Origin of the sequence: Leifsonia sp. NPDC058194, assembly GCF_042883605.1 — a bacterium.
GTDB lineage: Bacteria > Actinomycetota > Actinomycetes > Actinomycetales > Microbacteriaceae > Leifsonia.
The window spans coordinates 985,931-1,040,384 of sequence record NZ_JBHVVL010000001.1; the positions used below are offsets into that span (position 1 = coordinate 985,931).

At 70.1% G+C, this 54,454-nt stretch carries 60 protein-coding genes and 1 riboswitch (1 of these 61 only partly in view); of the genes, 40 read left to right on the forward strand and 20 right to left on the reverse strand.

Translation table 11 applies throughout. The features are described from left to right. Window positions 1-564 precede the first annotated feature (564 nt). A complete protein-coding gene (gene dnaB, locus ACFVU2_RS04740) occupies window positions 565-1,941 on the forward strand; it encodes a replicative DNA helicase (protein WP_387871651.1) in 1,377 nt (458 codons plus the stop codon). Window positions 1,942-1,969: 28 nt separating this feature from the next. Here dnaB and ACFVU2_RS04745 read toward each other — a convergent pair whose 3' ends face one another. The 3 genes from ACFVU2_RS04745 to mgtA all read right to left on the reverse strand — a co-directional run bounded on the left by ACFVU2_RS04745 (window position 1,970) and on the right by mgtA (window position 5,666). Next, a complete protein-coding gene (locus tag ACFVU2_RS04745; RefSeq protein ID WP_387871653.1) occupies window positions 1,970-2,143 on the reverse strand; it encodes a hypothetical protein in 174 nt (57 codons plus the stop codon). Window positions 2,144-2,209: 66 nt separating this feature from the next. Further along, window positions 2,210-2,923: an MgtC/SapB family protein gene (locus ACFVU2_RS04750; RefSeq protein ID WP_387871656.1), complete on the reverse strand. Its 714-nt coding sequence runs from the start codon at window positions 2,921-2,923 to the stop codon at window positions 2,210-2,212. A gap of 13 nt (window positions 2,924-2,936) precedes the next feature. After that, on the reverse strand, window positions 2,937-5,666 hold the full coding sequence (gene mgtA / locus ACFVU2_RS04755; RefSeq protein WP_387871657.1) for a magnesium-translocating P-type ATPase: 2,730 nt from the start codon (window positions 5,664-5,666) through the stop codon (window positions 2,937-2,939). A 244-nt stretch (window positions 5,667-5,910) separates the two neighbouring features. Continuing rightward, a riboswitch (M-box (ykoK) riboswitch) is annotated at window positions 5,911-6,082 on the reverse strand. 129 nt (window positions 6,083-6,211) lie between these two features. Between mgtA and ACFVU2_RS04760 the strand changes: the two genes are divergently transcribed. Further along, window positions 6,212-6,751 carry a hypothetical protein gene (locus tag ACFVU2_RS04760; protein ID WP_387871660.1) on the forward strand — a complete coding sequence of 180 codons (540 nt, stop codon included), beginning with the start codon at window positions 6,212-6,214 and terminating at the stop codon, window positions 6,749-6,751. Between the two features lie 27 nt (window positions 6,752-6,778). Here the strand turns inward: ACFVU2_RS04760 and ACFVU2_RS04765 are convergent, their stop codons facing one another. Then, a complete protein-coding gene (locus ACFVU2_RS04765; RefSeq protein ID WP_387871662.1) occupies window positions 6,779-7,477 on the reverse strand; it encodes a Pr6Pr family membrane protein in 699 nt (232 codons plus the stop codon). Window positions 7,478-7,574: 97 nt separating this feature from the next. Between ACFVU2_RS04765 and ACFVU2_RS04770 the strand changes: the two genes are divergently transcribed. Together ACFVU2_RS04770 and ACFVU2_RS04775 are read left to right on the forward strand one after the other, a co-directional pair. After that, window positions 7,575-8,174 carry a DUF308 domain-containing protein gene (locus tag ACFVU2_RS04770; protein WP_387871665.1) on the forward strand — a complete coding sequence of 200 codons (600 nt, stop codon included), beginning with the start codon at window positions 7,575-7,577 and terminating at the stop codon, window positions 8,172-8,174. Beyond that, window positions 8,171-8,476: a hypothetical protein gene (locus ACFVU2_RS04775; protein ID WP_387871668.1), complete on the forward strand. Its 306-nt coding sequence runs from the start codon at window positions 8,171-8,173 to the stop codon at window positions 8,474-8,476. The genes ACFVU2_RS04770 and ACFVU2_RS04775 overlap by 4 nt, the downstream gene beginning before the upstream one ends. A 79-nt stretch (window positions 8,477-8,555) precedes the next feature. Here ACFVU2_RS04775 and purB read toward each other — a convergent pair whose 3' ends face one another. Then, window positions 8,556-9,935, reverse strand: coding sequence for an adenylosuccinate lyase (gene purB, locus ACFVU2_RS04780; RefSeq protein WP_387871671.1), 1,380 nt, complete (start codon window positions 9,933-9,935; stop codon window positions 8,556-8,558). A gap of 78 nt (window positions 9,936-10,013) precedes the next feature. Next, window positions 10,014-10,397, reverse strand: coding sequence for a phage holin family protein (locus ACFVU2_RS04785; RefSeq protein ID WP_021765237.1), 384 nt, complete (start codon window positions 10,395-10,397; stop codon window positions 10,014-10,016). Between the two features lie 90 nt (window positions 10,398-10,487). Between ACFVU2_RS04785 and ACFVU2_RS04790 the strand changes: the two genes are divergently transcribed. The 4 genes from ACFVU2_RS04790 (at window position 10,488) to ACFVU2_RS04805 (ending at window position 15,588) form a co-directional block, all read left to right on the forward strand. Beyond that, window positions 10,488-11,597 (forward strand): pyridoxal phosphate-dependent aminotransferase, encoded by a 1,110-nt coding sequence (locus ACFVU2_RS04790; protein WP_387871673.1) that lies wholly within the window; start codon window positions 10,488-10,490, stop codon window positions 11,595-11,597. Between the two features lie 4 nt (window positions 11,598-11,601). Beyond that, entirely contained in the window at window positions 11,602-12,741 is a 1,140-nt protein-coding gene (pdhA, locus tag ACFVU2_RS04795) for a pyruvate dehydrogenase (acetyl-transferring) E1 component subunit alpha (protein ID WP_387871676.1), read from the forward strand. A gap of 305 nt (window positions 12,742-13,046) precedes the next feature. Beyond that, on the forward strand, window positions 13,047-14,057 hold the full coding sequence (locus ACFVU2_RS04800) for an alpha-ketoacid dehydrogenase subunit beta (protein WP_387872394.1): 1,011 nt from the start codon (window positions 13,047-13,049) through the stop codon (window positions 14,055-14,057). A 25-nt stretch (window positions 14,058-14,082) separates the two neighbouring features. Beyond that, complete coding sequence (locus ACFVU2_RS04805; protein ID WP_387871679.1) at window positions 14,083-15,588, forward strand: dihydrolipoamide acetyltransferase family protein; 1,506 nt, start codon at window positions 14,083-14,085, stop codon at window positions 15,586-15,588. Between the two features lie 102 nt (window positions 15,589-15,690). Here ACFVU2_RS04805 and ACFVU2_RS04810 read toward each other — a convergent pair whose 3' ends face one another. Both ACFVU2_RS04810 and ACFVU2_RS04815 read right to left on the reverse strand, forming a co-directional pair. Continuing rightward, complete coding sequence (locus ACFVU2_RS04810) at window positions 15,691-17,133, reverse strand: APC family permease (RefSeq protein ID WP_387871681.1); 1,443 nt, start codon at window positions 17,131-17,133, stop codon at window positions 15,691-15,693. Between the two features lie 61 nt (window positions 17,134-17,194). Next, window positions 17,195-18,292 (reverse strand): zinc-binding dehydrogenase, encoded by a 1,098-nt coding sequence (locus tag ACFVU2_RS04815; RefSeq protein WP_387871684.1) that lies wholly within the window; start codon window positions 18,290-18,292, stop codon window positions 17,195-17,197. A gap of 154 nt (window positions 18,293-18,446) precedes the next feature. On the opposite strand from ACFVU2_RS04815, the gene ACFVU2_RS04820 reads away from it, so the two are divergent. From ACFVU2_RS04820 to ACFVU2_RS04865, 10 genes are all read left to right on the forward strand, one after another. Beyond that, on the forward strand, window positions 18,447-19,574 hold the full coding sequence (locus tag ACFVU2_RS04820; protein WP_387871686.1) for a PucR family transcriptional regulator: 1,128 nt from the start codon (window positions 18,447-18,449) through the stop codon (window positions 19,572-19,574). 97 nt (window positions 19,575-19,671) lie between these two features. Continuing rightward, window positions 19,672-20,580: a metal ABC transporter solute-binding protein, Zn/Mn family gene (locus tag ACFVU2_RS04825; RefSeq protein WP_387871689.1), complete on the forward strand. Its 909-nt coding sequence runs from the start codon at window positions 19,672-19,674 to the stop codon at window positions 20,578-20,580. Next, window positions 20,577-21,437 (forward strand): metal ABC transporter ATP-binding protein, encoded by an 861-nt coding sequence (locus ACFVU2_RS04830; protein ID WP_387871691.1) that lies wholly within the window; start codon window positions 20,577-20,579, stop codon window positions 21,435-21,437. The genes ACFVU2_RS04825 and ACFVU2_RS04830 overlap by 4 nt, the downstream gene beginning before the upstream one ends. Then, on the forward strand, window positions 21,434-22,321 hold the full coding sequence (locus ACFVU2_RS04835; protein WP_387871694.1) for a metal ABC transporter permease: 888 nt from the start codon (window positions 21,434-21,436) through the stop codon (window positions 22,319-22,321). Before ACFVU2_RS04830 ends, ACFVU2_RS04835 begins: the two co-directional genes overlap by 4 nt. A gap of 9 nt (window positions 22,322-22,330) precedes the next feature. Continuing rightward, entirely contained in the window at window positions 22,331-22,738 is a 408-nt protein-coding gene (locus ACFVU2_RS04840) for a Fur family transcriptional regulator (protein ID WP_387871696.1), read from the forward strand. Window positions 22,739-22,877: 139 nt separating this feature from the next. Next, window positions 22,878-23,114 (forward strand): 50S ribosomal protein L28, encoded by a 237-nt coding sequence (rpmB, locus tag ACFVU2_RS04845; RefSeq protein ID WP_387871699.1) that lies wholly within the window; start codon window positions 22,878-22,880, stop codon window positions 23,112-23,114. Continuing rightward, complete coding sequence (gene rpmG, locus ACFVU2_RS04850; RefSeq protein WP_021760158.1) at window positions 23,114-23,281, forward strand: 50S ribosomal protein L33; 168 nt, start codon at window positions 23,114-23,116, stop codon at window positions 23,279-23,281. The genes rpmB and rpmG overlap by 1 nt, the downstream gene beginning before the upstream one ends. Before the next feature lie 2 nt (window positions 23,282-23,283). Then, window positions 23,284-23,589 carry a 30S ribosomal protein S14 gene (gene rpsN, locus ACFVU2_RS04855; RefSeq protein ID WP_271177651.1) on the forward strand — a complete coding sequence of 102 codons (306 nt, stop codon included), beginning with the start codon at window positions 23,284-23,286 and terminating at the stop codon, window positions 23,587-23,589. A 230-nt stretch (window positions 23,590-23,819) separates the two neighbouring features. Continuing rightward, window positions 23,820-24,107, forward strand: coding sequence for an HU family DNA-binding protein (locus tag ACFVU2_RS04860; RefSeq protein ID WP_021760167.1), 288 nt, complete (start codon window positions 23,820-23,822; stop codon window positions 24,105-24,107). Between the two features lie 100 nt (window positions 24,108-24,207). After that, window positions 24,208-26,178: a cytochrome c oxidase assembly protein gene (locus ACFVU2_RS04865; protein ID WP_387871704.1), complete on the forward strand. Its 1,971-nt coding sequence runs from the start codon at window positions 24,208-24,210 to the stop codon at window positions 26,176-26,178. Window positions 26,179-26,181: 3 nt separating this feature from the next. On the opposite strand, the gene ACFVU2_RS04870 is transcribed toward ACFVU2_RS04865, so the two are convergent. Next, the gene (locus tag ACFVU2_RS04870) at window positions 26,182-27,222 is read right to left on the reverse strand and encodes a hypothetical protein (protein ID WP_387871707.1); all 1,041 of its coding nucleotides are present in this window, start codon (window positions 27,220-27,222) and stop codon (window positions 26,182-26,184) included. A gap of 92 nt (window positions 27,223-27,314) precedes the next feature. Between ACFVU2_RS04870 and ACFVU2_RS04875 the strand changes: the two genes are divergently transcribed. Further along, a complete protein-coding gene (locus ACFVU2_RS04875) occupies window positions 27,315-28,619 on the forward strand; it encodes an ATP-dependent RecD-like DNA helicase (RefSeq protein ID WP_387871709.1) in 1,305 nt (434 codons plus the stop codon). Window positions 28,620-28,642: 23 nt separating this feature from the next. Beyond that, the gene (locus ACFVU2_RS04880; protein WP_387871711.1) at window positions 28,643-28,993 is read left to right on the forward strand and encodes an FHA domain-containing protein; all 351 of its coding nucleotides are present in this window, start codon (window positions 28,643-28,645) and stop codon (window positions 28,991-28,993) included. Window positions 28,994-29,002: 9 nt separating this feature from the next. Here ACFVU2_RS04880 and ACFVU2_RS04885 read toward each other — a convergent pair whose 3' ends face one another. The 3 genes from ACFVU2_RS04885 to ACFVU2_RS04895 all read right to left on the reverse strand — a co-directional run bounded on the left by ACFVU2_RS04885 (window position 29,003) and on the right by ACFVU2_RS04895 (window position 30,709). After that, on the reverse strand, window positions 29,003-29,653 hold the full coding sequence (locus ACFVU2_RS04885; RefSeq protein ID WP_387871713.1) for a heme oxygenase (biliverdin-producing): 651 nt from the start codon (window positions 29,651-29,653) through the stop codon (window positions 29,003-29,005). Between the two features lie 106 nt (window positions 29,654-29,759). Further along, complete coding sequence (locus tag ACFVU2_RS04890) at window positions 29,760-30,266, reverse strand: hypothetical protein (RefSeq protein WP_387871714.1); 507 nt, start codon at window positions 30,264-30,266, stop codon at window positions 29,760-29,762. 29 nt (window positions 30,267-30,295) lie between these two features. Next, window positions 30,296-30,709, reverse strand: coding sequence for a DUF4383 domain-containing protein (locus tag ACFVU2_RS04895; protein ID WP_387871716.1), 414 nt, complete (start codon window positions 30,707-30,709; stop codon window positions 30,296-30,298). A gap of 156 nt (window positions 30,710-30,865) precedes the next feature. Between ACFVU2_RS04895 and ACFVU2_RS04900 the strand changes: the two genes are divergently transcribed. Then, entirely contained in the window at window positions 30,866-32,152 is a 1,287-nt protein-coding gene (locus tag ACFVU2_RS04900; RefSeq protein WP_387871718.1) for a serine hydrolase domain-containing protein, read from the forward strand. A gap of 24 nt (window positions 32,153-32,176) precedes the next feature. Here the strand turns inward: ACFVU2_RS04900 and fliW are convergent, their stop codons facing one another. Genes fliW through flgN form a run of 4 tightly spaced genes read right to left on the reverse strand, consistent with a single transcriptional unit; the run spans window position 32,177 to window position 35,365 of the window. Next, window positions 32,177-32,560 (reverse strand): flagellar assembly protein FliW, encoded by a 384-nt coding sequence (gene fliW, locus ACFVU2_RS04905; RefSeq protein ID WP_387871720.1) that lies wholly within the window; start codon window positions 32,558-32,560, stop codon window positions 32,177-32,179. Further along, on the reverse strand, window positions 32,557-33,441 hold the full coding sequence (gene flgL / locus ACFVU2_RS04910) for a flagellar hook-associated protein FlgL (RefSeq protein ID WP_387871722.1): 885 nt from the start codon (window positions 33,439-33,441) through the stop codon (window positions 32,557-32,559). The genes fliW and flgL overlap by 4 nt, the downstream gene beginning before the upstream one ends. Window positions 33,442-33,444: 3 nt before the next feature. Beyond that, window positions 33,445-34,869, reverse strand: coding sequence for a flagellar hook-associated protein FlgK (flgK, locus tag ACFVU2_RS04915; protein ID WP_387871724.1), 1,425 nt, complete (start codon window positions 34,867-34,869; stop codon window positions 33,445-33,447). Between the two features lie 4 nt (window positions 34,870-34,873). After that, the gene (gene flgN, locus ACFVU2_RS04920) at window positions 34,874-35,365 is read right to left on the reverse strand and encodes a flagellar export chaperone FlgN (protein WP_387871726.1); all 492 of its coding nucleotides are present in this window, start codon (window positions 35,363-35,365) and stop codon (window positions 34,874-34,876) included. 422 nt (window positions 35,366-35,787) lie between these two features. On the opposite strand from flgN, the gene ACFVU2_RS04925 reads away from it, so the two are divergent. From ACFVU2_RS04925 to ACFVU2_RS05005, 17 genes are all read left to right on the forward strand, one after another. Next, window positions 35,788-36,603 carry a sigma-70 family RNA polymerase sigma factor gene (locus tag ACFVU2_RS04925; RefSeq protein ID WP_387871728.1) on the forward strand — a complete coding sequence of 272 codons (816 nt, stop codon included), beginning with the start codon at window positions 35,788-35,790 and terminating at the stop codon, window positions 36,601-36,603. Window positions 36,604-36,719: 116 nt separating this feature from the next. Further along, window positions 36,720-37,553: a flagellin gene (locus ACFVU2_RS04930; protein WP_387871730.1), complete on the forward strand. Its 834-nt coding sequence runs from the start codon at window positions 36,720-36,722 to the stop codon at window positions 37,551-37,553. A gap of 152 nt (window positions 37,554-37,705) precedes the next feature. Then, the gene (gene fliD, locus ACFVU2_RS04935) at window positions 37,706-39,088 is read left to right on the forward strand and encodes a flagellar filament capping protein FliD (RefSeq protein WP_387871731.1); all 1,383 of its coding nucleotides are present in this window, start codon (window positions 37,706-37,708) and stop codon (window positions 39,086-39,088) included. After that, the gene (fliS, locus tag ACFVU2_RS04940; RefSeq protein ID WP_387871733.1) at window positions 39,088-39,516 is read left to right on the forward strand and encodes a flagellar export chaperone FliS; all 429 of its coding nucleotides are present in this window, start codon (window positions 39,088-39,090) and stop codon (window positions 39,514-39,516) included. Before fliD ends, fliS begins: the two co-directional genes overlap by 1 nt. Beyond that, a complete protein-coding gene (locus ACFVU2_RS04945; protein WP_387871734.1) occupies window positions 39,506-39,832 on the forward strand; it encodes a hypothetical protein in 327 nt (108 codons plus the stop codon). The genes fliS and ACFVU2_RS04945 overlap by 11 nt, the downstream gene beginning before the upstream one ends. Window positions 39,833-40,384: 552 nt before the next feature. Beyond that, entirely contained in the window at window positions 40,385-40,726 is a 342-nt protein-coding gene (locus ACFVU2_RS04950) for a flagellar basal body rod protein FlgB (RefSeq protein ID WP_387871736.1), read from the forward strand. Between the two features lie 14 nt (window positions 40,727-40,740). Beyond that, window positions 40,741-41,133 carry a flagellar basal body rod protein FlgC gene (locus tag ACFVU2_RS04955; protein WP_387871737.1) on the forward strand — a complete coding sequence of 131 codons (393 nt, stop codon included), beginning with the start codon at window positions 40,741-40,743 and terminating at the stop codon, window positions 41,131-41,133. Then, window positions 41,133-41,438, forward strand: a complete 306-nt coding sequence (fliE, locus tag ACFVU2_RS04960; RefSeq protein ID WP_387871739.1) for a flagellar hook-basal body complex protein FliE — start codon at window positions 41,133-41,135, stop codon at window positions 41,436-41,438. Before ACFVU2_RS04955 ends, fliE begins: the two co-directional genes overlap by 1 nt. Further along, window positions 41,438-43,024 carry a flagellar basal-body MS-ring/collar protein FliF gene (gene fliF / locus ACFVU2_RS04965; RefSeq protein ID WP_387871741.1) on the forward strand — a complete coding sequence of 529 codons (1,587 nt, stop codon included), beginning with the start codon at window positions 41,438-41,440 and terminating at the stop codon, window positions 43,022-43,024. Before fliE ends, fliF begins: the two co-directional genes overlap by 1 nt. Further along, on the forward strand, window positions 43,021-44,040 hold the full coding sequence (gene fliG / locus ACFVU2_RS04970) for a flagellar motor switch protein FliG (RefSeq protein WP_387871743.1): 1,020 nt from the start codon (window positions 43,021-43,023) through the stop codon (window positions 44,038-44,040). Before fliF ends, fliG begins: the two co-directional genes overlap by 4 nt. Then, complete coding sequence (locus ACFVU2_RS04975; protein WP_387871745.1) at window positions 44,030-44,665, forward strand: FliH/SctL family protein; 636 nt, start codon at window positions 44,030-44,032, stop codon at window positions 44,663-44,665. Before fliG ends, ACFVU2_RS04975 begins: the two co-directional genes overlap by 11 nt. Continuing rightward, window positions 44,662-45,975, forward strand: a complete 1,314-nt coding sequence (locus ACFVU2_RS04980) for a FliI/YscN family ATPase (RefSeq protein ID WP_387871746.1) — start codon at window positions 44,662-44,664, stop codon at window positions 45,973-45,975. Before ACFVU2_RS04975 ends, ACFVU2_RS04980 begins: the two co-directional genes overlap by 4 nt. Further along, window positions 45,975-46,421, forward strand: a complete 447-nt coding sequence (locus tag ACFVU2_RS04985) for a hypothetical protein (RefSeq protein WP_387871748.1) — start codon at window positions 45,975-45,977, stop codon at window positions 46,419-46,421. The genes ACFVU2_RS04980 and ACFVU2_RS04985 overlap by 1 nt, the downstream gene beginning before the upstream one ends. After that, the gene (locus ACFVU2_RS04990) at window positions 46,418-47,083 is read left to right on the forward strand and encodes a C40 family peptidase (protein WP_387871750.1); all 666 of its coding nucleotides are present in this window, start codon (window positions 46,418-46,420) and stop codon (window positions 47,081-47,083) included. The genes ACFVU2_RS04985 and ACFVU2_RS04990 overlap by 4 nt, the downstream gene beginning before the upstream one ends. Then, entirely contained in the window at window positions 47,080-48,648 is a 1,569-nt protein-coding gene (locus ACFVU2_RS04995) for a flagellar hook-length control protein FliK (protein WP_387871752.1), read from the forward strand. The genes ACFVU2_RS04990 and ACFVU2_RS04995 overlap by 4 nt, the downstream gene beginning before the upstream one ends. A gap of 34 nt (window positions 48,649-48,682) precedes the next feature. Then, the gene (locus ACFVU2_RS05000; RefSeq protein WP_387871754.1) at window positions 48,683-49,156 is read left to right on the forward strand and encodes a flagellar hook assembly protein FlgD; all 474 of its coding nucleotides are present in this window, start codon (window positions 48,683-48,685) and stop codon (window positions 49,154-49,156) included. A 49-nt stretch (window positions 49,157-49,205) separates the two neighbouring features. Next, the gene (locus tag ACFVU2_RS05005; protein WP_387871756.1) at window positions 49,206-50,375 is read left to right on the forward strand and encodes a flagellar hook protein FlgE; all 1,170 of its coding nucleotides are present in this window, start codon (window positions 49,206-49,208) and stop codon (window positions 50,373-50,375) included. 117 nt (window positions 50,376-50,492) lie between these two features. Here ACFVU2_RS05005 and ACFVU2_RS05010 read toward each other — a convergent pair whose 3' ends face one another. Both ACFVU2_RS05010 and ACFVU2_RS05015 read right to left on the reverse strand, forming a co-directional pair. After that, window positions 50,493-51,014, reverse strand: a complete 522-nt coding sequence (locus ACFVU2_RS05010; protein WP_387871758.1) for an AAA family ATPase — start codon at window positions 51,012-51,014, stop codon at window positions 50,493-50,495. Between the two features lie 9 nt (window positions 51,015-51,023). After that, window positions 51,024-51,494, reverse strand: coding sequence for a hypothetical protein (locus ACFVU2_RS05015; RefSeq protein WP_387871760.1), 471 nt, complete (start codon window positions 51,492-51,494; stop codon window positions 51,024-51,026). Between the two features lie 114 nt (window positions 51,495-51,608). Between ACFVU2_RS05015 and ACFVU2_RS05020 the strand changes: the two genes are divergently transcribed. Next, entirely contained in the window at window positions 51,609-51,953 is a 345-nt protein-coding gene (locus ACFVU2_RS05020) for an ArsR/SmtB family transcription factor (RefSeq protein WP_387871762.1), read from the forward strand. A gap of 207 nt (window positions 51,954-52,160) precedes the next feature. On the opposite strand, the gene ACFVU2_RS05025 is transcribed toward ACFVU2_RS05020, so the two are convergent. Both ACFVU2_RS05025 and ACFVU2_RS05030 read right to left on the reverse strand, forming a co-directional pair. Continuing rightward, complete coding sequence (locus ACFVU2_RS05025) at window positions 52,161-53,453, reverse strand: sodium:proton exchanger (protein WP_387871764.1); 1,293 nt, start codon at window positions 53,451-53,453, stop codon at window positions 52,161-52,163. Between the two features lie 297 nt (window positions 53,454-53,750). Further along, window positions 53,751-54,179: a DUF2000 family protein gene (locus tag ACFVU2_RS05030; protein ID WP_387871766.1), complete on the reverse strand. Its 429-nt coding sequence runs from the start codon at window positions 54,177-54,179 to the stop codon at window positions 53,751-53,753. Window positions 54,180-54,228: 49 nt separating this feature from the next. On the opposite strand from ACFVU2_RS05030, the gene ACFVU2_RS05035 reads away from it, so the two are divergent. Further along, window positions 54,229-54,454, forward strand: partial view of an AraC family transcriptional regulator gene (locus ACFVU2_RS05035; protein ID WP_387871768.1) — the beginning only. 569 nt of this gene lie beyond the right edge of the window; 226 of the gene's 795 nt are visible here — the first part of the coding sequence; it begins with the start codon at window positions 54,229-54,231; the stop codon falls past the right edge of the window.

The following is a 54,454-nucleotide window of genomic DNA, read 5'->3' on the forward strand; positions in this document are numbered from 1 at the left end:
GCGGCCGTGGCTGAGTGGGGGTGGTGGTCACGGGGGCGTCTCCTCGGGTCCCGGGGGCGGGCGGGGCGCGGCGCCCCCCCCCCCCCCGCTACACCTCGTTAAGGCGACTTGTCCCCGGTCTTGTACACAGGTCGACACGCCCGGAAATCTGCTCTGACCACAGATGCGGAAGTAGTTTCTACACACACCCTGGGGATAGAAAAATACCTGGTCAGTGAAGGTATAACGACAGAAATATCTTCCCTGTCCACACCTTTTCCCACATGTTCTGCACAAGCTGGGCGGCGTTTCGCGCAGATTCTCCACACAGTTATCCACAGGTCGAGTTGTGGACGTCGGGGCGGGTTCGTAGGGTGAAGCGACGCCGATGGATCGCCCGCCGGATGGACCGGTTCTGTCGGTGGTCAGCGCGACCATCGCAAGATGGCGGCGCGCGGTCCCGGGGCCGGTGACCGCCGGTCCTCGAACCCGGCGGCGCGCCTGCACGCGTCACCGTGCCCGGCGGCGAAGCTGAGACCGCGACCACGCCTGCGTGGACGCTGCGGTCCGTGAGGAGGAGAGAACGTGTCGATCGCCCATATCGGCCTCGCCGACGCAGGCGCACCCGCGACCGAGCCCCGGAACGCCGAGCGGACCCCTCCGCACGACCTCCTCGCCGAACAGAGCGCGCTCGGCGGAATGCTGCTCAGCAAGGACGCGGTCGCCGATGTGGTCGAGGTCGTGCGCGGCACCGACTTCTACATCCCGAAGCACGAGATCATCTATGACGCGATCCTCTCGCTCTACGCCCACGGCGAGCCGACGGACGTCATCACCGTCACGGACGAGCTCACGAAGCTGGGCGAGCTGTCCCGAGCCGGCGGCGCGGAATACCTCCACACGCTGACGAGCCTCGTCCCCACCGCCGCCAACGCGGGCTACTACGCCAACATCGTCACCGAGAAGGCCCTCCTGCGCCGCCTCGTCGAGGCCGGAACGCGCATCACGCAGATGGGCTACAAGGCCGAGGGCGAGGTCCTCGACCTCGTCAACAATGCGCAGGCCGAGATCTATTCGGTGACGGGGGCCCAGGAGGCGGAGGACTACGTCCCGCTGACCGAGGCCGTCACCGTCGCGATCGACGAGATCGAGGCGGCGAGCCACAAGGACGGCTCCATGACGGGTGTCCCGACCGGTTTCAGCGAGCTCGACGAACTGACGAACGGTCTCCACCCCGGTCAGATGGTCATCGTCGCGGCACGACCCGCGCTCGGAAAGTCGACCCTGGCGCTCGACTTCGCCCGTGCCGCGGCCATCAAGCACGACATGCCCACCATCTTCTTCTCACTCGAGATGGGGCGCAGCGAGATCGCGATGCGTCTGCTCTCCGCCGAGGCCACCGTCCCGCTGCAGAGCATGCGGAAGGGAAAGGTCGACAGCAAAGACTGGACGACCATCGCCTCCACCCGCGGCCGCATCAACGACGCACCGCTCTACATCGACGACAGCCCGAACATGACGCTCGTCGAGATCCGGGCCAAGTGCCGCCGCCTGAAGCAGCGCGTCGGTCTCAAGATGGTTGTCATCGACTACCTCCAGCTCATGACGAGCGGCAAGCGCGTCGAGAGCCGTCAGCAGGAGGTCTCCGAGTTCTCCCGTGCCCTGAAGCTCCTGGCCAAGGAGCTGCAGGTCCCGGTCATCGCGCTGTCCCAGCTGAATCGTGGCCCGGAGCAGCGCGCCGACAAGCTTCCCGCGCTGAGCGACCTCCGCGAGTCCGGCTCGATCGAGCAGGACGCCGACATGGTGATCCTCCTGCACCGCGAGTCCGCCTACGAGAAGGACAACCCGCGCGCGGGCGAGGCCGACCTGATCGTCGCCAAGCACCGAAACGGCCCGACCAAGACCGTCACCGTGGCCTTCCAGGGCATGTACTCCCGCTTCACCGACATGGCGCCGATGTGATCCACCCTGCGTACGGCATCTGGAGGGGCTACGTGAACGCCTTCCGGAGCCAGACGAGATAGGCCGTCGCGAAGACCAGGACGACGCCGACATTCGTCCCGAGCCGCCACCAGAAATGCTCGCGGAGGAAGAGCACGTCCAGCGTGACGATGATGCCGACCATGAGCACGAGATACACGGCGACGAAGATGATGTGCCTCATGATGCCGTCTCCCTTCCTGCGCCCCTCGATGCAAGTATGCGCGCGAGGACCGGTCGCCAGCACCCGCTAGTCGACCGGCGCCGTGTCGGCCGCGGTCCAGCGGACGGCGGTGACGGCCTCCGTGCGGACGACGGCGGCGAGGGCCTCCTCGATCGCGCGATCGTCGCGTTCGTCGCTGTGCACGGCCGCGGTGATCAGCACGGCGCCGTCCGGTTCGTCCGTCGCGGTGATCGAGCGCACCGTGAACGCGGGCCGGTGGACGGCGTCGAAGACCAGGGCGCGCACGTCGGCCTCCGACTCGACCCGGCACCGGACCTCGAAGGTGTAGTCGACCTCCGCGCTCTCCAGCCCTGTGCTCCCCGTCCGGCGATCGAGAAGGCGACCCAGCGGCCGCAGTGCCGTGTTGGCGAGCATGATGACGAGGGTCCCGCCGGCGGCGACGAGGGTGAGGCCGCCGCCGGCGAGTGCACCCACCGCGGCGGACGCCCAGAGGGTCGCCGCGGTGTTCAGCCCGGAGATGGAGGCGCCCTGCTTCATGATGACGCCGGCGCCGAGGAAGCCGATACCCGAGACCACCTGGGCGGCGACGCGTGTGGGGTCGGCGCCCGGGCCGTGGAAGCTGTAGGCGCCCATCACGACGAACAGCGCGGCTCCGAGACTCACGAGAGCGTTCGTACGTACCCCGGCGGTACGGGCGCGCCATTGGCGTTCGAGGCCGATCAGCGCGCCGCAGCCGACGGCGAGGAGCACGCGCAGGGCGATGTCGATGGTGTCGGTCATCGGTTTCCTCTTCTCAGATCCAGGTGCCGTAGCGGCGGATGAACAGGGACTTGGCCACCTGCGTGAGGGCGCAGTATGCGGCGAGGGTCGCCACCAGCCACGGGAAATAGGTCCACGGGAGCGAGACCAGCCCGAGGTCGTGACCCCAGCCCGTGAACGGCAGCACGAGTCCGAAGACGCAGACTGCGCCGGTGGCCAGCAGCACCGGGAGGCTCGCCCGGGACTGCGCGAACGGCAGTCGCTTGGTGCGCAGCAGGTGCACGATCAGGGTCTGCGAGATGATCGACTCCACGAACCAGCCCGACTGGAAGAGAGCGGCGTGCGCAGGGCTGTTCGCCTGGAACACGAACCACATGAGGGCGTAGGTCGTCAGGTCGAAGATCGACGAGATCGGCCCGATGCGGATCATGAACGACGAAAGGCTCTTCGACTCCCACGCGCGCGGCTTCTTCAGATCCTCCTTGTCGACCCTGTCCCACGGCAGGGTGAGCATCGACAGGTCGTAGGTGAGGTTCTGCACGAGCACGACCAGGGGGATCATCGGGATGAACGGCAGCAGCGCGCTGGCGACGAGGACCGAGAACATGTTCCCGAAGTTCGACGACGCGGTCATCTTGATGTACTTCATGGTGTTGACGAAGGTGCGTCGGCCCTCGATCACCCCGCCCTCGAGGACGGTGAGGTCCTTCTCGAGCAGGATGATGTCCGCGGACTCCTTGGCGATGTCCACGGCGGTGTCGACGGAGATCCCGACGTCGGCGGCTCGCAGGGCGGCCGTGTCGTTGATCCCGTCACCGAGGTAGCCGACGGTGTGCCCGTGACGGCGCATCGCCTCCACGATCCGCGCCTTCTGTGCCGGGGCGACTTTCGCGAACACGGTCGTCTCCTCGGCGAGAGCGCCGAGCTCCTCGAGCGACAGTTCCTCGGTCTCGGGCCCGAGCACGATGGTGCCGACGTCGATCCCGACCTTCCCGCACACCGCGGCAGCGACCAGTGCGTTGTCGCCCGTGATCACCTTCACGTCCGTTCCGTGCCTGCGAAGGCTGGCGATGGCAGCGCCGGCGCTCGCCTTCGGCGGGTCGAGGAAGGCGAGGAAGCCGAGCAGAGTCAGGCCGTCCTCATCGTCGCGGGTGTACTCGGTGCGGTCGCGATCGGCGAACTCGCGGACGGCCACGGCCAGCACACGCAGCCCCTGCGCGTTCTGCTCGGCGACGAGCTGGTCGATCTCGGCCAGCCGACCCGGCGTCAGCGCGCTGTCTCCGCTGCGGACCCGCTCGGACGTGCACGCGGCCAGCACCTCCTCCGCCGCCCCCTTCGTGATCAGCAGGTGCGCGTCGCCGCGGTCGACGACGACGGACATGCGGCGCCGCTCGAAGTCGAACGGCAGCTCGTCGATCAGCGTCCACTCGCGTCGGATGCGGTCGAGCTCGTCGGGTCCGGCCGCGGCGATCACCGCCTCGTCGAGCAGATTGCGCAGCCCGGTCTGGAAGAGGGAGTTGGCGGCCGCGTGGCCGAGCGTCGTCTCGCTCGAGCGCCCCGCGGTGTTCAGGTGCCGCTCGAGGACGATGCGGTCCTCGGTGAGCGTGCCTGTCTTGTCGGTGGCGAGCACGTCGATGGCGCCGAGGTTCTGGATCGAGTTGAGCCGCTTGACGATCACCTTGCGCTTCGCCATGAACTGGGCGCCCTTCGCGAGGTTCGCGGTCACGATCAGCGGGAGCATCTCCGGGGTGAGGCCCACCGCGGTGGTCACGCCGAACAGGAACGCGGTCGTCCAGTCCTTGGTGAGACCGTTGATGACGAAGACGACTGGGACCATGATCAGCATGAAGCGGATGAGGGTGGTCGTCACGCGGCGGATCCCGAGGTCGAAAGCGGTCTCCGGGCGTGCGCCCACGAGAGCCGACGACAGGCTGCCGAACGAAGTGGACCGGCCGGTCCCGACAACGACGCCCGTGCCCGAGCCGGACACGACCGACGTGCCCATGAAGGCCAGGTTCGCGGCGTCGAGGAGGTTCGCCTCCACCACGTCCTCGTCCGCTGCGGAGGACTTCTCGGCCGGGAGCGCCTCCCCCGTGAGCATGGACTGGTTCACCTGCAGGTCCTTGGCCCTGACGATGCGGAGGTCGGCCGGGATCATGTCGCCGGCCGCCAGCTGGACGATGTCGCCGCGGACGACCTCCTCGACCGGGATCTCGGAGGTCACGGGAGTCCCGTGCGCAGCCCGCGTCACGGCCGTGGTGGTGCGCACCATCGCCTTCAGCTGCTCGGCAGCGCGGGAGGAGCGGTACTCCTGCCAGAACCGCAGGACCACACTGACCAGCACCATGATGCTCACGGTCACCACGCCGGTGTAGTCCGGTCCGTCCCCCGGGTCGGCGAAGACGATGTCCGTGAACACCATGACCACGACCAGGAAGAGCAGGATCAGGATGAACGGGTTGCGGAACGTGGCCAGGAACTGAACGATGGCGGGCGCGGGCTTCCCGTGGTCCACGCCGTTGTCGCCGAATCGGGCGCGGCGGCTGCGGACCGCCTCATCGGTCAGGCCGATGAGCTCCGTCGAGAAGGACTTGAGGGTCGCGTCGGCGGGGAGCCGGGCGGATTCGACGAGCACGCGCTGCTGTGCGGCGGGGAGGGAGCCCCGACGGAGCCGGTCGCGGCTCGCCTCGTCGGCCGGACCGGATCGGCCGCCGCGGACGGCCGGGTTCAGAGTGTCGAGGTCGGTGCGGAAGAAGGGACGCATGAGGGTTCTCCTCGGATTTCAGGCGCGCTGAGACACCCGCCACCGCTCGGGTGGAAGGGGCGCGCGAAAGCGCTGAACAGGGGATGCCCGCGGAGACGACTCGGAAGGTCGTGGTCAGAGGGACCGCATCGGAACCGGCCCGCGAGCGCAGAGAGATCGACTGTCGCCGTCGCTCATCGGGTCACCTCCTCCACGGTCGGCAGACCTTCGCAGACGCGGGAGCGCGAAGCACGATGCTTCATCCTGGACACTTCCACGTAAGAGTTTTGGCACTGCACGACGTGTCCCACCACAGTGGGAAGCCACTTGGGATCACCCCTTGAGCCGGGGAGACCTGTCCTGATCTTGGGCGTCTCTCGACGTCGTGAGATCAGTGGCCTGTGTTCGCGCAGGAGCCTCGCCTAACGAAGTGCTGCGTGACGACCATAACAGGCCGCGCACCTGTCGGCCGGAAACCTGAACGTTTTCGATGCAGCCGCCGCGCGCTCGCGGGATCATCCTGCGGGATGACGCGCGGCGATACCCGGTGCGGGTCTAATGGAGGAATGGACACGATCCTCCTCCCCCTCCTGCAGAGCGCAGGCGCGGTCGCACTCGCGGTGGTCGCGTTCTCGCTGGCGTTCACGTGGACGACGCTGCGTGCGCCTCTGGACCGTCTCACCACCGAACGTTCGCGCCTGTTCGGTTACCTCGGGCTCGGCGTGGTGCTGATGCTCGCAGCGGCCGTCGTATACCTCGTTCCCGGTCTGCTCCTGCGCGACACGATCGGACTAGCGCTCGCCTTCCCCCTCGCCGCCGTGTGGCTGATCGCCGCCGTCGCGCTCCTCGTCACCGGTCTCGTCCAGACCGGGTCCGCCCGAGCCGTGTCTTACGCCTTCGCGGTGGTGTCGTTCGCCGGGGCGGCGGCGGGCATCGTCTCAGCCGTCTTCGCTCAGCACGGCCTCGCGGACCGCATCACGCCGACCGGGGCCTTCCTGCTGGTGATCGGCGGCATCACCGCCGTCGTGGTGTGGTCGGGGCGCGAAGACGATGCGGGATCCGCTCCCACGCAGAACCCGATGTACGGCCGCCCCGCGGCACGCTGACGACTCGGCTGACGACTCGGTGACGGTTCAGGGCGCGTCGGCATCTGCCGGAAGCGGCCTGCTCCCCCGCCACCGCCGGGAGACCCAGACGGCCCCGTAGCCGACGCACAGGATGACCGCGGCGATCAGCACGATGTAGAACGCCACCGAGAGGTAGCCGTTCGCCGAGGTCGCCGGGTTGAGGAACGGGTACGGGTACCACGGCTGGCGGCCGGTGTTGGGGTCCGCGGCGATCGGCGCCCGCAGCAGGGTGTAGACGGCCCAGACGATCGGGAAGGCGGCGATGCCCCAGACGACGCGGCGGCGCAGTGGCGCCCGAGCGGGTGCGAACAGCCAGTCGACCAGCATGTAGAGCGGCGCGACGACATGGAGCACCTCGTTCGACCACGGGACGGTCTCGCCCTGCGGAAGCGGGATGTTGCGCAGCAGGAGGTTGTAGACGACACCGGTGGTCACCATGTAGGTCACGACGGCCGCGCGGAGGGCGGTGAACCATCCCGGGTCGTCGCCGGAACGGGTGAACAGCAGCGCGGCGCCGATGGCGAGCACGACCACCGTGGCGACATTCGCGTCGATCGTGAAGAAGCTCAGAAAGTTCGCGATCAGGCCCGGGATGCTCCCGCCCAGCTTCGCGGTCTGCCCGATGCTGTTCGCCAGCTGGGCGATGATGGCGGCGGCCGTGAGCAGTGCCATGACCGTGCGCAGTGCTCCGAAACCGATCCGCATGGCGCGATCGTAGCGTTCGTGGGGCCCGGCGCGCGGCAAACGCGCAGGTAGGCCACGGCTAGACTGGACCGGAAACCTGTATGAGAGAGGTCGCCGAGTGGCACCCGCCGTTCCTGCCCAGATCCAGGGGATTCAGACTCCGAGCCGATACTGGGTCGTCCCCGCCGTGCGCGCCGTCATCGCGCTCGCCGCTGCCGTCGTCGTCACCTTCACGCAGGGGGCGCACACCCCGGTCTTCGGCCTGATCGTCTTCGGCTCGTTCGCGATCGCAGACGGCGTCGCGACCGCACTGCTCACCTTCTTCTTCGGACCGCGCTCGCTGACGCGCACGCTGTTCGTCATCCAGGGCGTCATCGGCGTCGTCGCCGGTGTGCTGGCCCTGACCCTCACCGGCAGCGGTCTCGGCCTGTTCCTCTACCTCGTCACGGTGTGGGGTGCCCTCACCGGCTTCCTCGAGCTCTACAGCGGCCTGCGCGACCGCGGCCGCGACGCCGCAGCACGCGACTGGCTCGTGACGGGCGCCCTCACGGCGGTGCTCGCCCTCGTCCTGCTCCTCGTGCCCGCGGACGCGCTGCTGGCCGTCGGCCTGTTCGGCGCCTGGGCCGTCATCGTCGGCGTCTTCCAGGGCATCGGGGCCGTCTCGCTGCGATCCGCTGCCCGCTCGCACGCGGCGGTGCGTCAGACGGAGACATCGTGACCAAGCGCGACAAGAAGGCCCCCAGCGTGACCTCCAACCTCCAGCCGACCCGCCGCGACCGCTTCCTCCCCGTCGAGCTGCTCTCGATCTCGGGCGGCCTGGGCATCTTCACCGGCCTCATCGTCCTGATGGCGACCCGCGAGATCCTGCTCGCAGGCATCTTCTTCGGCGTCGCGTTCATCCTCGCGCTCATCCTGATGGCTCTCTTCGCACTCGCCTTCAAGCCCAACGCGGCCGAGGTCGAGGACATCCTCGAGCAGGACGCCGAATCGCGCGACAAGGACAAGCCCTCGGGTCACTGACCCCACCGCTCCCCCGATCAGACGACGAGAGGCCGCCGGCGCAGTGCCAGCGGCCTCTCGCGTTCGCGGGGTGTGACGCTCAGAGCAGGGCGACGAGCTCCGAGGCGAGACCGACGTAACCCGCCGGCGTGAGCTCGAGCAGGCGGTTCTTCGCGGCCTGGCTGATGTCGAGGCCGTTGACGAACTCGGTGAGGCCGGCGTGATCCACGCGCTTGCCGCGCGTCAGCTCCTTGAGCAGCGCGTACGGGTCGGTGATCGTCGAACGACCGGCGGTGACCTCCGCGCGGATCACGGTCTGGATGGCCTCGGCGAGCACCTCCCAGTTGGCGTCGAGGTCGGCGGCCAGAGCGCTCCGGTCCAAGGAGATCTGACCCAGGCCGCGCTGGATGTTGTCGAGCGCGAGCACCGAGTGGCCGAGGCCGACGCCGATGTTGCGCTGGGTGGTCGAGTCGGTCAGATCGCGCTGCAGGCGGCTGGTGACGAGCGTCTGCGAGAGGGAGTCGAGGACGGCGCTCGAGAGCTCCAGGTTGGCCTCGGCGTTCTCGAACCGGATCGGGTTGACCTTGTGCGGCATCGTCGACGAGCCGGTGGCTCCGGGCTCGGGGACCTGACGGAAGTAGCCGAGCGAGATGTAGGTCCACAGATCGGTGCAGAGGTTGTGCAGCACGCGGTTGGCGTGGGAGATGCGGGTGTAGAGCTCGGCCTGCCAGTCGTGCGACTCGATCTGGGTGGTGAGCGGGTTCCAGTCGAGGCCGAGGCTGCTGACGAACTCGCGCGAGATGCGCGGCCAGTCGGCCCCGGGGTCGGCGACGAGGTGCGCGGCGAACGTGCCGGTGGCGCCGCTGAACTTGCCGAGGTACTCGGTCTGCTCCACCTGCTTGCGGATGCGCTCCAGGCGGTGCACGAAGACGGCGAGCTCCTTGCCCATCGTGGTCGGCGTCGCCGGCTGGCCGTGGGTGCGGGCGAGCATCGCGTCGTCGCGGTACTGCAGCGCCTGGGCGCGCAGCTCGGCGACCACGGCGCGGAACTTGGGCAGCCAGACGCGGTTGACCGCGGCGCTGACCGTGAGCGCGTAGGAGAGGTTGTTGATGTCCTCGCTGGTGGCGGCGAAGTGGGTCAGCTCGGCGATGTGGTCGAGGCCGAGAGCGTGGAGGCGCTCGCGGACGAGGTACTCGACCGCCTTGACGTCGTGCTTGGTGGTCGCCTCCAGCTCCGCGAGACGGTCGATCTCCGGCTGCCCGAAGCCGTCGGCCAGCGCCCGCAGCGAACGGATCTGCTCGGCCGTCAGCGGCGACGAGCCGAACATCCGGTGCCCGGTGAGGTAGATGAGCCACTCGACCTCGACCTGCACGCGCGCCCGGTTGAGGCCCGCCTCGGAGAGGTGGTCGCCGAGGTCGACGACCGCGGAGCGGTACCGGCCGTCCAGAGGGCTCAGGGGCTGGGGAGGCAGGGCGGTCATGGGACTCCTCGCGAGGATCGGCGTGTGGGGTTCGCCGCCTATTCTCCCATCACCGCGCGCCCGGCGCTCCCGCGGCCGTCAGCTGCGGTTCGGGCGGACGATCAGCCCGAACAGCCACGCGATGATGCCGAGCACGAGGGCCCCGAGGACTCCCGCCCAGAAGCCGTCCACATGGAGGCCGAACCCCATCGCGTCGCTGATCCACGAGACGATCAGCAGCAGGAGGGCGTTCACGACCAGTGAGATCAGCCCGAGCGTGATGATGTAGATCGGGAACGCGACGATGCGGATGGCCGTGCCGATCACGGCGTTCACCACGCCGAAGATCACCGCGATGAGCAGGTACGTCAGCACAGTGGCGGAGGTGGTGTCCTCGTACGGGTGCACGGTGACGCCGCTGACGATGAGCGTCGTGAGCCACAGCGCCAGGGCGTTGATGATGACCTTGAGCAGGAATCGCATGGCCCCATCATTCCAGGCCCGGCGCGTCGGAGACAGGGCTGCCCTGAAGGAATTCCCCCGCGGGAATGCGGGCGAGACTAAGTTGGTCAGGTGACTTCCGAAGACGCGCTCGGCGTGAAGCTCCGGCCCGAGATCGTGGCGGTCCCCGCCTATCGGCAGGGGCGGGCCGCGCCGGCGGACGGCTTCAAGCTGTCCAGCAACGAGAACCCCTATCCCCCGCTCCCCTCCGTCGTGGAGGCGGTGAGCGCGACCCTGGGCGAGCTCAACCGCTATCCCAACGCGGGCGGCGCCGATCTGCGGCAGCTGCTCGCCGAGCGGCACGGCGTCGATGTCGGGCAGGTGCATCTCGGCAACGGTTCGGTCGCCCTGCTCTCGCAGCTGATCTCGGCGGCAGCCGGCACCGGCGACGAGGTCGTCTACGCCTGGCGTTCGTTCGAGGCGTATCCCGGGCTCGTGACGGTCGCCGGTGCGACGAGCGTGCAGGTCCCCAACCGCGCGGACGGCGGCCACGATCTCCCGGCGATGGCCGCGGCGATCACCGACCGCACGCGCGTCGTCATCGTCTGCACGCCGAACAATCCGACCGGACCGGTCGTGACGGCCGGCGAGTTCGAGACGTTCATGGCGTCGGTGCCCGGGGATCTGCTGGTGCTGCTGGACGAGGCGTACTACGAGTTCGTCACCGACGACGACTCGGTGGACGGCATCCCGCTGCTCGAGCGCTACCCCAATCTCGTGGTACTCCGCACCTTCTCCAAGGCCTACGGCCTGGCCGCCCTGCGGATCGGCTACGCCGTGGGGCCTGCGGCGGTGCTCGACGCGGCACGCTCCGCGGCCATCCCGCTGTCGGTGACCGACGCCTCCCGCGTCGCCGCGATCGCCTCCATCGAGGCCGAGGACGAGCTCATGGAGCGCGTCGCCCGCGTCGCCATGCGGCGCGACCGGCTGCGGGAGGCGCTGCTCGCGCAGGGCTGGGTGGTGCCGCAGGCCCAGGGCAACTTCCTCTGGCTTGCGACGGGCGCCCAGACCGAATCCGCCAACGACGCCTTCTTCGATGCCGGGCTCACCGTGCGCGCATTCGCCGGCGAGGGCATCCGGATCAGTGTCGGAGAGCAGGAATCTGTGGACAAACTCCTTGAGGTCGCCGCCGATATTGTGCGGAACCTACCAATTGACCATGCCGCCAAGCAGTTAGGTTAGAACGGTGGTTGCGACGAACGATATCCCGCGCCCGGCGAACACCGTCCAGCTGCTGACAGCTGACGGCCGGTTCCAGCCGAGCGACGCGGCCGGCGAGTACCTCCCCTATCTGGAGAGGCTCGACGAAGACGATTACCGGCGCTTCTACCGCGACATGGTCCGGGTGCGCGCTTTCGACACGGAGGCGGCCAACCTCCAGCGCCAGGGCCAGCTCGGCCTGTGGGTGCCGAGTGTGGGCCAGGAGGGTGCGCAGGTCGGTTCGGCCCATGCGGCCAAGCCCCAGGACCACCTCTTCCCCTCGTACCGCGAGCACGTGGTCGGGATGGTGCGCGGCATCGATCCCGTCGGGATCCTCGCCCTCCTCCGCGGCGTCACGCACGGCGGCTGGGATCCGACCGACCCGGCGGTGAACAACTTCCACCTCTACACGCTGGTGATCGGCTCCCAGACCCTGCACGCCACCGGCTACGCGATGGGCATCGCGTTCGACGGCCAGGTCGGCACGGGGGACCCGGACGTCGACGCGGCAGTGATCGCCTACTTCGGCGACGGTGCGACGAGCCAGGGCGACGTGAGCGAGGCGTTCGTCTTCGCGGCGAGCTATCAGACGCCGCAGGTCTTCTTCCTGCAGAACAACCAGTGGGCGATCTCCGTGCCCGTGTCGACGCAGTCGCGCACCCCGCTCTACCTGCGTTCGAGCGGGTTCGGCATCCCGGGCGTGCAGGTCGACGGCAACGACGTCCTCGCGTCGTATGCGGTGACGGCGAAGCACCTCGACGACGCGCGCAACGGCGAGGGCCCGAGCATGATCGAGGCGCTGACGTACCGCATCGGTGCGCACACCTCGAGCGACGACCCGACGAAGTACCGGACCGACGAAGAGACCGCCTACTGGGCGGAACGCGACCCCATCCTCCGCTTCCGGGCCTTCCTGGAGCAGCAGGGCATGGGGCAGGCGTTCTTCGACGGTGCGGACGAGGAGGCGGCCGACCTGGCCGCCGATGTGCGCCGGCGCACCCTGCAGCTGGGGCCGCCGCCCATCCAGTCGATGTTCGACAACGTCTACAGCGAACCGCATCCCGTCATGGAGGAGCAGCGGCGCTGGCTCGAGGAATACGAGTCGTCCTTCGGAGGTGACGCGTGAACGAGGTGCGGAGTGACGCCGAGTACGTGGAGGCCGAGCTGATCGACGACCACGGGAGCCAGGGAGAGCACGCCGACGGCGAGCCCCAGGCCGACACCGAGGCGATCGACGTGGTCGAGATCGTCGAGAGCGACCCCGACGGACGCGTGCTCGAGCAGCACGTGGCCGAGCAGGAGTGGACGCGCGAGTTCTCGATCGACGACGTGAGCGCGGCGGATGTCGCGGCCGGCGAGCAGAGCGACGAGCAGAGCACTGAGCAGAGCGACGTCGATGCGGAGGCGGTCGGCGAGGCCGAGCCGGAGCCTGTGACGGCCGTCGCGCCCGAGGCCCCCGAGCCTCCCGTGCAGAACCTCCCCCTGGTCAAGGCGCTCAACGCCGGTCTGCGCCGCGCGCTCGCCGAGGACCCGAAGGTGCTCATCCTGGGCGAGGACGTCGGCCCGCTGGGCGGCGTCTTCCGGGTGACCGAGGGTCTCCAGAAGGAATTCGGACCGCAGCGCGTCGTGGACACGCCGCTCGCCGAGGCCGGCATCGTCGGCACCGCGATCGGCCTCGCCATGCGCGGCTACCGGCCGGTCGTCGAGATCCAGTTCAACGGCTTCGTGTTCCCCGGCTTCGACCAGATCACGACGCAGCTGGCCAAGATGACCAACCGCCACAGCGGCGCGGTCTCGATGCCCATCGTGATCCGCATCCCGCACGGCGGCCACATCGGCGCCGTGGAGCACCATCAGGAGGCTCCCGAGGCGTACTTCGCGCACACGGCCGGGCTCCGGATCGTCGCGCCGTCGACCCCGCACGACGCCTACTGGATGATCCAGGAGGCCATCCGGTCGGACGACCCCGTGATCTTCTTCGAGCCGATGAGCCGCTACTGGCCCAAGGGCGAGGTCGATCTGGTCGAGAACGAGACGCCGCTGCACGCCAGCCGCGTCGTGCGCACCGGTACCGATGTGACCGTGGTCGCCTGGGCCGGCATGGTCGCGGTGGCGCTGCGTGCAGCCGAGATCGCCGCCGAGGAGGGGCGGAGCATCGAGGTCGTCGACCTGCGTTCGCTCTCCCCCGTCGACTACGGGCCCGTGGTCCAGTCCGTGCAGAAGACCGGCCGGCTGGTCATCGCTCAGGAGGCCCCGGGCAACGTCTCGGTGGGCTCCGAGATCGCCGCGACCGTCTCCGAGCGGGCGTTCTACTCGCTGGAGTCCCCGGTGCTGCGGGTGGCCGGATTCGACACCCCCTTCCCGCCGGCCAAGCTCGAAGAGACGTACCTTCCCGACGCCGACCGCATCCTCGAGGCCGTCGACCGCGCGCTCGCGTTCTGAGCGCGCCAACCGAAAGAAGTCGCACATGAGCGAGTCCCAGTTCCTGCTGCCCGATGTGGGCGAGGGTCTGACCGAGGCCGAGATCGTCTCGTGGAAGGTCGCACCCGGCGAGCCCGTCGCGGTCAACCAGGTCATCGTCGAGATCGAGACCGCCAAGTCGCTCGTCGAGCTGCCGTCGCCCTTCGAGGGCACGGTGGGCGAGCTGCTGGTGTCGGAGGGGCAGACCGTCGAGGTCGGCACCCCGATCATCACCGTGACCGGGGGCGCCGCCACGGACGAGCCGGTCGCCCCCGTGAGCGAGGTGGCCGAGGCCGCCGCCGACGCTGCGGCGAGTGTCTCGCACGAGGTGGACGAGCCGAAGGCGGGCGCCGTGCTCGTCGGCTACGGTGCAGCGGGTCACGGCACGAGCCGTCGACGCCGCGTCACGCACCCGGGGACAGCAGCGCTGCCGGTCGTGACCCAGGCCACGATCCCGGTGCCGGCTCAGGCACCGGCCGCGCCGCCCGCACCCGCCGCCGCGGCCCCCGCATCCGCGCCGGCTGCACCGGCTCCGGCGGCCGCAGCGCCCACGAACGCAGCGCCCACGAACGCAGCGCCGACGAACGCGCCCGTCTCCGCCCCGGCCTCCCCCAGCGCTCAGGCCCCGGCCGGCCACGCCGTGTCCACCGGCGCCCCGGTGATCGCCAAGCCGCCCATCCGCAAGCTCGCCAAAGACCTGGGCGTCGACCTCACCACGGTCACCCCCACCGGTCCGATCGGCGACGTGACGCGGGACGACGTGCTGCGCGAGGCGACCCAGGCGAGCGTCTTCCGCAACATCCAGACGCCGGAGTGGCCGGACGACCGCGAGGAGCGCATCCCGGTCAAGGGCGTGCGCAAGGCCATCGCCACGGCGATGACGACGAGCGCGTTCAGCGCCCCGCACGTGAGTCTCTTCGTCGACGTGGACGCCACGCGCACGATGGAGTTCATCAAGCGCCTCAAGAACTCGGCCGACTTCGTCGGCATCAAGATCTCCCCGCTGCTCATCGTGGCGAAGGCGATCATCTGGGCCGTGCGCCGCAACCCCACCGTCAACTCCACGTGGACGGACGAGGAGATCATCATCCGCCACTACGTGAACCTCGGCATCGCCGCGGCCACGCCGCGCGGACTGATCGTCCCGAACGTCAAAGAGGCGCAGAGCATGACGCTCCTCGACCTGGCGAAGTCCCTCGAGCAGCTCACCCTGACGGCGCGCGACGGCAAGACGTCGCCTGCCGAGATGGCGGGCGGCACCATCACGATCACCAACATCGGCGTCTTCGGGATGGACACGGGCACGCCCATCCTGAACCCCGGCGAGGTCGGCATCGTCGCGCTCGGCACCATCAAGCAGAAGCCGTGGGTGGTCGACGGCGAGGTGCGCCCGCGCTACGTCACGACGGTCGGCGCATCGTTCGACCACCGCGTGGTCGACGGCGACGTGGCCTCGCGATTCCTGGCCGACGTGGCCTCCATCATCGAGGAGCCGGCTCTCCTCCTCGACTGACGCGCAGCACCGCGGCGCACAGCGAGAAGCCCCGCCCGGGACCGTGAACGGTCGACCGGACGGGGCCTCCTCGGTTGGGGGATACCGAGGTCTCGCGAGACGTCAGCCGATGCCCTCCAGGACGTCGGTCTCCGTCGAGCCGATGGCGTCGATGACGTCCGGCCGGTTCTTCTTGACCCATGCGTAGCGGCCCACGCCGGCGATGACGGCGACGAGGAACAGCAGCGGGATGATGTTGAGCGGGAACGCGGGCACGGGCACGACGTTCACCCAGAACACGTAGGCCATCCCGCCGACCGCCACGACCACGCAGGGCCAGACGAGCCAGTTCTTGATGCCCATGCGGCGCAGGAAGATCGGGGCGGCGATGGCGACGGCTGCGTACGCGACCATGTAGCCGAACGTGCCGAAGGTGTCGACCCAGACGAGCACGTCGTTCGCGTCGACCCCGAACAGGTACAGCACGACCGGGACGAGGATGACCAGCGGCGCGAAGACGAGCAGCGCGCGGTGCGGCGTGAGCAGCTTGGCGTGCGTGGTGCCGAGGTACTTCGGCGCGACGCCCTCCTTACCCATCACGTAGACGATGCGGCCGATCACGTTGAGCGGGGCGACGACCACGGCGAAGAAGGAGGCCGCGATCCCGAGGTTCAGCACGGGGTTGAACCAGCTGGGCAGGCCGACGATGGTCGCGATGTCGTCGAGCGGGCTGATGGACTCGCCGAGCTTGTCGCCGAGCACGACGACCTGCGTGTAGGCGGCGAACACGTACAGGACGCCGACGCCGAGGGCGCTCCACATGATCGCGCGCGGGATGGCCTTGAAGGGATTGCGTGCCTCGCGGCCCAGCGCGTCGGCGCTCGAGAAGCCGACGAAGCCGAGGATGGCGAGCACCATCCCGATCGCGACGCCCTGCGGCTCCACGCCCTCCAGCGTGAACTGCGACGGGTCGAATGCCGCGGGGCCGGCGTTCGCCAGCGCGATGACGAGAAGGATGGTGATGATCGTGACGGAGACGATCTCGAGCACCAGGGACACGCGAGCCGAGACCCGGACGCCCCACACGGTGAAGAGCGCGGCCAGCCCGCCCAGCACCACTGCGATGAGGACCTGCCCGGCGACGCCGCTGATCCCGACGCCGATCTGGTTGAGGAAGGCGCCGAAGTGGATGACCGCACCGCTCAACGAGCCCGCGGCGATGCCGAAGCACCCGATCACGAGCGTGAGGCCGGTGAGGAAGGCGCCGAAGGGCCCCAGGCCGGCGGCGGCGTAGTTGTAGAGGGACCCCGCCGACGCGCGGCGCTTGGCGAACTGCGAGATGCAGTAGCCGACGGCCAGGATGACGACGGTCGCGAGGGCGAACGACAGCCAGGTGCCCTTGCCCGCCGTGACGAAGATCGCGGCGGCGGTGAAGGCGATGACGGCGGAGGGGGCGATGTTGGCGATGGCCTGGGCGACGAGCTCGGCGCCGCCCATGGCGCCACGGCGCAGGCCGCTCTCATTCGCGTCCGGGCGCGCCGGGGTGGTGGTTTCGGTCGAAGACAACGGTGTCCTGCCTTTCGGGGGGTGAGGACGGGGAAGTGGGGTGGGGCTCAGGGGATGCGGCTCAGGGGATGAGCAGGGTGCGCAGCGCGGTGCCCTCCTGCAGGGCGTCGAGCGCCTGCTCCGCCTCGGCGAGCGGACGGCGTCCGCTGACGAGCAGGTCGAGCTCCAGGTCGCCGTCCATGTAGCGGTCGACGAGCGCGGGGATGTCGATCGACGGCCGCACGCTTCCGTAGTTGGAGCCGAGGATGCGCTGGTCGGCCTCGGCGAGCACGAGCGGCTCGAACGAGGCGCGGGCGCCTGTCGGGGGCAGGCCGACGATGACGGCGGCCCCGCCGAGCCCGAGCATGCGGATGGCCTGCTCGGTGGTGGCGGTGTTGCCGATGGCGTCGAATGCGTAGTCGACGCCATCGGGGAGGATCTCGTGGAGGGCCGCCACGGCATCCTGCTTGGACGCGTCGATCTCGTCCGTCGCCCCGAGGCGGCGGGCGAGCGCGGTCTTCTCCGCGCGCACGTCGACGGCGACGATGCGCGACGCGCCGGCGAGGCGGGCGCCCTGGATGACGGAGAGTCCGACGCCGCCGCAGCCGATCACGACGACGATGGAGCCGGGCTCGACGGCGGCGGTGTTGGTGACAGCGCCGACACCCGTCGCGACGGCGCAGCCGACGAGGGCGATGACGTCGAGGGGGGCGTCGTCGCGCACCTTGATGGCGCCCGAGGCGGGGACAACGGCCTCCTCGGCGAAGGAGGAGACTCCGAGGTAGTGGTGGATGGGCTCGCCGTCGATGGACAGGCGGGAGGTGCCGTCCTGCAGCACGCCGTTCGGAGCGACCACGTTGGCGGCGACCTGGCAACGCGCTTCGTGGCCGGCGAGGCAGTAGCGGCACTCGTTGCACGGAGCGACCCAGGAGAGCACGACGTGGTCGCCCTCGGCGAGGGTCGAGACGCCGGGGCCGACGGCCGTGACGACGCCGGAGCCTTCGTGTCCCATCACCAGGGGGGAGGGCGCGTCCCATTCGTTGCGCCGTACGTGGAGGTCGGAGTGGCAGACGCCGGCGGCGGCGATGCGCACGCGGACCTCCCCCGCGCCGGGTTCGGCGAGGTCGACGTCGGTGTACTCGATGGTGCTGTCGGTGCTGTCGAAGACGATGGCTTTCACTGCGGGTTCCTCAGGGGTTCGGGGCGCGTCATTACGATGGTGGAAATGCTATGAGCAGTGCTCAGCGCCGGATACCCGCCGTTTCGTCCACCCGCTCGCACCGGGCACGCCGAAACGTCATCCGGCCGCCGCCGACCGGAGGAGAGGAGTGGCGATGGAGGCCGAACCCGCCCCTGCGACCGACCCCGCTCCCAACGTCGACGCCGCGGAGGCCCGCCTGGTGTCGAGCGGGATCATCTCGCTGACCCTCGCAGCGCGTCGCGGCGGCACCGAGGGCGTCGTCACGACCCTCTCCCGCCTCCTGAATGGCTGGGCGGTGCTGGTCGACCGGTACGGCGAGCCGATCTCGGCGGTGGGCGCCGGCCGCGTCCACATCGACGACGCGATCACGGCGGCGACGCTGCGGAGCAGGCGGCAGCGCAACGCGGAGCTGCAGACGTTCCCGGTCGGCCGGGCGGAGGACCCGCGGGCGACGCTGGTGGTCTCGGCTCGGCGCGGAGCGACCAGCCGGACCCGCGATCTCGCGACCCAGGCGGCCGCCCTCCTCGACCTCACCTACTTCCCGTCGCGGGACGCGCGCCTCGAGCAGCTCGCGCGTCAGGACGTCGTCGAGGTGCTGCTCAACGCTCCTGCCGCGCTCGCGCGCTCGGTGGCCGCACGGTGGGGGCTGACCGGCGGCGAGTTGGTGGTGTGCATCGTCAAGTCGCGCTCGCGCGCCGTGGTGCTCGAGACGAAGGCGCTCGACTGGCTCGAGGAGCTCGAGCTGCCGCCGGTGGCGGGGATGCTCGACGGCGACGTGGTCGTGGTCATCGCGCCGGAGGCCGTCGCCGCGTGGATCGACCGCGTCGTGGTGGCTGCGACGGCCGAGCTCGTCCCCGTGCGCTGCGGCATCAGCGCCCTGGCGGCTCCGGGCGCGCTCGCCGAAGCGCGCTCGCAGGCGGTCCGCGCGGTGGGTGTCGCGCTGGCGGACGATCGGCCCGCCGTGGAGTTCGCGCGCATGGCGAGCGTCGCGGAGCTGCTGCGCGCGCTCCCCTCGTCCGCGGTCACGGCCCTGGTGGAACCCCTTCGCCCGCTCGCGGCGGAGACCGATGGACAGCTCCTGCAGTCGCTGCGCGTCTTCCTGACCGAGAACGGGAGCTGGGAGGCCGCGGCCACGCAGCTCGGCGTGCACCGGCACACGCTGCGCAACCGGATGCAGAAGATCGAGGAGCTGACCGGGCTCTCGATGACGAGTGCGGAGGACCGCGCCCTGGCCTGGCTGGCACTTCAGGCGCAGAGTTGATTTTGACAATCATTCTCAACAAGGCGTAGGTTCGTACCGGCCCGACTTCCGTGCCGCCACGAATCACACACCACGCAGACTTAGACAGGTCCCGCTCATGCAGAAGCGCCCCCTCCTCGCGATCGCCCTCACGGCGGCCGCGGCACTCGCCCTCACCGGCTGCTCCGCCGCCTCCTCCGGATCCTCGACCGATGACGGGAAGGTCCGCATCGTCGCCAGCACGAATGTGTACGGGGACATCGCCTCCACCATCGCCGGCGACGCCGTCGAGGTGACCTCGATCATGGACGACCCCGCGCAGGACCCCCACTCGTTCGAGGCCAGCGCGCAGAACCAGCTCGCGATCTCGAAGGCCGACATCGTCATCGAGAACGGCGGCGGCTACGACGACTTCGTCGACACCATGCTGAAGGCCGCGCCCAATGACAAGCGCACCGTGCTCAACGTGGTCGACATCTCGGGCAAGAAGGCGACCGACGGCGAGCTCAACGAGCACGTCTGGTACGACTTCCCGACCGTCCAGAAGCTGGCTGACAAGCTGGTCACGACGCTCTCGAAGGTCGACCCGTCGCAGGCGTCGACCTTCACCGCCAACGCGAAGGCCTTCGGCGAGAAGCTCACGGCGCTCGAGAACCGCGAGGCCCAGCTCAAGACGCAGTACGCCGGCGAGGGCGTCACCATCACCGAGCCGGTCCCGCTGTACCTTCTCGAGGCCGCCGGCCTGGAGAACAAGACCCCCGAGGCGTTCAGCGAGGCCATCGAGGCGGGCACCGACGTCTCTCCCGCCGTGCTGCAGGAGATGCTCGCGGTCATCCAGGGCGGCGGTGTGAAGCTGCTCGCCTACAATGAGCAGACCAGTGGCCCCGAGACCGAGAAGGTGCTCGCCGCCGCCAAGGCGGCCGGCGTCCCCGTGGTGCCGGTGACCGAGACCCTCCCGAGCGGCAAGGACTACATCGGCTGGATGAACGCGAACGTGGACGCCGTGGCCAAGGCCCTCGGGGAATGACCGAACCCCTCGCGCGGGTTCCCGCGCCCACCGATCGAGGTGTCGTGCTCCAGCTGCGCGACGCCTCGCTCGGCTTCGGCGAACGGACGCTGTGGAGCGGCCTGGACCTCGAGGTGCACGCCGGCGAGTTCGTCGCTGTGCTCGGCCCGAACGGGTCGGGCAAGACCAGCCTGCTGCGCGCCATCCTCGGCCAGCAGCGGCTCGACGGCGGCACGATCACGTTCGACGGCCATGCCGTCCGCCGCGGCGACCGCCGCATCGGGTACATCCCTCAGCAGAAGCTGATCCCCGCCGGGACGCCGATGCGGGCCCGCGACCTGGTGCGCCTGGGCGTCGACGGCCACCGCTGGGGCTTCCCCCTCCCCAACCGGGTCGACCGCGCCCGCACCGACGAACTGATCGACGCGGTCGGCGCCCGCCGCTACGCGGACGCCGCCGTCGGGTCGCTCTCCGGTGGCGAGCAGCAGCGGCTCCGCGTCGCGCAGGCGCTCGCCGGTGACCCGGCGATGCTGCTCTGCGACGAACCCCTGCTGTCGCTCGACCTGCAGCACCAGCGCGGCGTCAGCGAGCTGATCGACCGCCGCCGCCGCGAGCACGGCAGCGCGGTCGTGTTCGTGACGCACGACGTGAACCCGGTGCTCGGGATGGTGGACCGCGTCCTCTACCTGGCCGGCGGCCGGTTCCGCACCGGCACCCCGGACGACGTTCTGCGCAGCGATGTGCTCACCGACCTGTACGGGACGCCGGTCGACGTCATCCGCAGCCGCGGGCGCATCGTCGTCGTGGGCATCCCCGACTCCGAGACCCACGCGCACCACGACCACACCCATGCACCCCACCCGGAGCCGGCCCCATGATCGTCCACCTCGCCGCCTCGGGCGACCTCTGGTCGCAGCTGTTCTCGTTCGCCGACTACGGCGAGCTGCTCGCGCTCGTCAAGAACTCGATCTTCGCGGGCGCCGTCCTCGGCGTCGTCGGCGGTCTGATCGGCGTCTTCGTGATGCAGCGCGACATGGCCTTCGCCGTGCACGGGATCAGCGAGCTCTCTTTCGCCGGCGCCGCGGCCGCTCTGCTGTTCGGTGCGAACGTGGTCGTCGGCTCCCTGTTCGGCTCGCTGATCGCCGCCGTCCTGATCGGGCTGCTCGGGGCGAAGGCCCGCGACCGCAACTCGATCATCGCCGTCCTCATGCCGTTCGGCCTGGGGCTCGGGATCCTGTTCCTGGCGCTCTACCCCGGCAGGAGCGCGAACAAGTTCGGCCTGCTCACCGGGCAGATCGTCTCCGTCGACGACCCGCAGCTCGGCTGGCTCATCGGGATCGGCGTCGTCGTCCTGATCGGGCTGCTCCTGATGTGGCGCCCCCTCACCTTCGACAGCCTCGACGCCGACGTCGCCGCCGCCCGCGGCATCCCGACCCGGTTCGTCGCCCTGGCCTTCATGGTGCTCCTCGGGCTGGCGGTGGCCGTCTCGGTGCAGATCGTCGGGGCGCTGCTGGTGCTCTCGCTGCTCGTGACCCCGGCCGCCGCGGCGATGCGGGTCTCCTCGTCCCCGATCGGTGTGCCGGTGCTCAGCGTGGTGTTCGCGCTCGTCTCGGTCGTCGGCGGCATCATGCTGGCGCTCGGCAGCTCGCTGCCGATCAGCCCGTACGTCACCACCATCTCCTTCGTCATCTACGTCGTGTGCCGGCTGGTCGGCGTGCGCCGCGAACGCGGCTCACGGCGTCTCGTGAGCCAGGCGGGATAGCCTGGCCTCGTGAAGCGCAACACCTGGCAGCGGGAGGCCGTCCGAGAGGCCCTGTCCTCGACAGAGGGCTTCATCAGCGCGCAGTCGCTGCACCTCAGCCTCCACGAGGCCGGCTCCCCCATCGGCCTCGCGACGGTGTACCGGGCGCTCGCCGACCTCGCTTCGGAGGGCGACGCCGACTCGCTCCAGTCGCCCGAGGGCGAGAGCCTCTACCGCGCGTGCACCGGTGGCCATCACCACCACCTGATCTGCCGCAACTGCGGGCTGACCGTCGAGATCGAGGCCGACGCCGTCGAGGAGTGGGCCCGGGCCGCCGCGGCCGCGCACGGCTTCACCCAAGCGCAGCATGTCGTCGACGTGTTCGGCCTGTGCGAGAACTGCTCCGCTCAATTTGCCAGCAGCTCGGGCGTGTCGTAGAGTTGTTCTTTGGCTGAGTGGGCTCCTCCCGCTCAGTATCGTGTACGGACCCCCACACCCTTCCAAGCGTGGGAAGTCGTGCGCCGACAAGTGACCTTGGGTGAGGCCGTCCGGCCTCACGGTATTGGAGAAGAAAGCTATGGCAGCAGTGTGCCAGGTGACTGGAGCCGTTCCCGGCTTCGGTCACTCGATCTCGCACTCGCACCGTCGCACCAAGCGCCGGTTCGACCCGAACATCCAGAAGAAGACGTACTACGTTCCGTCGCTTCGCCGTAATGTGACCCTCACCTTGAGCGCCAAGGGCATCAAGGTCATCGACGCTCGTGGCATCGAGTCCGTCGTCAAGGACCTCCTGGCCCGTGGGGAGAAGATCTAATGGCAAAGCAGCAGGACATCCGTCCGATCATCAAGCTCCGTTCGACGGCGGGCACCGGGTACACCTACGTGACCCGCAAGAACCGTCGCAACAACCCTGACCGCCTCGTGCTCAAGAAGTACGACCCTGTCGTGCGCAAGCACGTCGACTTCCGAGAGGAGCGCTAAACATGGCCAAGACGTCCAAGATCGCCAAGAACGAGCAGCGCAAGGTCATCGTCGAGCGCTACGCCGCGAAGCGTGCCGAGCTCAAGAAGGCCCTCGTCGACCCGAACGGCACCGACGAATCCCGCGAGGCCGCGCGCCTCGGCCTGCAGAAGCTCCCCCGCGACGCTTCGCCGATCCGCGTGCGCAACCGCGACGCCGTCGACGGCCGTCCGCGTGGAAACCTCAGCAAGTTCGGCATCTCCCGCGTGCGCTTCCGCGACATGGCGCACCGTGGCGAGCTGCCCGGTATCACCAAGTCCAGCTGGTAACCAGCAGACCACGCACGAAGGGGCGTCCGGCAACGAGCCGGGCGCCCCTTCGTCGTCCCCGGGGGCGCCGCTACGGTGAAAGACCGGTGAGAAACGCCGAAAATCCGCGTGTTTCCGCGGATTCCTGATACATTCGAGGCGGTCATCCGACCAACCGTTATGGCCCTCCGCGGCCGTGGCTGTTCCACTGCAAGCTGTAGATCCAGCACAACGTCCGAGGAGGACACTCAATGGCTGACAAGTCGCTGAACAAGACCGAGCTCGTCGCTGCCGTCGCCGCGGCGTCGGGGCAGAGCCAGGCCACCGTCTCCGGTGTCGTCGACGCGTTCTTCGCGACGATCTCCGAGACCGTCGCCGCCGGTGGCAAGGTCACCATCCCGGGCTGGCTCGCCGCCGAGCGCACCGAGACCGCTGCCCGCACCGGCCGCAACCCGCAGACCGGCGCTGAGATCTCGATCCCGGCCGGCCACCGCGTCAAGCTGACCGCGGGCTCGAAGCTGAAGGCTGCTGTCAAGTAGTCCCACTCGCTTTGCCGGAGGGCGGCGCCGCGTATCGCGGTGCCGCCCTCGTCGCGTTCCTGTGGGCGGTCGCCCAGCCCGGGGGACGTAGGCTGGTCGGGTGCCCCGAATCGTCCGTGTGATCGGCCCTGCCGTGCTGCTCGTCGCCGCCCTGGCGTCGGTCGTCGCCGGCCTCGCCTTTGGCGGTGGGGCGACCGCTCCCCTGCTCGCCGACCCCGGCGCGCTGGTGCGCTGGGGGCTGCCGATCGCGACCCTGCTGGTCAACCTCAGTCTGTCCGGCGTCGTGGGCTCGCTGGTGCTGGTGTGCTTCGTCTTCGCGCCGGACCGCGAGGAGTTCGGCAAGGCGCTCGACTTCGCTGCGGGATGCGCGGCCGTCATGACGGTCGCCGCCGCGGCGACGGGCCTCTTCACCTTCGTGAGCGTCTCGAACGTCCCGTGGTCGTTCGACGAGACCTTCAGCAACGGGCTCAGCTCCTTCATCACCAGCGTCTCGCTCGGCCAGGCCTGGCTCGGCGTCACGCTGATCGCCGCGGCGGTCACGGTGCTGTGCTTCGCGGTGCGCAACCACACCGCCCTCATCTTCGTGACCATCCTGGCCATGGCCGCCGTGGTCCCGATGGCGCAGCAGGGCCACAGTGCGGAGGCCGCCGGACACGACGCCGCCGTCACCTCGTTCGGACTCCACGTGCTGTTCGCCGCGGTCTGGCTCGGCGGGCTGGTGACCATCATCGTCCTGCGCGGCGTCTTCGGCGGCGACCGGCTCGTCACCGTGATGGAGCGGTACTCCTCCATCGCCCTCATCGCGTTCATCGTCGTGGCCGCCTCCGGCTACGTGAACGCCGAGCTGCGCATCGGCGACCTCGCCCAGCTGGCGACCCCCTACGGCATCCTGGTGCTCGTCAAGGTTGCCGTGCTGGTGGTGCTGGGGCTCTTCGGCCTCATGCAGCGCCGCATCCTGATCGGCCGGCTCAAGGCGGGCGGCAAGCGCAGTACGTTCTGGTGGATCGTCGCGGCGGAGCTCGCCTTCATGGGCATCGCGTCCGGCGTCGCTGCCGCCCTCGCCCGCACGGTGACGCCCGTGCCCCAGACCCGCGCCGCGGCCCCGACGCCTGCCGAGATCCTCACTGGAGACAAGCTCCCCCCGGAACTGACCTGGGGGCGGCTCTTCACCAGCTGGAACTTCGACCTGCTCTGGGTGCTGGCCTGCGCCTTCGCCCTCTTCTTCTACCTGGCCGGGGTCTGGCGCCTGCGCAAGCGCGGTGACGCGTGGCCGATCTACCGGACCGTGCTCTGGGTGCTCGGCATCGCGCTGCTCTTCTACATCACCAACGGCGGCGTGAACCTCTACGAGAAGTACCTCTTCTCGGCGCACATGTCGGCGCACATGGTGCTGACGATGGCCGTCCCGCTGCTGCTGGTGCCGGGTGCGCCGGTGACTCTGGCCGCGCGGGCCATCCGCAAGCGCACCGACGGTTCGCGCGGTGGGCGGGAGTGGATCCTGCTCGCGGTGCACTCGCGGTTCGCCGGGATTATCTCCAACCCGATCGTCGCGGCGATCCTGTTCGCCGGCTCCCTCTGGGCGTTCTACTACACGCCGATCTTCCGCTGGGCGACGACGGACCACGTCGGGCACGAGTGGATGGTCGTGCACTTCCTCATCACGGGCTACCTCTTCGTGCAGTCGCTGATCGGCATCGATCCGGTGAAGTTCCGGCTGCCCTACCCGTTCCGCCTGCTGCTCCTGCTGCTGACGATGGCGTTCCACGCTTTCTTCGGCCTCTCGATCATGCAGATGCACGGCCTCCTGCTCGCCGACTGGTTCGGCGCGATGGGGCGCACCTGGGGCGATCCGCCTCTCGTGGACCAGCAGACCGGCGGCGGCATCGCGTGGAGCGTCGGGGAGATCCCGACGGTCATCCTCGCGATCGTGGTCGCCATCCAGTGGAGTCGCAGCGATGAGCGCGAGACCCGTCGCCGCGACCGGAACGCCGACCGCACGAACGACGCCGAGCTGCGGGCCTACAACGATCAGCTGGCGCGACTGGCGCAGCGCGACGGGGCCAAGCAGTAGCGGCTACTGCCCGACCACGATGTCGAGCGACCCGTCGCTGCGGATCACGACGCTGGTGAGCGAGACGACGAACTTCTCGTCCGACTCGCGCTGGTCGACGGTCCCGTCGAAGAGCGACTGCACCGTCACCGAGAGGTGGGCGACGCCGCCGGCCTGGTCCATCGTCCACGCGGTCTGCCCCGCTGTGAGGTGGACCGCCGGGTAGGTCACCATCGTCCAGGTCGGGACACCCTGCACCCGGTCGTCGATCTCGACGCCGAACGGGCAGCCGGCCGGCTGGAGCACCTGCTGCGTGGCGCACTGGTCGAGGAAGTCGTTCAGCTGCTTCTGCACGGCATCGGTGAAGGCCGAGGTCGGCTCCGCGTCGACGGTCGTCTCGACGGTGCGCGCCGGAGTGGCGAGGACGACGACAGGCGCCGCGTCGAGGTATCTCGACGTGTGGCCGAGCTCGTAGCGTCCGGGCGCGAACATCAGATAGTCCGCGGCGACGCTGAACGCGGTCGCCGGCTGATCGGGGGCAGCCGCACGCGGGCTCACACTGTGCGAGGCGATGGTGAAGTCCTGCGCGTGGGCGACGGTCACGTGCGCGACCGTCAGGGGGGTGGTGGCGAAACGCCAGAGCGGGAGGACGCCGAGGACCGAACCCGCCTGCTCCACGGTGAACGTCGCGGTGACGGGATGCCCATCGGACGTGGCCCGGACGGTCACGCTGTGCGCGCCGGAGGCGAGGGTCCGATCGGCGGTCACGGCGATGTCGGCGATGCGCGGCAGGAGGTCGGCGCGCAGGAGCTCGTGCGACGCGTCGGCGGGGAGTCCCGCGTCTTTCAGCGCCGTGGAGCTCGGCGCCGCGCCGGGCATCGCGAGGGCGGAGGCGACGTCGTGGGCGGCGAGCGACTGGACGTAGCCCGTGACGAAACCCGAGGCGCTGTAGTAGGTGCGCTCCACGGCGGCGAAAGCGGCGACGAGGGCGAGGATCAGCAGGAGGCCGATCCCGGACCAGAGGATCAGGGCGCGCGTCCTGCGCCCAGACTCATCCCCAGCCATGAGGACATCCTAGGGGCCTGTGCAGAGCGGGACCGGGGCGCCGGGGCGGGTTAGAGTAGATCGGCAGGTCGCGCGAGGGGAAAGGGACTCGGATGGGCCGACTCTCGCTCTCGCCGGAGCAGCAAGCGGTGTTCGAGCTGATCGAGCACACACGGGAGCACGTCTTCGTCACGGGGCGTGCGGGAACCGGTAAGTCGACGCTGCTCAACCATCTCTCCTGGAACACGGAGAAGTCGATCGTCATCGCGGCGCCCACGGGCGTGGCTGCGCTGAACGTGGGCGGCCAGACCATCCACTCGCTGTTCCGGCTGCCGATCGGCGTCATCGCCGACCACGACATCGAGCAGACCGTCGAGCTGCGCAAGCTGCTGAACACCATCGACACGCTCGTCATCGACGAGGTCTCGATGGTCAACGCCGACCTGATGGACGCGGTCGACCGCAGCCTGCGCCAGGCCCGGCAGCGCCCCGCGGAGACGTTCGGCGGGGTGCAGGTGGTGCTCTTCGGCGACCCGTATCAGCTCGCTCCGGTACCCGGCGATCAGGAGGAGCGCGCCTACTTCCGCGACACCTACCGCTCGATGTGGTTCTTCGACGCGAAGGTGTGGCAGGAGGCCGACCTCCGCATCGTCGAGCTGCTCCAGGTGCATCGCCAGCACGAGTCCGACTTCCGGTTCATGCTCAACGCCGTGCGCCACGGGCAGGTGACGAAGGAGATCGCGGACCGGCTGAACGAGGTCGGCGCCCGGCCGGCGCCCGACGACGGGACGATCACCCTCGCCACACGCAACGACACGGTCAACCGCATCAACGCGCAGGCGCTCGACCGGCTCCCGGGCCGGGCGCTGACGGCGAAGGCCGAGATCAGCGGCGACTTCGGCGGCCGCAACTACCCGGCCGAGGAGTCGCTCGAGCTCAAGGTGGGGGCCCAGGTCATGTTCCTGCGCAACGACGTCGGGCAGGGCGACGGCCCGCGCTGGGTCAACGGCACCATCGGCACGGTGACGCGCATCGACTCCACCGTCTACGTCGACGTCGACGGCGAGATCCATGAGGTCGAGCCGACCAGCTGGGAGAAGTTCCGCTACAGCTACTCCCCCGAGACCAAGAAGCTCACGAAGGACGTGGTCGCCGAGTTCACCCAGTTCCCGTTGCGGCTGGCGTGGGCCGTGACGATCCACAAGTCGCAGGGCAAGACGTACGACGCGGCCATCGTGGACCTGGGGACGCGTGCGTTCACCTCGGGGCAGACCTATGTGGCGCTCAGCCGCATCACCACCCTCGACGGGCTGTACCTGACACGTCCGCTCCGCCCGAGCGATATCACGGTCGATCCGGACGTGGAGCGGTTCATGAGCGACGCACGTCCGGTGAGGGTGCCGCTCAGCGCGGTCTGAGCGGCCGAGGCGAAGGAGACGAGATGATCACGTTCGTGCTGGATTTCAGTGACGGTCAGCACGTGGAGACGTCCGGGAACGGCGTCATCGGCCGCAACCCGGTCGTCCACACGCCCGGCACGGAGTTCGACGACCCGGCGCACATGGAGCTGATCACCCTCGCGGACGACGCCAAGTCGGTGTCGCGCGCCCACCTCGCGTTCGGGCAGTACGACGACGTGTTCTGGGTGATGGACCTGGGGTCGGCGAACGGCACGACGATCTCGTATCCCGGCGACGGCACGTTCGCCTGCGATCCGAACACACGCCACGAGGTCGACCCGGGGTCGGTCGTCCGCTTCGGCAGCGGCAGCTTCGCGCTCAGCAGGCGCTGAGCGGCGGCGTCAGGCCGCGGCGGCCTTCGCTGCCGCGAGGTCGTTGAAGAGCTCCGTGTTGAAACGGAAGGCGAGCCCGGCCTCCGCGATGACGCGGTCGCGCTCCTCCTCGGTCCAGTCGACGGCGTCGAGCTGGGAGCGGTAGACGTCCTTGAAGACCTTCGGCTTGGCGATGTCGGCGAACAGGTAGAAGCCCACCCCGTTGGTCTCGAAGCCGTACTGGCGCTGCAGCAGGGTGCGGATGATCTGACCGCCCGACAGGTCGCCGAGGTAGCGGGTGTAGTGGTGGGCGATGAAGCCGCCCGGCCAGTCGTGCCCGACCTCGCGGATGCGAGCCGTGTAGCGGAACGTGCTCGGCAGCGGCGAGATGCGATCGCGCCAGTCGTCGCCGAGGAGGAACTCGAGGTCGGCCTCGATCGCCGGCAGACGGGTCAGCTTCGGCGTGATGAACAGGGCGGCGACGGGGTCGCCCGCCATGTCGACCGCGGCCTCCTCCAGCGCCTGGTAGATGAAGTAGTGCTGTGCCAGGAGGTGGATGTAGTCCTCGCGACTGCCCTTGCCGCTCATGAGATCCTGCATGAAGGTCGCGCCCTCGCTCTCCTCGTGCACGGAGCGGGTGCGCTCGCGGAGCGCTTGCGAGAAGGGGATCAGTTCGGCCATTCGGGTCTCCTGGTCAGGTAAGGCTTACCTAAAATACTGGCCGACGCGGGAGCATCCGTCAAGCTGGACGTCCCGTTCCACCCGTATTCACGGCCTTCACCTGGACTCAGTGGTGGTGACCCACCTTCACGGCGGCGAACCCGGCGTCGGTCAGGCCGAGCGCGGGGATGGTGACCGCGCAGACCGCCGAGGCGCTGAGGGCGAGTGCCGCGACGAAGCGGAGCGCGCCGCTGCGCTGAGACGCCGGACGGTCGCGACGCAGGACCACCGCACTGACGGCGGCGATGACCACGTCGAGCAGCGACGCGGCGGCCATCGGCACCAGGGGCAGGCTGATCACGGTTCCGGAGGTCGCCGTCGCCCCGACGACGGCGAGCGCCGCCCACAGCCCGACCGGCACGAGGGCCAGAGCGGGGACGAGACGGAAGAGTGCTGGACGGTCCCGCGCGAGTGTCGTCACCGACCACGCGAGCTCTGCCGCCGCGACGGCCAGCAGGACGACGAGCAGCGGAAGAGGAGCACCGGGGGCGAGCGCTGCGTGAAGCAGGCCCGCCCCCAGCGCGGCCACGGCGAGGAACGCCCGGGTCGGAGGACCGACGGGGGTTCCTGACATCCTGCTCATAGGAGCCGTGGCCTCGTCGGTCAGACGGCAGCCGGAGTGGAGCGCACGGTCCGCTCGGCACCGAGACCGACACCGAGGAGCACGATCGCGCTCGCCAAGTGGAGGAAGTGGTCGGGGGTGTTCAGCGCGAGGATGTTCGCGCCGGTCCCGACGAGGAAGAAGCCGACGATGCCGAGGAGCAGGTAGACGGCACCGATGGTGGTGTTGACCGCCTTCGCGGCAGCGGCACGGGTGAGCCCCGCGATCAGCAGTGCGGCGCCGATCAGCAGGTGGGCGACGTTGTGGAGCGGGTTCACCTCGAAGATGCCGAGGAGCAGTCCGCCCTTTGTCGCCACGAAGCCGACACCGCCGGTAAAGGCGAAGCCGAGCAGGCCGACGAGCAGGTAGACGGCGCCGAAGATGGTGGCGACGAGACGGTTCGGTGATGTGCGCATGATTCGTTCCTCCTTGGACGGCGCACGGATGCGCGCCTCATCTGGTCTTCGCAGCACCTCCGCGATCGGATTGGCGGCCCACCACGCAGCGCCTCCCTGGGCCACTTTCCGCGGGTTAGAATCCGTAGCACGAGCACCACGACGGCGGGGGAGTCCATGCGAGGAGCGAATCGGATCGGCCGGGCCGTCGCCGCGGCCGCGGCCGGATTGCTCCTGCTCGCCGTGACCGGATGCACCTCGTCAGCTGCGACCGATCTGCCGACCCAGCGACCGGGCCGCTTCTCCGCCGATGTGCAGAAGCGTCTGGACGGAGCGCTCGCCGACGCGATGAAGCTGGCGGACGCCTCCGCCGGATTCGCCGGCGTCTGGGCGCCGTGGGCCGGGAGCTGGACGTCGGCGACCGGCACGACCACCCGCGGCGGCTCCACTCCCGTGACCGAGAAGATGAGCTTCCGGATCGGCCAGAACACCGTCCCGATGACGTGCACGGTGCTGCTCGACCTGGTCGACGAGGGGACGATGGATCTCGACGACCCGCTCACCAAGTGGGTGCCGGGGCTCGTGGGGGTGGAGGGCGTCACGCTCCGGGAGCTGTGCCAGCAGACCTCGGGCCTGGGCGACTACTCCGCGCAGCTGAGCAGCCGGATGCTGATGAACCCGACGCGCCAGTGGCCGCCGCTGGAGCTGGCGAGCGAGGGCATCGCCGCTCCACGTGCGGGCAAGCCGGGCGAGAAGTACAGTCCGGCCCGGACGAATGCGGTGCTGGTCGGCATGGCGGTGCGCAACGCCGCCGGCAGCGACTGGGCGGATCTCTACCAGAAGCACATCTTCGGCCCGCTCGCGATGGAGGCCAGCTCGTTCCCGACGGACGCCGCGCTGCTGGTGCCGGGCGCGCACCCGGCCGGCTACGCCGCCGGGGTCGACGGTCTCGGCACACTGGTCTGCGAGCCGATGCGCGATGTCTCGCGCCTGTCCCCCTCGATGGGCTGGACCTCGGGCGGGGTGGTCTCGAACCTCGGCGACCTCAAGTCGTTCAGCCAGGCGCTCGCCGCGGGCAGCCTCCTCGACGAGAAGACCGCAGACGCGCAGATGCAGGGCGTGACGAGCGGGGCCTCCTGGCAGAAGCAGGGACTCGGCGTCCAGCTGCTCGGTCCGCTGCGGGGCAGCAGCGGTGCGATCCCGGGCTACCTCTCGGCGATGTACACCGACCCGTCGTCGGGTCTCACCGTCGTCGTCGCGCTGAACAACTCGACGCCGGGCGCGGGATTCGCGCAAGCGCTCGCACAGCGGTTCGCGTCCATCGCCTCCAAGCTCCCCGCAGCGCAGAAGGGCGCCAAGGTCGTCGCGGCACTCCCGTGGTCGGAGGAGCAGACGGTGGACGCGATGACGAAGTCGGCGCCGTGCCCGGCAAAGCAGCCGGAGGCTCCCGCGGCCGGCAAGTAGGCCGCGCTCAGGAGGATGCCGTCCTCAGGCCCCCGCGAGCGCGGCGAGCTCGGCGCGCACCGGGAAGGCGTCGTCGTCGAGCACCAGCTGGAGCGCCGCACCGGTCGCGCGGTTCACCACGATCGGTGCGAGCAGGTTGACGGTGCTCCCCTGCTGCGACGGGGTCACGACGACGAGGAGGAGCGCATCCTGAGCGGCACCGATGCCCAGGTCGACGGCGCGGTCGTCCGGCAGCTCGGGCGAATACCCCGGGAGGTGACGTTCCGCATCGAGAGTGAAGAGCCGGATCTCCGGCCGCTCGATCGAGGCCAACGTGAACAGGCCGGAGGCGCCCTCGACCGGGGTCAGCTCGAACTCGGCGAGCGGCTCCAGGCCGGGAGGCGGCGTGACGAACGCGACGGCGCTCATCGGAGGAAGTCCATCAGCGTCGGCTGCAGCACACGCGCCGTCACGGCGATCGCGGTCTGGTAGTTGACGTCCTGCGTCTTGAGGTCGAGCAGCACCTTGCTCAGGTCGACATCCTCGAGGCTCGAGCGCTGCGACTCCAGCGAGTTGGCACCGACGGCGAGCATGTCCTTCGCCTTGTCGATGCGGGTCTGGCGGCCGCCGATCTCCGCGTGCTCTCCCACGATCGCCTTCATCCTGTCGTCGATGCCACCCAGCCGGGGCCCGACGTTCACCCCCGTCCGCAGATCGTTCGAGATGCCGTCCAGCAGGGCGAACACCGATCCGGCGCCCGTCCCGAAGACCGCCGCGCCGTCGGCATCCACTCGCACGGTGGTGTCCGGGCCGATCCTGCGCTCCACTGTACTTCCCACGGCTCCGGTGAAGGAGTAGTCGGGCTGGAAGGCGACCCCGGCGTCGGAGTTGCCGGCGAAGACGGTGCGACCCAGGTAGGTGGTGTTCGCGAGGGAGAGCAGGGACTTCTTGAGCCCGTCCACCTCGGTCGCGATGGCCTCCTTGGCCTCGTTCGACAGCGCCCCGTCGTTCGCCCCGGTCACGGTCAGGTCGCGCACGCGGCGCATGATGCTCTCGACCGAGGTGAGGGTGGAGTCTGCGGTGGTGAGCCAGGCGTCGCCGTTGTCGACGTTGCGCTGGTACTGCGCCGTCGCGGCCTGATCGGAGCGGACCCCGAGCGCGCTGGCGGTGGCTGTCGGGTCGTCCGACGGCTTGGTGATCTGCTTGCGGCTGGTCGCCTGGTCGTACAGCTGCGCCTGGCGCTGCAGGCTGAGCTGCAGGTTGCGCTGGGCGCCCAGCGTCTGCGTGGCGTTCGTCACACGGGTGAACACGGTTTACCTCCCGACCAGTCCGGTGTGGTTGATGAGGACGTCGAGCGCCTCGTCCACAGCCGTCATCACGCGCGCAGCACCCTGGTAGGCGTGCTGGAACGCGAGCATGTTCATGTTCTCCTCGTCGAGGTCGACGGAGGAGTTGGCGAGCAGGGCGCTCGTCGCCGAGTTCGCCGAGAGCTCGGCGAGGTCGCCCTGCTGCTGAGCGACCTTGCTCGCGACGCCGATGCGCACCACGAACGCGGACCACTGCTTGTCGACGGCGTTCGTCCCGGTGCCGAGCTTGGCGATCGCGTCGGCGATGCTGCCGTCGCTGCCGCCCGCACCCGGGGTCCCGGTCGCGATCTGTGCGACGCTCGTCGGCACGACGGACAGGCCCAGAGCGGCGGGCTTGGTCGCGTCGATGGCGAAGAAGTCGAGCCCCGTCGCGCCGGAGGGCGTCGCCCCGGTGCGGTGGATGTCGTTGACGCGCTGCGCGATCGTCACGGCGAAGCTGTTGTAGCTCGCCGCCGCCTCCGCCAGCACGCCGCCGGTGCCGGAGGCGTCCGCCGGAGCGAGCGTCGAGATCGCGCCGGCGATCGACCCGCCCTCCATGGCGATCGCAGCGCCGGGCCGGTACGTCCACTCCAGTCGCAGCGGGTCGCCGGCGGCATCGCTCATCCGCTGAGCGCCCGCGAGGGAGACGGCATTGGCCGAGGTGCCCTGTACCAGCGCGTTGCCGCCGATCAGCACGTCGACCGTGCCGTCCTGGTTGGCACGCACCACCCCTCCGGCCAGGGAGGCGATCTTCGTCGTCAGGGTGTCGCGCTGATCCATCAGCTCGTTCGCCGACGAGCCCGACGACAGGGCCGCGCGGATGCGGCCGTTGAGCTCGGCGACGGCGCTCGCCGCGGAGTTCAGGTCGTCGACCATCCCCCCGGCCTGCGTGCGCAGCGTCGTCCACTGGTCGTCGACCGCCTGATAGCCCTGTGCGATCTGCGTCACCAGGCTGCCCGCCTGGCCGAGGAGGACGCCGGCCGGTGCCTGCTCGCCCGCCTGGTTGGACACGTCGCCCCAGGCGGACCAGAACTTCTGGAGCTGGGCGGAGATGCCGTTGGTGCCCGGCTCGTTCAACGACGACTCGAGGGTCGCCAGCGCCTGAGCGCGCGTCCCCGAGTATCCGGAGACCGCCGATGTGGTGCGCACGCGCGAGCTGAGCGCCGCGTCGTCGAGTCGCTGGACTCCGCCCACGAACACGCCCTGCCCGGGCTTCACTCCCCCGCTGAACAGGCGGCCCGAGCTCAACGGCTCGACGGCGGACGTCGTGACGCGCTGGCGCGTGTACCCCGCGGTGTTCGCGTTGACCAGGTTCTGCCCGACCACGTCGAGACCCGCCTTGGCCGCGACCAGGCCCGTGTAGGCGGTGTTCAGACCGCTGAAGGTGCTCATCCCTCTACGCCTCCGTGTCGAAGAATCGTGGTGCCCCGTCGCCGGCGCGGCTCTCGCCCGCCGCCCCGTAGAGGCCCGGGTCGCCGCCGCCGGACAGACCGCTCAGCGTCTCCTGCGTGGAGCGGGCGGCCTCCCGGAGCAGGCGCTCGTTGGTGTCGCGCACGTCGGCGATCTGGCCGGTCAGCTCGGTCATCGCCGCGAGATGGGAGCCGAAGATATCGGACCAGATGCCGTCCGGGGCCGCCGTCGCCAGCTCCCGCAACGTGGCATCGGAACCGAGGCCCCATGCCTCGGCCACCTCGGAGACCTCGACGGTGCGGGTCAGGCCGACCACGCGCATCCGCTCCATGACCTGCTCGACTTCACGGGTGGCGTGGGAGATCCAGCGCGACTTGCCGGCGACGAGCAGCAGCTGCTCCTCCTCCAGCTTGAACAGCAGCAGCTCCAGGAGCTCGCGCTCCTTCCAGAGCTGCGCGGACAGTTCGCTCGCGGCCATGTCGCTCCTGACTTCCTCGTGAGTCGTTGTGCGCACGCGGTCCCCTCGGGTATCGGGACGACGGACGGTCTGCCCGTCGACACAAGGGACAATCGGCACCGGTGGCCTCGATGTTAGGGGCGTGGAGCTGCGAATACCCTCAGTGCGCGACGCGGATCCACAGCTTCTCCTTATCAGTCGCACAGCTCATCCACGTGGATGTGGATGATCCCATTTTTGGGGGTGCCCCCTGCCCTGTAGTGGGGGCACCGGACGCGCGACCGGAGTGCCTCGACGTTGTTACCGTGAACAACGAAAGACCCCTAGCACCCGCTCGGCACCCGACCCAGCCCGAGCATTGTCAGCACCGCCCGTGTACCCGTTCCGCCCGATCCTGGAGGGCTGGATTCGTGGTACCCGTCCGATGAAGAGGGGTCGCACGCGTGAACCGCAACGAACGAAACGCGCTCGTCGTAGCCAACCTGCCACTGGTGGGGTACCTGGTCTCCGACCTGGTCTCGCGCGCCACGCACCTGTCCCGGGACGACCTGGCCTCGGCCGGCTCCCTGGCGCTGGTGACCGCCGCCGACGCGTACGACGCGTCGACCGGCGTCCCCTTCGGCGCTTACGCCCGCACCCGCATCCTCGGCGCCCTCGCCGACGAGCTGCGGGCGAGCGACTGGGCCACCCGGTCCGCTCGCAAGCGCATCAAGGAGACGGTCGCCGTACGCGAGAGCCTCACATCGGCGCTCGGCCGCACGCCCACCGTCGACGAACTGGCCGACGCCCTCGGCGTCGATCGGCAGACGGCGGCCGCAGGGCTCGCCGACGCCGCACGAACGGTCACCGCGCTCGACGAGACCATCGAGCCGTTGCTCGTCTCGGACACCGTCGGCCCCGAGGAGTCGCTCATGACCAGCGAGCGCACGGCCTACGTGCGTGCCGCCGTCGCCGCGCTCCCCGACCGCATGCGCTCCATCGTCGAGGCCATCTACTTCGACGACCGCACCGTCACCGAGATCGCCGACGAGCTGGGCATCACGCACTCCGCCGTCTCGCAGCAGCGCTCCGAGGCGGTGCGCCTCATGCGTGAAGGGATGGCGACCCACTACGCCGACGAAGGCGACCCCGAGGTCATCGAGGCCAAGACCTCCCAGGCGCGCCGCAGCGCCTATCTCGCGCGGCTGGCGCAGCACGCCGTCGCGCACCTCGGCGCGCACCCCGCGCCGCTCTCCCCCACTTCCGCCCGCGCCTCCTGAGGCATCGGCCCGCACGCGCGGGCGATGCCTAACGGAGCAGTACAGGCGGTCGATAGAAGGGTTTGCGGGCCACGGATGGGCCGCGAACATCAAGCCCAGATCATGGAGGAAACATCATGGGTATGCAGATCAACACCAACATCGCGGCCAACAACGCCTACCGCAACCTGAACAACACGCAGAGCGACCTCTCGAAGTCGCTCGAGAAGCTGTCCAGCGGCCTCCGCATCAACCGTGCGGCGGACGACGCGGCGGGCCTGGCCATCTCGCAGGGCCTGAAGTCGCAGGTCGGTGGCCTCACCGTCGCCGCCCGCAACGCTCAGGACGGCATCAGCGTCGTGCAGACCGCTGAAGGTCAGCTGACCGAAGTCCACTCGATCCTGCAGCGCGTGCGCGACCTGGCCGTCCAGGCCGGCAGCGACTCGAACAACGCCGACTCGCGCGCCGCCATCAAGACCGAGGTCGACCAGCTGACCAGCGAGCTCACCCGCATCTCGGGTAGCGCGAACTTCAACGGCATCAAGCTGCTCGACGGCTCCAACGCCTCGCTGACCTTCCAGGTCGGCGCCGGCGATGTCGCGGCCAACGACCAGATCTCGGTCGACCTGTCCGGTGCGAACGTCGCCACCGTCGCCACCGCGGTCGGTGCCCTGACGTTCGACTCGGCGGCCAACGCCCTCACCTCGATCACGGCTCTCGACACGCAGATCAAGAACGTGTCGACCGCTCGTGCGAGCCTGGGTGCCGTCCAGAACCGCTTCGAGAGCACGATCCGCAGCCTCAACGTCTCCAAGGAGAACCTGTCGGCTGCGTCGTCGCGCATCACGGACACCGACATGGCGGAGGAGATGGTGAAGTACACCCGCTCCAACATCCTGTCGCAGGCCGGCACCGCAATGCTCGCCCAGGCCAACCAGTCGGGTCAGGGCGTTCTGCAGCTGCTCCGCTAGTCCGCGGGCTAGTCCGCTAGCCCTCGCCGAGCCGCAGTGAAGGCGGCCGGGATGCGAGCCCCAAAGCGCATCCCGGCCGCCGCACCGCTCCACCGGCACCACCGATAGCACCAGCACCACCCGTCACCGCCGTCCACAGGGAGGGAGCACCGATGAGCTTGGCAATCGACGGCCTGATCAGCGGGCTGAAGACGACCGATCTGATCAATCAGCTCATGCAGGCCGAAGGCGTTCCGCAGACGCTGCTGAAGAACAAGGTCACCACCTCCACCACCTACATCACCGCGATGCAGGCCCTGAACACCAAGGTGGCCGCGCTCACGGACCTGGCCACCAAGACCGCCAAGCCGGCCGCGAGCGATCTTCACACGGCCTCCTCGAGCTCCGACAAGGTGACCGCCACGGCGGGCCCGGGGGCCGTGGACGGCACCATCGACTTCACAGTGGACAAGCTCGCCCAGTCGCAGGTCACGGTGACCGGACCGCTCACGCAGTGGCCGGACCAGCCTCCCGTGCTCACATTCGTCGCCGCCGACGGCACGACGAAGCAGGTGACGGCTGCCAGCTCCTCGCTCGCCGACGTGGCCGCCGCGATCAACAAGGCCGGCGTCGGCGTCACCGCGACCCAGGTCGCCGCCGGACTCGACCCGTCGTCGGGCGAGAAGGTCTACCGCCTCCAGCTCAGCTCCACCAAGACCGGCTCGGAAGGCTCGTTCACCGCGTACCGCGGGTCGTCCGCCGATGTCGCCGCCGGCACCGCGACGAACCTGCTGAGCGAGGCCGGCGCCGCGCAGGTGCGGCAGGCACAGGATGCGCAGATCACCCTGTGGAGCGGCACGGGCGCCGCGCAGTCCGTGACGTCGTCCACCAACACCTTCGCCGACGTGCTGCCCGGCGTCACGGTGACCGTGAGCGCGGCCTCGACCACCCCCGTCACCCTCAGCGTCGCACGGGACGACAAGGGGATCTCCGACGTGGCGAACGCGCTCGTCACGAGCCTCAACGACATCTTCGCGTACATCGCGACCAAGCAGGCGGTCAGCACCAGCACGGACACCGCGGGCGGCACCGTGGTCACGGCCGGGACGTTCACCGGCGACTCCACGGTGCGCGACGCGAACCAGAAGCTGCTCGACTCGGCCTCAGCCCCCATCAACGGCGTCTCCCCCTCCACCTACGGCATCTCGATCACCAGCGACGGCAACATGTCGTTCGACGCGGACAAGTTCGCGGCTGCCCTCGCCGCCGACCCCGAGAAGGTGAAGGCCGCCATCGCGACGGTCGCGCAGCGCGTCGCCGACGCCGCCAAGGCGGCCAGCGACAAGTACGACGGCACGATCACGACGAAGATCACCGGCGAGCAGTCCACCGTGAAGAGCCTGAGCACGCAGATCACCGACTGGGACACCCGGCTGGCCGATCGCCGCTCCAGCCTCGAGAGGACCTACGCCAACCTCGAGGTCAACCTCCAGAAGCTCCAGTCCCAGTCCAACTGGCTGACCGGCCAGCTCGCTTCGCTCTCGACGAGTTCGTGATGACATTGCTCAACTCCGCCGCCTCCAAGCTCTCCGCCTACAACCGCGACAGCGTGCTCTCGGCGAGCCCCGCCCGGTTGCTCACGATGCTCTACGACCGTCTGGTGCTCGACCTGACGCGCGCAGAAGCCGCTCTGGGAGCCGACAACTGGCCGATCGCCTGGGAGAACCTGCGCCACGCGGACCAGATCGTCGCCGAGCTCGCATCGAGCCTGCGCGTGGATCTCTGGAACGGCGCCGACGGCCTTCTGCAGCTGTACTCGTACCTCGCTGAGCTCATCGTCGATGTCACGGTGGATCGCGACGCCGCGAAGGTGCGCGAGGCGATCGAGCTCGTGGAGCCGTTGCGCCAGGCATGGCACGAGGCCGCCGCGGCCATCCCTGTCTCCGGTGGCGGTGCGAGCGGGAGCGACCTCGGTGTCGCCTGAGCAGGACGCCTCAGCAGAGGGCTTCCCCGAGCTCGACGCCACGGCGCCGTGGGTCGAGGCGCTCGCGCAGATGGAGCGCGAGCTCCAGGGGGCGCTCGCCCGTATCGAACCCGTGCCCTGGCGCCCGCCGATCGCGCTCGGGCCGATCCCGCCCGAGCTGCACGATCGGGCCACGCGCCTGCTCGAGGCGCAGCTGCACACCATCCGCTATCTCGAGGACGTGCGTCAGACCACGGGGAAGCACATCGCCGCGCTGAAGTCGGTGCCGCGCACCGAGCAGGGTCCGCGGCCGGTCTATTTCGACCTGCTCGGCTGATCGTCCCGGTCAATTCTGCTCAGATGAGCAGAGATCGGATCGAGCCTCGGAGGCACATTCGAGCCGTCCCGGGCGTGTCAGAGCCCGTCATCGGGCGTTCAAGGCGCGTTCACCGAGCGGGGGTGGACCGATGCGTCCATGTTCGCGCGCACCGATCGAGTTCTCCACCTGTGGATAACCCTGGGGAGAATCGGTGGATGGAGGGGTGAAAAGTGTGGAGGACACGCGCGAGATGTGTGGACACTCAGCGCGTACAGGAAACACAAATGCGTGCTGACCAGCTTAAATGCCGCGAAAATCACGCTGTCGAACATCCCTTCGAAACGACATCCGTGTAGTTCGAAGCGGAATCCGAGCTGTGGATGACTCTGTGGGTATACCTCGTCGAGGGGGTGAAAATCCACACTTTCCACACCGCGATCCTCAGCCTGTGAGGAAGTCGCGCGCATGTTGCTAACGGGCTCGCCGGACCAGCCGATAGAGCACGCTGAGCACGGATCGCTCGACGACCAGGCCACGGATGAGCCGACCAGACCTCGATGGAGTGCAACTGTGCTCGAATCCGTGACCAGTGCCGCCCTCGCGAGCGCCCTCGACGGCCTCGCCGCGCGGCAACGGGCGATCGCGAACAACATCGCCAACGTCAACACCCCCGGCTACACCGCCGAGCGGGTCTCGTTCGAAGACGCCCTGGCGCGCTCCGTGGCGGACCACGACGGGCACACCACCGCGACCACCGCGCGCTCGCTCGAGCCGACGCGACTCGACGGCAACAACGTGAACCTCGACACCGAGACCCTCTCCAACGTGGACACCGTCCTGCGCTTCCAGTTCGCCTCGCAGGCGGCCGGCGGCACCTTCACGGCGATCCGCTCCGCGCTGCGGACGAGCTGACAGGAGCACCGGCGATGACATTCGACGCGATCGGGATCGCAGGGACCGGCCTCACTCTGCACCGCAAGTGGCTGGACGCGATCTCGGACAACATGGCCAACATCAACACCGCCAAGCCGACCGACGGCGCTGCCTTCCAGGCGCGGTACGTGGTGGCGCAGGAGGGTCAGGGCGTCTCGGGCGCCTACGTGGCCGGCGCCGCCTACGGCAGCGCGCAAGGACGCATGGTCTACGAGCCCGACAACCCCGTCGCCGACGCGGAGGGGTACGTGCGCTACCCCGACATCGACCTCTCCGAGCAGATGGGCGCCCTCATCATGGCCCAGCGCGGCTACCAGGCGAACGCCGCCGTGGTCGACCGCGCCAAGGAGACCTACCAGGCCGCTCTGCAGATCGGAAAGAACTGATGCCCATCCCCGCCATCTCCGCTGTCGGCTCGGTCGACGCCACCACCTCCGCAGCAGCCGCCGCCGGCACGACCGGCACCGGGGGAGCGGCGTTCGGCACTGCCCTGAGCGGCGCCATCGACAACCTCCAGCAGCTGCAGGGCACGAGCGACAAGCTCGCGATCCAGGCCGTCACCGGCAACCTCGACGACATCCATGACGCGACTCTGGCCTCCACTCGGGCCCAGGTCACCCTCGAGCTCGTCGCCGGTGTGCGCAACAAGGCCGTGGACGCGTTCAACGAGATCATGCGGATGCAGGCCTGATGCCCCAGCAGGTGACGAGCTTCTTCCGGCGGATCGGCGACTCGATCCGCGGATTCTCGCTGGCCCAGCGGTTCATCGCCATCCTCGGCGTGGCTGTGCTCGCTCTCGGCATCACCGGCATCGCGATGTGGGCCTCTCAGCCCACGTACACGCCACTCTTCTCGGGACTGCAGTCGTCCGATGCCTCGGCGATCGTCGACCAGCTGCGCACCGACGGCGTCCAGTACCAGCTCACCGACGGCGGCGGCACCATCATGGTCCCGCAGCAGAGCGTGTACGACGAGCGGCTGAAGGCGGCCTCCGCGGGGCTGCCGTCGTCGACGACGGGCGGCTACTCGCTGCTCGACAAGATGGGCGTGACGTCGTCCGAGTTCCAGCAGTCCGTCACCTACAAGCGTGCGATGGAGGGCGAGCTCGCCAACACGATCTCGGCCATGAAGGGCGTCAAGACCGCATCGGTGCGGCTCGCGATCCCGGAGGAGACGGTGTTCGTCGCCGAGAAGAAGGACCCGACCGCCTCGGTGTTCGTCGAGACGCAGAACGGCGTCACCCTGAGCCAGGACCAGGTGCAGGCGATCGTCCACCTGACCAGCGCCGCCGTGACCGGCATGCAGCCGACCGACGTCGCCGTCATCGACGCGAACGGCACGGTGCTGAGCGCCGTGGGCACCGGTGCCGTCGGGGGAGCGGACAAGCAGGCGAGCGACTACGAGACGCGCGTGAAGACCGCCGTGCAGGACATGCTCGACAAGGTCGTCGGCCCGGGCAACACGACGGTCGCGGTCGCCGCAGACGTGAGCAAGGAGTCGGCGCAGCGCACCGAGGAGTCGTACGCGGTCCCGACCGACGCCCCCTCGCTCAGCGAGACCACGCAGAAGGAGACGTACACCGGTTCCGGCGGGACGGCGGCCGGAGTGCTCGGGCCGGACAACATCGCGGTTCCGAACGGCACCGATGGCAACGGCACCTTCAACTCCGAGTCCGCGACCAAGGACAACGCGGTCGACAAGGTGACCGAGCAGCGCACCATCCCCGCCGGCGCCATCAATCGGCAGACGGTCTCGGTGGCGCTCAACTCCGACGCGGTCGGCAGCGTGAGCACGAACGAGATCCGCAACCTCGTGAACGCCGCCGCCGGCATCGACACCAAGCGCGGTGACGCCGTGAGCGTCGAGATGGTGCCCTTCAGCAAGGCGGGCGCGACCGAGGCGGCAAAGGCGCTGCAGGAGGCGAAGGATGCCGCGGCGGCCGACCAGCTGACCGGCATCATCCGCACCTCCATCATCGCGGCGGCGATCGTGGCGGCTCTGATCATCGTGATCGCGCTCGTGCGCCGCGGCCGGCGCAAGGCCTCCGAGCAGAGCGAGGTCGAGGAGGAATCGCTGGCCTTCGAGGCCTCGCCGTTCCCCATCCCGCTCGAGCAGTCCGCCCCGACCGTGCCCATGCAGCTCGACCCGCCCGACCCGGACAGCCCCGAGGTGGAGGCCGAACGCCGCCGCTCCGAGATCGAGGCGCTCGCCGAGCGCGACCCGCAGAAGACCGCCGAGTACCTGCGCAGTCTCATGGATGATCGGGCGGGCGTATGACCGACGCGAAGACGCCGCTGACCGGCCCGCAGAAGGTCGCCGTGGTGCTGATGAACATGGATCAGCAGCGCGCCGCCCAGGTGATGAAGCAGTTCTCCGACGAGGAGGCCGACGAGATCACCGCCGAGATCCTGCGACTGCGTCGCGTGGACCCGGGGGTCGCCGAGAAGGCGATGACCGAGTTCCACGATCTCGCGACGCGCGGCGCGGTCTCGACCCGCGGTGGTCGTGACATCGCGGTCGGTCTGCTGGAGGCCTCCTTCGGCGCCGAACGCGCGACCGGTGTGATGAATCGCGTGGCCTCCAACATGGCGGGCAAGCAGTTCGAGTTCCTCGACGCGGTCGAGCCCGGGCAGGTGCAGATGCTGCTCGCGGGGGAGCTGCCGCAGACGAGCGCGCTCGTGCTCGCCCACCTGCGGGCCGATCACGCGTCGCGCGTGCTGAGCGGGTTGGACGACGTCGCCCGCACCGAGGTCGCGCACTCGATCGCGACGATGGGCTCGCCGAGTCCCGATGCGGTGCGCGTGGTCGCCGACACCCTCAAGCAGCGCGCCAGCGCCGTGGTCGCCGCGCGCACAGCGAGCGACGCGGTCGGTGGTGTCCAGCCGCTGGTCGACATCATCAACCGTTCCGATGCCAGCACCGAGAAGGCGCTGCTCGAGTCGCTCGAGCTCCGCGACCCGGAGCTGGCGGAGGAAGTCCGCTCGCGCATGCTCACCTTCGACGACATCGCCCGCCTGGAGGCGCGCGACGTGCAGCAGGTGCTGCGCGGCGTGGATGTCGCCGTGCTCGCCGTCGCGATGAAGGGCGCCGTCCCGGCGGTCGAGGAGATCATCACGGCCAACCTCTCGGAGCGCAACCGCGAGGTGCTCGCCGACGAGGTCCGGATGCTGGGCCCGGTGCGGCTGTCGCAGGTGGAGGACGCGCGTGCCGCGATCGTCCGCGCCATCCGCGACCTGGAGGCGACGGGAGCCATCACCGTGCAGCGCGGGGACGAGGACGCGTATGTCGACTGACACCGCCTTCGCCCCGTTGACGATCCCCGTGCTCGCCGAGACCGAGCAGGAGCAGGCCGCGCTCTCGGCCGCCCGCTCGCGCGGCTACGCGACCGGGTTCGCCGACGGCCGCCGGGCGGCCGCCGAGGAGCAGTCCTCCTGGCTCGCCGCGGCGGAGGAGGCGCGGGCGCTGCAGGACGAGCAGTCCGCAGCCCGGGTCGCCGTACTGGCGCAGGCGTTGCGATCTGCCGCGGTCGAGCTGCGCGAGGCGACGGTCCCGGTGCTCGCCGAGGTGGAGGATGTGCTGGTCGAGGCGGCTTTCGAGCTCGCCACCGCTGTCGTCGGAGAGGTGCTGGGCGACCGGCTGGCCGCCGCGCGGGCGGCCGTCGCCCGGGCGCTCTCCGGAGAGACGACGGGGGCCGTGGCCGTCGTGCGGCTGAACCCGGACGACCTGGCCCTGCTCGCCGACACCGACGCTGACGCCGACGGCGGCGCTGGCGCCGGCGCTCGGCAGGCCCTGCCGGCACCGCGTCTGGTTCCGGATCCTGCGCTCGCGCCGGGCGACGCCATCGGCGAACTGCCGCACGGCTGGCTCGATGCCCGCGTCGCGACCGCGCTCAGCCGGGCCCGGGAGGCGCTGGGATGACGACCACGCTGCCGCTGTGGGCCCACGCCGTGCGCGAGGCCGCGCCCGAGCGCGTCGGCCGCGTGAAGGCGGTCGTCGGACTCGGTGCCGAGATCGAGGGCGTCCCCGCCGCGATCGGCGACCTGGTGACGATCGGCGAGGACCCCGGCGTGCACGCCGAGGTCGTCGCGACGACCGCCGACTCCGTGCGCGTCATGCCGTACGGCCGCCTCACCGGCATCGCGGCCGGCGCACCGGCACGCGCCGTGCGCACCCCGCTCCTCGTCCCGACCGGCCGCGGGATGCTCGGCCGCGTGATCGACGCGCTCGGCCGCCCCATCGACGGCAAGGGCCCGATCGAGCCCGACGGGTTCGTTCCGCTCGACAACCGTGCGCCGGACGCGATGCGCCGTGCGCGCATCCTGACCCCGCTCGGACTCGGCGTGCGCGTGCTCGACACGATGGTCAGCGTCGGTCGCGGGCAGCGCCTGGGCCTCTTCGCCGGATCGGGCGTCGGCAAGTCCTCCCTGCTGTCGATGATCGCCCGCGGCACGGAGGCCGACATCTCGGTCATCGCGCTGGTGGGGGAGCGCGGTCGCGAGGTGCGCGAGTTCCTCGAGGACGATCTCGGCGCGGCGGGCCTCGCCCGCTCGATCGTGGTCGTCGCGACCTCCGACGAGCCCGCCGTCATGCGCCTGCGTGCGGCGTTCGCGGCGACACGCATCGCCGAGTCGTTCCGCGACGCGGGCGGCGACGTCGTGCTGATGATGGACTCCCTGACCCGTGTCGCGATGGCCCAGCGTGAAATCGGCCTGTCGGCCGGCGAGCCCCCGGCCACCCGCGGCTACCCGCCCTCGACCTTCTCCCTGCTGGCCCAGCTGCTGGAACGCGCCGGAACGGGTGAGCGCGGCTCCATCACCGGCCTGTACACCGTGCTCGTCGACGGCGACGACCACAACGAGCCGATCGCCGACGCGGCGCGCAGCATCCTCGACGGCCACGTGGTGCTCGACCGGCGCCTGTCGGTCGTCGGGCACTTCCCGTCGGTGGACGTGCTCGGCTCCATCTCGCGCCTCGCGACACGGGTGACGACCGCCGAGCAGCGGCAGACGGCCACCGCCCTGCGCGCCGTCCTCGCCGCCCGGGTCGCCGCCCAGGACCTGCTCGACGTCGGCGCCTACAAGCCGGGCACCAACCCGCGGGTGGACGCGGCCGTCGCCAACGAGGACGCGATCCACGGATTCCTGCGTCAGAGCATCGGCGAGCCGGCACCGTCGGCGGAATCGTGGGCGCGCCTGGGCGCGCTCGTCGCGACGATGGGAGGGTTCTGATGGCACGCACGTTCCCCCTGGCCGGCCTGCTGCGCCTGCGGCAGATCGAGAAGGACCATGCGGCGAGCGACCTCGCCGCCGCCAACGCGCTCAAGCGCGACGTCGGCGAGCGGCAGGTGCGGGCCATTGCGGCTCTCCACGCCGTACCGGTCGAGGCGACCGACGCGAGCACGCTGTTCGCGCTCGCAGCGGCCCGAGCGTCGAGCCGGAGCATGCTGGCGGACCTGGACGCGCTGGCCGCGCGGACCGAGGCCGACGCGGCCGAGGCGCAGCAGGCGTTCTCCGAGGCGAAGAAGCGCGCCGTCGGCCTGGAGAAGCTCGAGGCCCGGCACGCGACCGAGCTCGCCGCGAGCGATCTCGGCGCCGAACAGGCGGCCATCGACGAGATCGCGACCGGCGCGTGGCAGCGCGACCGGACGGCGGACGGACGGAGGAGCGGGGCATGACCGTGACCGATGCGATCGGCCGGATCGCGCAGATCCAGGCCACCCTGGTGCAGCTCGACAGCGTGACGAAGGGCACGGCGACCACGACCTCCACGTCGACGGCGTCGTCGACCGGCGCGACCGACTTCGCCTCCGTCCTGACGCAGGCGCTCGGGGGAACGAGCGACGCGACCGTCGGCAGCGGGGGAGTGACCGGTGCGGACGTCGTCGCCGATGCGAAGAAGTACCTCGGCGTCCCCTACGTCTTCGGGGGGACCAGCGCCTCGGGCCTCGACTGCTCCGGTCTCGTGCAACGCGTCTTCAAGGATCTCGGCATCGACGTGCCCCGCCTGGTCTCCGGCCAGGGGACGGTCGGCACAGAGGTGCCCTCGCTCGCCCAGGCGCAGCCGGGCGACATCATCGTCTGCAACGGCGGGGAGCACATCGTGATCTACGCGGGCGACGGCAAGGTCATCCACGCGCCGAGCGAGGGACGCAACGTGAGCCTCGTGAACAACTGGCTCACCGATTCCGACATCGTGACGATCCGGCGCGTCGTGCCGCAGGCGGCGCCGGCCGCCGCAGCGGCGAGCACCTCGTCGCTGTCGTCGACACTGTCGTCGTCGCAGTCCGACGCGCTGCGTTCGCTCTTCACCTCGATGCTGCAGGGGAGCTCGCTGTGAGCCCGGCGGCGGTGGGCAGCGCGCCCGCGACGGCTCCGGCTTCCTCCGGCTCGTCCGCGAAGAGCACCGGCGCCGGCAAACACGGCGGCGACGCGTTCGCCGCTCTGCTCGGCGGTGTGACGGCGACGGAGGCGAAGGGTGCCGAGCCGCGAGCCGTGCACACGAAGGCCGCGGATGCGAAGCGGGCGGATTCGAAGGGCCCGGAGGTGAAGGGTCCGGAGGTGAAGGGCGCGGATTCGAAGGATGCCGGTTCGAAGGCCGCCGATTCGAAGACTGCCGATCGGGCGGACGGCGGCGCGCTATCCGACGCGGATTCGGTCACCACGAGCTCCGCGGTCGCGGCGGTGGACACGGCCGCGCTGATCCCCGCCACCCCGCTCGTCGCGGCCGTTGCGACCCCGCCGGGCACTCCCGCGGCTGTCCCGGGGACGGTGACCGGCGACGCCGCCGTAGCCGATCCGGCCGATTCCGCCGGGCAGACCGCGCTCGCGACGACGGCCGGGGCATCTGCGGGTGCGCCTGCGGCGGCGCAGTCCCTCGCCACCGCGGGGGCGCTCCCCGCGACCCAGGCGTCGCCGTCCGCGCCGTCCAGGGGAGGGCCAAGCGCTGCCGTCGCTGCCGCTGCCGCCGCCGTCGCTGCCGTCGCTCCCGCCGCCGAGGAGACGCCGGTCGTCGGGGGCGCGGACACGGGTGCTGCGCAAGGGCGATCCTCGGACTCCGCTCCAGGGGACCGCGCGTCCCTCCCCGCCGCTCCGACAGCGAATGCGCCGGCATCCAGCGAGTCCACGGCCTCGACGGCAGCGGTCGCGGGGGACGCATCCACTCGCATCGCCGCGGCCGGGACGACGGCCCGCCCGGCACCTGCGCACGGTGCCACCGCGACAGCCGCGACGCCGACCGTGGGGATCGAGTCGGCGGCGCTCCCCGGAGCGACCGCCCTGCCGAGCACGTCCGCGGCCCAGAGCGCCGATGGCGCACGAATCGCGGAGCCGCAGGCCGCGGCGGCTGCCGCGCCCGCGGCGGCACCCGCGGCGGCCGTCCCCGTGACCGCACCGCAGCCTCCCGCGCCCACTGTCGCACCGGCCGCATCACACGCCCCCGCCGCCCCCCAGCACACGCAGACGCTCGACTCCCAGCTCGCCCGCCCGGTGTTCACCCTCGCGGCGGCGGGCAAGGGCGAGCACGTCATGACCGTGCACGTGACGCCGGACACCCTCGGGCCGGTCACCGTGCGCGCGCACGTCGGGGGCGACGGCGTGCGCGTCGAGCTCTTCGCGCCGACCGACGCCGGCCGCGATGCGCTCCGGGCGATCCTGCCCGACCTGCGCCGCGACCTCTCGGGAGCCGGCCTCAGCGGCACGCTCGACCTCTCGTCCCAGAACCAGCCGTCGTCGCAGCAGAACCCGTCGCAGCACGGTTCCCCCGACGGCCGCCTGCCCGCCGAGCCGCAGGCGCAGACCGGGCGTGCGCGCTCCGCGTCGGCGCTCGGCGAGCACCTGTCCGCCGCGGGAGGGTCGCCTGCACCCGCCGACGGCCTCGCCCACTCCATCGACCTGATCGTCTGATCGACGACCGCCCAGCCAGAAGAAGGGAGCTTCCGTGGTCGACGCCGTCACCGGAACCGACAGCACCGCCAAGAGCGGGATCTACACCACTCAGCCCACGCGCACGCCCAAGCAGTCCCTCGACAGCGAGGCCTTCATGCAGCTGCTGGTCACCCAGCTGCGCAACCAGGACCCGAGCTCGCCGATGGACACCAACCAGATGATCTCGCAGACCACCCAGCTGGCCATGATGGAGAAGCTCACCAACATGGACACCACCAGCCAGGAGGGCTTCGCGCTGCAGATGCGCTCGGCCGCGGCCTCCCTCATCGGCCACACGGTCAGCTACCTCGACAAGAACGGCGACACCCAGACCGGCATCGCCAGTTCGGTGTCGTTCGCCGGATCGGTCCCGGTCGTCACGGTCGGCGACGCCAAGATCAACCTCGACGCCATCCTGGGCGTGGTCACCCCGCCGACCACGCCGACGACCCCGACAACGCCGACGACCCCGACCGCCGGCTCCTGAACACCCCACCGAACTCTCCGCCCCGCAGCATCCACAGAAAGGCAGCGTCATGCTCCGCTCTCTCTACTCCGGAATCTCCGGCCTCCGGTCGCACCAGACCATGCTCGACGTCACGGGCAACAACATCGCCAACGTGAACACCACCGCCTTCAAGTCGTCGGCCGTCCAGTTCCAGGACACGCTCTCGCAGCTCGTGCAGGGCGCGGGCGGCCCGCAGGCCCAGACCGGTGGCACGAACCCCGCGCAGATCGGCCTCGGTGTCCTCGTGGCCGGCATCTCCACCAACTTCACGCAGGGCGCAGCCCAGGCGACCGGCCGCTCGACCGACATGATGATCAACGGCGACGGCTTCTTCGTCACCAACGTCGGCGGCGAGACGGTGTACACCCGCGCCGGATCGTTCGACCCCGACGCGCTCGGCCGCCTGGTCGGCCCCGGCGGGGCCATCCTCCAGGGCTACAACGCGGTCAACGGCGTCATCCAGCAGGGCGGCGCGCTCACCGACATCACCATCCCGCTGAAGGCCGTCACGCCCGCCTCCGCGAGCACCTCGGCGAACGTGAACGGCAACCTCCCCTCCGACGCCGTGGTCGGCGACCAGCTCGTGCGCGACATCTCGGTCTACGACGCCAACGGCACCGAGCGGAAGCTCACCCTCACCTTCACGAAGTCGGCCACCGGATGGGACGTCTCGGGAACCGACGGCGCGGCCACCGCGACCGGAGCGATCACCTTCAACAACGGGGTCCTCGCGACCGGAGGCGCGCTGACCGTCGGCGGCGTCAACGTCAACCTGAGCACGGTGACCGGCTACTCGGGCCTCTCCACGGTCGCCTTCAAGGACCAGAACGGCCGCGCGGCCGGCACCCTCGAGTCGTTCACGCTCTCCAAGGACGGCACGATCATCGGCCTCTTCTCCAACGGCGACAAGCAGGCCGTCGCACGGATCGCGCTGGCGACCTTCGTCAACCCGGGCGGCCTCGAGAAGGCCGGCGGCTCCACTTACCGCGCCACGGTCAACTCCGGTGCAGCGCAGGTCGGCGGCCCGGGCGAGGACGGCCTGGGCAACATCCAGGGCGGATCGCTCGAGATGTCGAACGTCGACCTCTCGCAGGAGTTCACCAACCTGATCGTCGCCCAGCGCGGCTTCCAGGCGAACGCCCGCATCATCACCACCTCCGACGAGGTGCTGCAGGAGCTCACCAACCTCAAGCGCTAGCGCCGCGCGCCGCGCTGAGCTGCCCTACTCGAAGTTCACGAAACGGTCGTCATTCCACCCGGAATGGCGGCCGTTTCGTGAATCTCGGCCACGGAGGCGTCAGAAGAGGAGGAGGTGTCAGAGGGGGAGGAGGGTGCGGATGCGGGCGGCGAGGCCGTCGACGTCGACGGGCCCCTCCGTATCGACCGGGAGCACGGGGAATCCGGAGATCGGGCGGGCCAGACGGCGGAACTCTGCGGCCTCGTCGGTGCGCTGCTCGTCGTCGTGGGCGTGATGGCGGGGTCGGCCGACGAACCGAGCCTGTGTGGTCTCGGGGGACGCCTCGCACCAGACCTCGATGCCGTCGGTGACCCCCGCGGTCGCCACCCCGCGCCGGAAGTACTCGTCGTCGCGACCCGCGAACCAGAACGACTCGACGATCACAGCGCCGTCGACGGCTCCGACCAGCGACCACAGCGTGTCGGAGGCGATCGCGCCGAGCCGGCGTGTGGGCAGGGGGACGGAGACGGCGTCGGCCAGTGACTCCTTGATGCCGTCCTTCGTGAGGAGCGGGAGCTCCAGGACGGCGGCGAGGCGCCGGGCGAGCGTGGTCTTGCCCGACCCCGGAGCGCCGTTGATGAAGAGGGCCCGATCCGCCATGCGTCGACGCTACAGGCAGAGCGATGTGGCCTGGTCGACGTAGGCCGAGACCGTGGGAGTGAGGTCGGCGCCCGCGCTCGCCGCAGTCCCGGTCACGTCGCTCCAGAGGGAGTCGAGGCGAGCGGCCTGCTCCGCGCTGAGCTGCGGGGTGCATCGGGTGGCGATGGCGGAGGCGAAGTCGCCGATGTCCTGCGGCACGCGTCCGGCGGCGCGCGACGGGTCGGCGTAACCGCCGGCATCGCGCAGGCTCGAGTCCACCGTCGCCCAGAGCTGGGAGAGCGGGGCCTCCTGCTCGGAGATCGTCGAGCCCTCCGGATGTGCGGACGGCGTGGGATCGGGAGCGCGGTTCGTCGTGGTCGGGATGGAGCGGTACTCCGGAGTCTGCGAGCCGCCCTCTGCGGCGGGCGTGGAATGCACGGCGCAGCCGGCCAGAGCGGCGCCGGCCAGCACCGCTGCGCACGCGATTGCGAGACGTCTCATCGTTCCCCCTCATGCGACCGCGCTCGGCGGTCTCCCCGGGGAGATTCTCGCCACATCGGCGGCCGGTCGCAAGGGTGGGTTCCGATAGTTCAGCATCCGCTGTACTCTCGACCCATGACCCTCACGACGCCCGCGGCGACGGTCACGCACACTGCGGCCCTCGCCCGCTTCGGACACGCCCTCTCCGACCCGACCCGGGTCGGCATCCTGCTCGCCCTGCGCGAGGCGCCCGCGTATCCGTCGGACCTCGCCGAAGCGCTCGGGGTCTCGCGCCAGGTCATGTCTAACCAGCTGGCCTGCCTGCGGGGCTGCGGGCTGGTGGAGGCGATGCCCGACGGCCGCCGCACCTGGTACCGGCTCGCCGACGGGCACCTCGCACCCGCGCTCGACGAGCTGCTGCGCGTGGTGCTCTACGTGGAGCCGGGATGCTGCGCGGGAGACGAGTGCGGCTGCGCCTGACCCGCGTCGCGTTTGAACTTCGGCGGCGCAAGAAACTCCACGAAGAAAGTTTGAGACGATCTCGCGGGTGCGGACACTTCTCTCATAGGAGCCGCCCCCGAGGGGGCGCCCCACAGTGTCCCGGCCGGCATTCGGCTCAATCCACCGGGATGCCGCGAGGGGCCGCGCGTCTGGACCGGGGGGTTGTCGGACGCGCGGCCCCCGCCTTCATTCCCGCGACCCGGCGGCCACCGCCTCGCGATCGTGCGCCGCGTCATCGGCCGTGCGGGCGAACGGCGCACGCAGCGTCGGCCACAGTCTGCGCCACCGGATCGCGAACAGCACGACGGCGAGTGTCGCGTACACGCCCGACACGATCCAGCGTGCTTCGGTGCCGGGGAAGACGAAGGTCACAGCGAAGAGCACGAACAGGGCCGTGGCCCAGCGCCCGGCGAACCGCAGGCTCAGGAGCATCGCGACGCCGAGCAGGGTCTGCGTGGCGGTGAGGACGAACTCCTCCACCTGACGGCCGTCCATCGGGAGGGCCCAGCCGCCGCCGCCCAGGGCGTGCGCGATCGGGAGGGTGCCGACCAGGGCCGTCCACTGGTTGACCTTGCTGGCGAGCAGGATGCCGACGCCCATGGCCGCCTTGCCGCGCATGGCGAAGATGATCGCGATGACGAACTCCGGTGCCTCCGACGCCAGCGGCGCGAGCCACTGAACGAGCAGGAAGTCGTCGATCCCTGCGGCGCGGCCGCCCTGGATGAGGCTGTGCGCGAACGGCTCGGCGAGCAGGAGGATGACCGCGGCCGACAGCACGAAGATCGCGATGACGGTCACTCGGCGGGCGACCTTCGGCAGACCGCCGATCGCGGCGGGGACGCCGACGAGCTCCGGCTCCTCCGTCTCGCCCTTCGACACCTTCCACAGGTAGTAGACGAACAGGGCGAGCAGCACGACACCCAGCAGCACGTGGATCTGACCGGTGAGCGGGATGGTCAGGGTGAGCAGCGAGGCGATCATCAGCAGGCCCAGCTCGACCCGGTTGTCCTCCGGGAGGCGCACGGCGAACGGCCGCGGGCTGACGTCCGGGTCGACCGGGTTCCGCCGGGCACGCGCCGCACGGTAGACGAGGAAGGCGACCAGCAGGATGAACGGCCACCCGAAGCCGAGCAGGAGCCGGTTGGAGCCGGTCATGTTCGCGGCCGCGTACTGCGCCTGGCTCGGATCGCTTCCGGCGGTGAAGGCGAAGTAGAGGTCGATCGCGTACTCCGGCAGGATCGCGATGATCGCCAGCAGCCCGACGGCCAACCCGCCGGAGATGTCCACTTCGGCGGCCTCGCCCGCCCAGGCCAGCGCGAAGGCGGCGGCGACGATCGCGACGCCGAACATCAGGATGCCGACGATCGGCTCCGGTTCCACCCCGCTCAGCCGCAGGGCGACGCCCTGTGCCGCCACCAGGGCGACGATTCCGAGAGGGATCACCAAGCGCCGGGCTCCGCCGGTCGTCCGCGTGTCCATGTCATGCCTTCCGATCGTGACGACCGGGCAGGTACGACGGAGGAGCCCGGTCATCGTGTGCTGATGACCGAAGGTCTCGCTCGCCCGAGAACCGGGAGGCACGCCGGGCCGCATCATCGCGAGCCAGTATGTCGACGTGCCGCGCATCCGGAATCGGATGCTGAGCTACTCCCCTTCGCCCTTCGAGCCTGGCAGAGCGGCGGGGTCCCGACCCAGCCGGGGAGGCGGATTGCCAGCGTTTCGCGCAGCCTAACTTCGGCGGTAGGCCGGGTGTCGGCACATGTCAGGCCGTGCGCATCAGTCGTGCAGCCGCGCTCCCTTGGCGATGCGGTCGACGGCGTTGCGCGGCCCGCGGACCGCGATGCCGACGAGGTCGAGGTCGGCGGTCGCGACGGCGGAGACGGCCGCCCGGTTCGCGGCGTCGTGGCCGGTCGCGAAGAGCTCGCGGGTGTAGACGGCTGTGTCGACGCCACGTGCTTCGGCCCGGTCGCGGGCGGTGCGCAGCAGTTCGCGATCCGCGGTCATCACCACGACGGGCTGGCGCAGCATCGGGAGGTACCGGGCGCCGTCCGCGTCGCGGTACGGCTCGCCGACCAGGTCGGGTGCACTGGTCGCGACGCCGCTCACGAGGAACGCGGTCACATTGAGCTCCTGCCAGGCGGCGAGCCCGTCGCTCAGCAGGACGACGATCTTGGTGTCGAATCGGGGTGCATCGGGTCCGGTCATGGCTCCAGCCTCGCGGCCGGCTCCGGGCGGAGTCTTGTACATTCCTTGCATGGTCGAGTCGGTGCACGCCTGGCATCCCGAGGTGCCGTCGGTGCGGGAGGTGCTGCATGCGACGTTCGACCACGCCTACCCCGCGCACACGCACGACGCGTGGACCGTGCTGCTGATCGACGCGGGCGTCGTCGCCTTCGACCTCGGCCGCCGCGCCCATCGCGCCGCGCCCGGATCGATCGCGCTGCTTCCCCCGGGGGTCGCGCACGACGGGCAGTCCGCGA

Bases quoted from the DNA above. Each gene is read 5' to 3' on its own strand.
- ACFVU2_RS04900 (WP_387871718.1), top strand. From the start codon at position 30,866: ATGCGAGGAGCGAATCGGATCGGCCGGGCCGTCGCCGCGGCCGCGGCC.
- ACFVU2_RS05025 (WP_387871764.1), bottom strand. From the start codon at position 53,453: ATGGACACGCGGACGACCGGCGGAGCCCGGCGCTTGGTGATCCCTCTC.
- ACFVU2_RS04990 (WP_387871750.1), top strand. From the start codon at position 46,418: ATGACCGTGACCGATGCGATCGGCCGGATCGCGCAGATCCAGGCCACC.
- fliW (WP_387871720.1), bottom strand. From the start codon at position 32,560: ATGAGCGCCGTCGCGTTCGTCACGCCGCCTCCCGGCCTGGAGCCGCTC.
- ACFVU2_RS04760 (WP_387871660.1), top strand. From the start codon at position 6,212: ATGGACACGATCCTCCTCCCCCTCCTGCAGAGCGCAGGCGCGGTCGCA.
- purB (WP_387871671.1), bottom strand. From the start codon at position 9,935: ATGACCGCCCTGCCTCCCCAGCCCCTGAGCCCTCTGGACGGCCGGTAC.
- flgN (WP_387871726.1), bottom strand. From the start codon at position 35,365: ATGGCCGCGAGCGAACTGTCCGCGCAGCTCTGGAAGGAGCGCGAGCTC.
- ACFVU2_RS04895 (WP_387871716.1), bottom strand. From the start codon at position 30,709: ATGCGCACATCACCGAACCGTCTCGTCGCCACCATCTTCGGCGCCGTC.
- ACFVU2_RS04975 (WP_387871745.1), top strand. From the start codon at position 44,030: ATGTCGACTGACACCGCCTTCGCCCCGTTGACGATCCCCGTGCTCGCC.
- ACFVU2_RS04785 (WP_021765237.1), bottom strand. From the start codon at position 10,397: ATGCGATTCCTGCTCAAGGTCATCATCAACGCCCTGGCGCTGTGGCTC.
- fliE (WP_387871739.1), top strand. From the start codon at position 41,133: ATGCCCATCCCCGCCATCTCCGCTGTCGGCTCGGTCGACGCCACCACC.
- rpsN (WP_271177651.1), top strand. From the start codon at position 23,284: ATGGCCAAGACGTCCAAGATCGCCAAGAACGAGCAGCGCAAGGTCATC.
- fliD (WP_387871731.1), top strand. From the start codon at position 37,706: ATGAGCTTGGCAATCGACGGCCTGATCAGCGGGCTGAAGACGACCGAT.
- ACFVU2_RS04745 (WP_387871653.1), bottom strand. From the start codon at position 2,143: ATGAGGCACATCATCTTCGTCGCCGTGTATCTCGTGCTCATGGTCGGC.
- rpmG (WP_021760158.1), top strand. From the start codon at position 23,114: ATGGCAAAGCAGCAGGACATCCGTCCGATCATCAAGCTCCGTTCGACG.
- ACFVU2_RS04880 (WP_387871711.1), top strand. From the start codon at position 28,643: ATGATCACGTTCGTGCTGGATTTCAGTGACGGTCAGCACGTGGAGACG.
- fliF (WP_387871741.1), top strand. From the start codon at position 41,438: ATGCCCCAGCAGGTGACGAGCTTCTTCCGGCGGATCGGCGACTCGATC.
- ACFVU2_RS05010 (WP_387871758.1), bottom strand. From the start codon at position 51,014: ATGGCGGATCGGGCCCTCTTCATCAACGGCGCTCCGGGGTCGGGCAAG.
- ACFVU2_RS04875 (WP_387871709.1), top strand. From the start codon at position 27,315: ATGGGCCGACTCTCGCTCTCGCCGGAGCAGCAAGCGGTGTTCGAGCTG.
- ACFVU2_RS04890 (WP_387871714.1), bottom strand. From the start codon at position 30,266: ATGTCAGGAACCCCCGTCGGTCCTCCGACCCGGGCGTTCCTCGCCGTG.
- ACFVU2_RS04860 (WP_021760167.1), top strand. From the start codon at position 23,820: ATGGCTGACAAGTCGCTGAACAAGACCGAGCTCGTCGCTGCCGTCGCC.
- ACFVU2_RS05020 (WP_387871762.1), top strand. From the start codon at position 51,609: ATGACCCTCACGACGCCCGCGGCGACGGTCACGCACACTGCGGCCCTC.
- ACFVU2_RS04825 (WP_387871689.1), top strand. From the start codon at position 19,672: ATGCAGAAGCGCCCCCTCCTCGCGATCGCCCTCACGGCGGCCGCGGCA.
- ACFVU2_RS05005 (WP_387871756.1), top strand. From the start codon at position 49,206: ATGCTCCGCTCTCTCTACTCCGGAATCTCCGGCCTCCGGTCGCACCAG.
- ACFVU2_RS04830 (WP_387871691.1), top strand. From the start codon at position 20,577: ATGACCGAACCCCTCGCGCGGGTTCCCGCGCCCACCGATCGAGGTGTC.
- ACFVU2_RS05030 (WP_387871766.1), bottom strand. From the start codon at position 54,179: ATGACCGGACCCGATGCACCCCGATTCGACACCAAGATCGTCGTCCTG.
- ACFVU2_RS04835 (WP_387871694.1), top strand. From the start codon at position 21,434: ATGATCGTCCACCTCGCCGCCTCGGGCGACCTCTGGTCGCAGCTGTTC.
- ACFVU2_RS04980 (WP_387871746.1), top strand. From the start codon at position 44,662: ATGACGACCACGCTGCCGCTGTGGGCCCACGCCGTGCGCGAGGCCGCG.
- mgtA (WP_387871657.1), bottom strand. From the start codon at position 5,666: ATGCGTCCCTTCTTCCGCACCGACCTCGACACTCTGAACCCGGCCGTC.
- rpmB (WP_387871699.1), top strand. From the start codon at position 22,878: ATGGCAGCAGTGTGCCAGGTGACTGGAGCCGTTCCCGGCTTCGGTCAC.
- ACFVU2_RS04750 (WP_387871656.1), bottom strand. From the start codon at position 2,923: ATGACCGACACCATCGACATCGCCCTGCGCGTGCTCCTCGCCGTCGGC.
- ACFVU2_RS05015 (WP_387871760.1), bottom strand. From the start codon at position 51,494: ATGAGACGTCTCGCAATCGCGTGCGCAGCGGTGCTGGCCGGCGCCGCT.
- fliG (WP_387871743.1), top strand. From the start codon at position 43,021: ATGACCGACGCGAAGACGCCGCTGACCGGCCCGCAGAAGGTCGCCGTG.
- ACFVU2_RS04955 (WP_387871737.1), top strand. From the start codon at position 40,741: ATGACATTCGACGCGATCGGGATCGCAGGGACCGGCCTCACTCTGCAC.
- ACFVU2_RS04805 (WP_387871679.1), top strand. From the start codon at position 14,083: ATGAGCGAGTCCCAGTTCCTGCTGCCCGATGTGGGCGAGGGTCTGACC.
- fliS (WP_387871733.1), top strand. From the start codon at position 39,088: ATGACATTGCTCAACTCCGCCGCCTCCAAGCTCTCCGCCTACAACCGC.
- ACFVU2_RS04930 (WP_387871730.1), top strand. From the start codon at position 36,720: ATGGGTATGCAGATCAACACCAACATCGCGGCCAACAACGCCTACCGC.
- ACFVU2_RS04765 (WP_387871662.1), bottom strand. From the start codon at position 7,477: ATGCGGATCGGTTTCGGAGCACTGCGCACGGTCATGGCACTGCTCACG.
- ACFVU2_RS04870 (WP_387871707.1), bottom strand. From the start codon at position 27,222: ATGGCTGGGGATGAGTCTGGGCGCAGGACGCGCGCCCTGATCCTCTGG.
- ACFVU2_RS04985 (WP_387871748.1), top strand. From the start codon at position 45,975: ATGGCACGCACGTTCCCCCTGGCCGGCCTGCTGCGCCTGCGGCAGATC.
- flgK (WP_387871724.1), bottom strand. From the start codon at position 34,869: ATGAGCACCTTCAGCGGTCTGAACACCGCCTACACGGGCCTGGTCGCG.
- ACFVU2_RS04885 (WP_387871713.1), bottom strand. From the start codon at position 29,653: ATGGCCGAACTGATCCCCTTCTCGCAAGCGCTCCGCGAGCGCACCCGC.
- ACFVU2_RS04820 (WP_387871686.1), top strand. From the start codon at position 18,447: ATGGAGGCCGAACCCGCCCCTGCGACCGACCCCGCTCCCAACGTCGAC.